The following is a 57671-nucleotide window of genomic DNA, read 5'->3' on the forward strand; positions in this document are numbered from 1 at the left end:
CCCAGAACCTGTTTCTGGTGAAAAAACTTATCGTATTATTATTGATGAGTTACCAAAACCGATTGATAGTCGTAAAGCTGATCAAGGGGTTAACGTACTACTACGTTCGTCATTACCTGTATTTGTTGTCAATAAAGATGCAATTACTAAACTGAATTGGTCAATACAACAAGAACAAAATAACGCTTATCTCACCATAAGTAATGTTGGTAATCGACATGCGCTTTTAAATAACTTAATACTTGTGGATACAACAACAAATAAAAGCTATCCCATTAAAGTAAACACCGTGAATGGTTATATTCTTGCCGGGAAAGCGAGAAATTTTAATATTAGTCCTGATTTTAAATTTCAAGCAGATCATAAATATAATATTTCATTAAATATTAACGGTAAGCAAACATCTCTTTAAAGAGGCACATATGAAATATATCGTAAGTGCCTTATGTGTTATGTACTTACCGATTCATGCTGCTGCTGAATCATTACAAGATAGTACCAATGCTGTCTTACCAAGTATTCCGGAAGTTCCGAATTCTGCTCATCAGGCCTTTGGTTCTGATCAGGGATATATACAGCTATTTTTAAATATTTCTGTTAACTCAAATATTTCTAAAGATTTAATATCGATACGGCAAGATCAAGATAGAAAGCTATATATTCGCTCTCGTGACTTAAAAACTTTAAGACTAAAAATAGATGAACATATCCCAGATAACCAGTGGGTGTGTATTAATGATCTAAACGGAATCCAGTTTAAATATCTCGAAAATGAGCAGTCTCTAAACTTAAAAGTTCCGTCGAACATGTTAACGGGTTACTCAGTTGACTTAAGTGGTCAGCAGATCACTAGCCCGCGTTTGCTAAAGATGAAGCCCTTAAACGCGGCTATTCTGAACTACAGCCTGTATCAGACTATGACCAATGATGAGAACGTTTTCTCAGGTACGGCTGAGGGGATCTTTAATAGCTTAATCGGTAACTTCTCATCAGGGGTTTTATATAACGGTAGTAATGAAACTAGCTATAGCCATGAAAAATGGGTGCGCTTAGAAACTAAGTGGCAATATGTCGACCCTGAAAAGATCAGGATATATACCCTAGGGGACTTTATTCCCAATAGCCCAGATTGGGGAAGCAGTGTCCGTCTTGCCGGTTTTCAGTGGTCGAGTGCTTATAGCCAACGCGGGGATATTGTCACCTCGGCACTCCCGCAATTTTCTGGCTCGGCAGCATTGCCTTCAACCCTAGATTTATATGTCAATCAACAAAAGATTTATTCAGGGTTAGTCCCATCTGGTCCATTTGATATTAAACAGCTTCCATTTATTTCAGGAAATGAAGTCACACTTGTGACTACCGATGCAACTGGAAAGCAGAGCATTACCAAAAAGCCGTACTATTTTTCATCGAAGATTCTGGCAAAAGGCATTAATGAGTTTTCAGTAGATGTGGGGGTTCCACGTTATAACTATGGACTCTATTCAAATGATTATGACGATGCCACTTTTGCCTCAAGTGCGATTCGATACGGCTACAGTAACTCACTGACCTTAAGCGGTGGAGCAGAAGCTTCAACAGATGGCCTGTCGAATCTCGGCACAGGATTTGCCAAGAATGTTTTGGGGATTGGCATGATCAATGCCGACATTGCAGCGAGCCAGTATAAAGATGAAAACGGCTATTCTGCCTTGTTGGGTTTAGAAGGGCGCATTAGTAAAAATATTTCATTTAACACCAGTTACCGTAAAGTACTTGATAACTATTTTGACCTAGCCCGTGTATCTCAAGTGAGATATTTAAAAGATAACCAGATCAATGCCGAGTCACAGAACTACCTGAACTACAGCGCACTGGCAGATGAGATTTTTAGGGCAGGGATTAATTATAACTTTTATGCAGGCTATGGGGTTTATCTGGGCTATAACCAGATTAAATATAGCGATAACTCCTATAAATTACTGTCTACCAATTTAAGTGGAAGTCTGGACAAGAACTGGGGTTTTTATGCATCAGCATATAAAGATTATGAAAACCACAAGGACTATGGAGTTTACTTTGCGCTGAGATATACACCGTCCAGTAAAGTGAATGCGATCACGAGTGTATCTAGTGACAGCGGTAGCCTACGGTATCGCCAAGAAATATTCGGTTTGTCAGAACCACAAATTGGTTCATTTGGCTGGGGTGGTTATGTTGAGCGAGATGAGGATGCAAATGAAAACAATGCATCTGTCTATGCCTCTTACCGTGCCCGAGCAGCTTACCTGACAGGGCGATATAACCGATTGGGGGATAATGATCAGGTTGCAGTTTCGGCGACAGGATCACTGGTTGCGGCGGCGGGACGTATCTTTGCGGCTAATGAAATTGGAAACGGCTATGCGGTTGTAACTAATGCCGGGCCACAAAGCCAAATTATAAATGGCGGGGTCAATTTGGGAGAAACTGACAAGTCTGGAAGATTTCTAATTCCTAGTCTTATGCCCTATCAAGTGAACCATATTTATTTAGATCCATCGTATCTTCCTCTGAATTGGAATGTTAAATCTACAGATCAAAAAACAGTCGTAGGTTACCGTCAAGGAACGTTGGTTGACTTTGGTGCTCATCAGGTTATTTCAGGATTAGTGAAACTGGTTGATCAAAACAACTCACCATTAATGCCAGGTTATACCGTTCGAATTAATGGTCAGCAAAATGGGATAGTTGGGTATGACGGTGAAGTGTTTATTCCAAACCTGTTAAAACAAAACAAACTTGAAGTCGATCTTCTAGATCATGGCTCCTGCCAAGTTGACTTCACTTATAACAGTAATCAGTACTCAACTAAAAAATTGGGACCTTATGTATGTCATTAAATATTATGAATAAGGCTCAAATAGAGAGCTATAAGTTTTTTCCATTGTCTTTAAAATACTTTGTAGGCATTTGCTTATTTTATCTCGTTTATGCTTTTTTTAGTCCGGCGCATGCAGCTTGTACGGTAAGTGGAACCACAAATAACACTTTTACCTACACAGCAGCAAATATAAATAGTGATGCAACCGTAAATCTTTCAGGAACAATTACTTGTACGAATTTAGGACTTCCCCAGATTTCTAATTTCATGTGTATGAAAACCGTATTTACGGGAACCACAAATGCAATTAACAGTGTTTCATTACCGTATACGGTTACTGCAACTGTAGGCGGAGCTGGGTCTTCTACTACAAATCAAACCTCCAATGTGTGGTATGGCCCAGTACCAACAGTCGCATCAAATAATATTGTGAGTTACTCGGTAAATATAAAAGTACCAGCTCGAACGGGGTCTCTCATTGCATACCCTCAAGGAACATATACGGCTTCGGTTCGGTTGTATTGGGATATGGATCTTTTGGGTTTGTCATGTGGTGATTTACTTGGTGGCTGGGATTCAGGCGATACATTGCTAACAGCAAACTTTGTAGTCCCAAGTCTGTGCCAATTAAACTCAACCTCAACTGTTGATTTTGGAAATATCAATGATATTAGTACAACGAGTCGTGATTACACAGCGCAAGGGGCAGTGAATACAACCTGTAATTTTGGAACGCCATATAGTATTTATTTAGGGGATGGAAACAACCGTATTGCTGGAGGCTTTAGGCGTATGATCAATAGTAATAATGAATTTATTCCCTATCAGCTATATAAAGATTCTAACTATAGTACGGTATGGGATGCCACGGGAGGCGTAACCAATGTTGGGGGAACAGGGGGAGTCTCAAAAACAGGTACAGGAAGCGCTCAAACGACTACAGTTTATGGAAAGATTCCGCAAGGTACTGCCATCGCAAGTAGACCTGGTGTCTATTCTGATAGTGTTGTCGTTACGGTGACTTATTAATCTTTCAAATTTATATGAGGAGTTCTTTTTATAGCAGAGCTCCCTATAATTCAAAGTATATTGCTTAAAAATTGTTAAGATATAAATAATAAAAATCAAATAATTCTTAGCTTTCGGAACTTGTTCGTCATCAAAAACAGTTTGACTTAAAAAAGTATTCTGTATATTTATTGATTAGTTCTAAAAAAGAACTAGATAAAAGGCAATTAAAAATAAAGGTGAATAAATGTCGAATATTATTTTGCATCAATGGGAAATTTCCCCATTCTGTCAAAAAATTTCAAGGGTTTTGAAATTTAAAGGAATTCCATTTGACACAGTTAACTATAACGGCATTCTTGGAGCGAAAGTTCCTCTACTAAGTAAGGTGGGCAAAGTACCTGTCATTGACCATAACGGTCAGAGGATTCAAGACAGCACTCGAATCGCACGCTATCTAGATGAAGCCTTTCCAGACACACCTCGGCTTTACCCTGAAGATCCAAATCAAAAAGCTCTTGCTGAACTTTGGGAAGATTGGGCAGATGAATCTCTTTATTTTTATGAAGTCTATTTACGCGTAAATGACTCAGAAGCTTTAGAAGAAGCGATTTGCATTAGTAGCATTGGTCGTCCAGCTTATGAAAAGCCCATGGTAAAAGGTTTTATTTTAGCCGAGTTAAAAACGCAGCTATTCTTTCAAGGCTTAGGACGTATGAAAGCTGAAAATGTTGAAGAAGAATTTATCCGACATCTCGACCGTATTGAGCAGGTTTTGTCACAAAGTGAATGGTTAGTTGGAAACAGCCAAACCATTGCAGATATAGCTGTAGTTGCTCAACTCGGCGAAGTGATCCGCACCAGTAAAAAATTTAGTAAAGAAATTTTGAATCGTCCGTTTATTGCATTATGGTATAAAAAACAAACAGGGTGAAATGTCTATGACATCAGCAACACTAGATAAAAAACAAGATTGTGCGGTTGTTATTGGCGTCGGGGCATCACAAGGTATTGGTGCAGCGGTGTGTCGTCTTTTCGCCAAAGAAGGCTTAAAAGTCTATGTTGCTGGACGTACTTTCCAGAAAATTGAAGCAGTGGCTGCCCAAATCCATTCCAATGGTGGAGATGCTGTAGCGTTTCGTTTAGATGCAGAAGATATACACCAAGTACAGGCCCTATTTGACACCATTACAAGTCAAAACGAGAGCATTACTGCTGTAATTCATAATGTAGGAGGGAATATTCCTTCCATCTTTTTACGCAGCCCATTGTCGTTTTTTACTCAAATGTGGCAATCAACTTTTTTATCGGCCTATTTAGTTTCTCAAAGCTGTCTAAAAATCTTTAAAGATCAAAATCACGGTACGCTTATTTTTACTGGAGCGAGTGCATCTCTACGCGGCAAACCTTTTTTCGCAGCTTTTACAATGGGGAAATCTGCCTTGCGAGCTTATGCCTTAAATCTAGCCCAAATCTATAAGTCACAAAGCATACATATTGCTCATGTGATTATTGATGGAATGGTCGATGGCGATAGAGTAAATAAAGCATTATTTGGTTTAGGGCGGTTAGCTCGTCTTACGCGTGGCACTGGCGGACTTAATATTGATGCAATTGCAGAAAATTATTGGATGCTTTACCAACAAACACCTCAGCTCTGGACACATGAGTTGGATTTACGCCCTTATCAAGAAAAATTTTGAGAGACTAAAATGCTAAAAAAAATATTTCAAAAATTTCAAAAAAAGCAGGGCTGTGTTGTAGTGGCTGGTCATGACCTTCAACTGATTGAGCGTGATTTTGTAATTCTAGATAAAAACGCACATTTTCCATTACATCTTTATCAGGTTATACATGATTCAACTACGCAAAAGATGAAAATTCATTCTATAAATGATGGCGTGACAGCAGTACATTTAAATTTAGTGAATGCAGATCACTTAAAATGCTTATTGCGTTATATTTCAAAACACGGGCATACCATTGAACTCTGTGTATTTCAGCCGAGTTTTTCATCTTCGCCCAATATCGAAGCTTTATCTTTAGAAGAGATTGAACACAGTTGGCAGACCACAGGTTTAAGTGCAGTGAGTATCGCTCAAGCTGTGATTAAGCCGATGCTTAAACAACAGCGGGGCACAGTTATTTTTCTTGGCGCACCCTCTAATCACTCGACCCATTACGATGTGTTAAGCCAAAGCATGTTTGCTAGCATTCGAGCTTTATCGCAGTCATTGGCGAGAGAGTTTCAGCCTAAAGGTATTCATGTTGCTTATTGCATGGTTGAAAAATGGGAGGGGCAAAATCAGCACTTTACCTCATCTCTCAAACAAGTATGCCAACACATCTATCAGCAACCTGATTCGGCATGGAGCCAAGAACTCAGCCTATCTTGAAGTTTTACTTTTACATGTTGTTAAAATACAGTACTGAGTTGAGATGATCATAGAACAATAATTTCGGTAGGTTTTTAAATGGTGAATATAAAGAGTTTTCAGCGAACGGTTCAAGTAGTGTGGACCTTGGCAGCTTTTATGTGTTTTCCTCCACTCGCGCAAGCTTCACAATACACTCAAACTGCTCGTTTAGTTAACGAACGCTTATCTTATATGAAAGATGTAGCGGGTTATAAAGCAGAGCAGCATTTACCTATTGAAGATTTAACTCAAGAAAAGAAAGTTCTCGATCAATCGCTTTCTGAAGCTGAATCTTTTGGCTTAAATAGCGAAACAGTAAAGCCATTTATTGTGACGCAAATGAATGTTGCCAAGGCCATTCAATACCGTTATCGCGCAGATTGGTTATCGAGTCCAGAAAGCAATTGGAAGCCACAAGATTTAGCAGAAGTACGATTAAAAATTAGTTCTCTAAACACTGAACTTCTAAAAAATATTGCCGTTGAACTTAAGAGAAATAACAACAAAGCGCCTCATGGCTGTAGCTATATGTGGCCTGTTCAGCATTCTCAACTTAAAGACGCTGACAAAAAAGCTTTATGTGAGACATTAAATAAAATCAAGTTAAGAGAATGAAAAACAATAATTATTTAACTGTTTTCTAGCCAATATCACATTGACACCCAAAACCTCTCCGATTATCCTTTGCCTGCTGGCCACATTGCCAGCCGACTTTGACAGGTCGGATAGCCAACGCACACGAAAAAGTCTCTCTTTTTTGTGGGCATCCCTGCGTGCCCCCTCTGCGGTGGAACGGGAGGGGGACACCTTCGGGTGTGCTGATCTTTTGGCTATCAGTCTGTCAACCTTCTCTCGTTTCACCACCATTATTTGACAGTAATGCGGTGAAATTTCTTTATAGCCAAAGGAGTTCGCTCATGCGTACTATTTCTTCTTTACTGATCTTTGCCAAAATCTCTCTATTCATTCCATTTAAACAATCTTTAAAACGGTTTAATCGACTCTAGGTTTTGCACCTAAAGAATCGTTACGACTAAAAAATCATAGCAACAATAAATCTGAGATAGGCGAGCACACCATTATTTGTGCGGCTTTTGCATGCCTGTTTTTAGCGCTCATTTTAAGAGTGACGGCAATTCTATCTCTTTCACTTACAACAAAAAATTATTTTATACGGTATAAAAATGCCAAATTTAGAAGCATCATTTAGAGCACTTCGCGTACTACACGCGGCAAGAGATTTGTTTAATCAATATGGGTTTTACATCGGGATTGACCGAATTATTACGGATGCCAAAATTCCCAAAGCCACTTTTTATAACTACTTTCACTCCAAAGAAAGGCTCATTCAGATGAGCTTAACTTTTCAAACAGATTCATTAAAACATGAGGTGTTTTCAATTATTCATTCGTACCGCGAACTTATGATGTTTGATAAGCTCAAGAAAGTTTACTTTTTACATGCAAACTTAGAGGGCTTTTATCGTTTGCCATTTAAAGCCATTTTTGAAATTGAAAAGCTTTATCCAGCAGCTTATACGATCGTCAGCGACTATCGAAAATGGTTCATAAATGAAATTTATAAGTTGCTTTTAACCGTAAAAGCGACTGCTACAGTTGAAGATGCCTACATGTTTTTGTTTGTGATTGATGGGGCAATGGTCCAGCTTTTAAGTGCAAATAAGATCGATGAAAGAGATAAATTATTAGAATATTTTATGTCGACGCTCGCTTAGATTGGTTAGTACTCTAAGGTTTAATTCTTATAAAAAAGCCCTCCGAGGAGGGCTTTTTATTCAATTTGGTTTAGCTTTAAAAATCAAAAGATGTTTGTAGATAGAACGTACGTGGTAGTCCTACATACTTACCGCCTGTAGAGTCCGTTGAGCGAGTAAAATATTGCTTATCAAAGACATTTTTGATTCCGCCTGCGATTTTTAAACCTTTAACTTGTGAACTTAAGTCATAAGAGGTACGTAGCGCAAAAGTGGTATAACCCGGAATATCTCCATATTTACCATCAGCAGTTTCTTCTGTTTGATAGACATTACTATCTGGAAGATCTGGTGAATGCTGCTTAGATTGAGCAAACATATCCGCATTTAAAGACCATTTATCTACTGTGTAACCTAACCCAACATTACCGACATGACGTGAGTAAAACGGTAGGTCTTTATCTTTGAATTGACCCGCTTCAGCCACTGCTTTGGTAAAAGTATAGTTTCCATATACTTTTAAGCCTTCCAGTGCATCAGACAATTGACCGAAATCATAACTAATACCCGTTTCGACACCTTTATGGCTAGTTGCCCCTAAATCTGTCCAGATTCCGTTATTGGCAGCATCACGAACCAATGAAAGCTCTTTATCAAAGTCTAGGTAGAACACCGTAAATTCGGCATTTAAACCATTGCCCAAATATTTGGTGCCAATTTCATAGTTATTCGACTTTTCAGGATGTAAGCCTTCGGTTGTAGCCGTTGCGGTTGTTCCTTCAAGACGTGCCAATTGACTGTATTGCTGTGGCCCGAAAGATACACCAGCGTTTGCAAATATATTCCAATTTTCATTTGCTGAGTACATCACAGACAAACTTGGTAAAAATTCGTCTGAATCAATGTTTGGATAAACAGTATTAGCTTGTCCTTTGTTATAACCTGTGAAGTTATTATGGGTTTCAATTGATTCAAAACGAACACCTGGTGTGATGGTCCAGCGGCCGAGTTCCATACGGTTGTCGATATATACAGCATGAGCTTTAGTACCGCCTTCGCTGCTACTACGCGGAGCAAAATCTGGCACTGATGAACCTGCCGCATAAGATGCAGTACGTCCTGCAAATTCAGAACTTTCTTCTTTTAAATAGCGATAGCCAACCGTTACTTCATTTTGAGTATTACCAAGTTCATAAATACGTGAGTAACGCGGTTCAATTGCATAGACTTTATAATCACGTGGAGCAGAATCGAGACGCTTTTGCCCATTCGCTAGTGTAGTCTCAAGATTACTAGTACGGAAAGAGTCGATGTAGTAACTCAAAACTTCGAAGTTATTTTTTTCATCTTTATGGTTATAACGTAAAGAGACATCTGTGCGTCGACCTGCAAAATAGTTTTTTTCACCAGAAGACTGATAAGGGTTTTCAGCATATTGCGCTTGAGTTAAACCCTCTGGCATTTCGCCTCGACCTTCATAATGATGCAAATTTAAAGCAACCGAGTCTTTATCATTAAATTGATAAGCAGACTTTAGCATTACGTCATCGATATCAATTTTATTGTTAGCTTCTCGATAACCGTTTCCTTTGGTCCCTGAATATAAAAGGGCAAGGCCTAAACCATTATCTAAAGTTCCACCCACAAATAGATTAGGGCTCAGTTTTACTTGGTCAGTACCAGAAGCATATTCTGAAGTTAGGCTAACAGTTCCGCTAAAATCTTGAGGAATTGAGCGAGTCGCAAAGTTAATAATTCCGCCTACGTTTTGAGGTCCAAAACGTACCGAACCTGCACCGCGCACAACGTCAACTGACTCAATATTACCAATTGAAACAGGAGCTAAAGATAACTGTGGCTGACCATAAGGTGCAAATGAAAGTGGAACGCTGTCTACTAGAACTGTTGAGCGAGGTGATAGGCGAGATGCTAGACCACGAACCCCAATATTGAGTGAAACATCACTACCACCTGTTCCGCTGCTATCTTGAGCCTGAACTCCAGGAACTTGCTTTAGAGCTTCGCGCAGTGAAGTTGCCGCCGTTTCATCTAAACGCTTACGGTCAATAATAGTTCGAGCGCCAGCATGTTTGTGAACAGTTTCTGCATTTGCTTCTTCTAACCAGTTACCTTGTGCCTTAATAGTAATAGTCGGTAATGCACTAGTGGTTGTATCTTCGGCATGTGCAGGAAGTGCGAGATAAGTACACGCAATTCCGATTGCATAGCTAAGTGTAGAAACTTTGAACTTAAAATTTGGGAGTAAAAGAGCAGATGAGCGGTCCATGTTGATGTATCGAAATCCTAAACGATAATTATAATCATTATAGCGAAAAAGTAACAAAATTTTATAAAATGGTTTATGTTTTTTTTTAAAATTTTAAACTTTTTCTAAAAGATTACTTTTGATAATAATTTCAAATAGCTGACTATGATTTAGATATAAATAATAAGATTCTAGCTAGACATTGGCTGTTAAAAGATGGAAGCCCTCTTATGTGCAGCCACGTATAATTTCTATTTAAAGACACAGTAAGTATAAAAGTGATAGGGGGCTCAAAAGTACACTATTACAAACTTACAGTAGATAATCAGGTAATAAGTTGAGTTTAAAGGCTATTTGTGTGAAATTGAAAATAATTTCATAAATATTTTTAATTAAAATCAAAGAATTATTAATTTTTATTGAACATTTGTTATAGGATTTTTATATTAAATTATTGTTTTAATAATCAATAATCATTATTATTCGCGCTAATATTTACATGAACACACAAAATATATATGGAATTTATTAAGTCTCGCAAGAAGATTGCTAAATCAGCAATAGCTTCTTCATTATCAATTGTAGCTACAACTGCAATGGCTGCTCAGGAAAATTCTGTAGCGCTTCCATTAATTCATGTCCAAGCAGATGCAGAAGTTGCACAGAGCCTTAAAGTTGATAAATCGGCTAACTCTAAATTTGTCGCACCTCTGTTAAATACACCAAAATCAGTTTCAGTAATTTCAAAACAACTTATTGAAGATACCAAAGTAAATACTTTAAGCGACGCACTTCGTACTGTACCAGGCATTACCTTAGGTGCTGGAGAAGGCGGTAACCCGAATGGGGATCGACCATTTATTCGTGGTTACAATTCAGAAAGTTCGATGTACGTTGATGGTATTCGTAACTCATCATCACAAAACCGTGAAATGTTTGCTATCGAGCAAGTTGAAGTGACTAAGGGGTCTGCTTCTTCTATGGGTGGTGCAGGTTCTATTGGCGGTAGCATCAATATGATTTCTAAAGTTGCTAAAAAAGGTGACTTTTTAGAAGGCTCTGTACAAGCAGGTACCGATAATTATCAACGTATCACATTAGATGGTAATAAAGACTTCGGTAATGGTACTGCTGGTCGCGTTGTTCTTATGGGGCATAAAAATGAAAAAGCGGGTCAAAGCGATGGCGCTGAATACAAGCGTGTAGGTATCGCACCTAGTATTACATTTGGATTGGATACACCAACACGTGCAACTTTAAGTTATTACTACTTAAGATCTGATGACACTCCAGATTCAGGTGTTCCATATAATTACGATACGGCTAAAAAGGCAACTGTTGGTAAGCCTGTTGATGTTAAACAAGGTATTTACTATGGTTTAAAAGGTCGTGATTTCCAAAAACAAGAAAATCATATTGGTACTTTTAAAGTAGAGCATGATTTAAATGAAAATCTTACTCTTGCTAACACCGTACTCTACAGCAAATCAAAAAATGATTACCTTTGGACTCAGCCAGATGATTCAAAAGGTAATGTAGCAAACGGTAAAGTTTGGCGCCGTATTAACTCTCGAATTACTGACACTGATATTTTCACCGATCAATTATCTTTAAGAGGTAAGTTTAATACTGGAGCTATCAAGCATAGCTTTAATGTCGGTGCAGAATACAGTGATCAAGAGTCAGATAAAGGTAGCTACACAACAACATATCCGGGGTACGCAGGTTCTACAACGGGCGGTTTTAATAGTGATTGTGCTATTAATGATGCATGGTGTACTTCATTAACTAATCCTAATTCTAAAGATGCGTGGTTAGGTGGTCGTATCGCCAATAAAGCAACTACGACAACGACTACAAAAAATACTTCTGTCTATTTATTAGATAATATTGAGTTTAATCCTCAATGGTTACTTGATTTAGGTGTTCGTTGGGATAAGTTTGATACCGAACAGGTGACAAATGCCACTGGCGCTAAAATCGAGAGTAATAAAGATTTTGTTACTTACAATGCAGGCGTAACTTTCAAACCTACTGAAAATGGTAGTATTTATGCAAGTTATGCAACTTCTGCTAACCCTGTAGGTGTTGATGGCGGTGATGGTTCTGAGTCAATCGGTCAAGCTTATATGGACCTTAAACCAGAAGAAAGCCAAACCATTGAATTGGGTACAAAGTGGAACGTTCTAAACGAAAAACTTAATTTAACTGCTGCCATTTTCCGTACAGAGAAACAAAATACACGTATTCAAGTTGACTCAAGCACTTATACGAATGGCGGCGATAGTAAAGTTGACGGTATTGAACTTTCAGCAAACGGAAATATCACTGATAAATGGGCTGTGAGCGCAGGTTACACCTACTTAGATAGTGAAAATACTGATCCAGGGCCAAGTTGTAGTCGTGCTGGTGTATGTAATCCAGAAAATGCAGCTAAAGGTAAGCAACTTCCAAACGTGCCTAAAAACTCTGCAACTTTATGGACTACATATAAAGTATTGCCTCAAGTTACTGTGGGTGCTGGCGCTTTCTATGCTGACAAAGTATATGGTGATGCAGCTAATACAAAATGGGTTCCTTCATATGTTCGATATGATGCAATGGCTCGTTATGACGTTAACAAGAATGTTAACTTGCAACTTAACTTAAATAACCTTTCTGATAAGCGTTACTTTACTAAAGCATATGCTTCACACTATGCAACTGAAGCAGAAGGCCGTAGCGCAGTATTATCAGTTAACTTTAAATACTAATAAGTTTAAAAATTTATTAGTTTGAATAAGTAATCTAAAATAGCCTCAATATGAGGCTATTTTATTAATTAAAGCTATTTTTAAAGGTATCGCCGTGATTCACCATATTCCTAATGTACTTAATAAAGACCAAGTCCAGTTTTTCCGTCAAGAAATGGACAAAGCAGAATGGGTTAATGGAAAGGTCACTGCTGGTACACTTTCAGCTACAGTAAAACATAATCAGCAATTGCCTGAAGAACATCCTCTAACTCATCAACTGAGCAATATCATTCTTGATGCTTTAGGAAAACATCCATTATTTCTATCTGCCGCAATTCCCCTAGATATAATCCCACCATTATTTAATCGCTATGAAAATCATGAGTCTTTTGGTTTTCATGTAGATAATTCAATACGCCTAATACGTGGCAGTAATCAGCGTTTAAGAACAGATTTATCGTGTACGGTTTTTTTAAGTGAGCCAGAAGAGTATGAAGGTGGGGAACTCGTAATTGAAGATACGTATGGATATCATGAGATTAAATTACCTGCTGGTGATATGATTTTGTATCCATCTACTAGTCTACACGAAGTCACCGCTATTACTTCAGGCTGTCGTATAGCGTCTTTTTTCTGGGTTCAGAGCATGATTCGTGATGATGCAGAGCGACATATGTTATTTAATCTAGACCAAACTATTCAAAACTTACGTATGCAACTAGGTGATGATCATAAAGAAGTTTTGAACTTAACCAATACTTATCACAACTTAATTCGTAAGTGGGCTGAGGTTTAAATAACAAGGCGAGTAATTAAGTAGCGTAGATTATTTATAGGTTACTTATAAATATTTACTTCAATATTTAACGCTTTTTCATCAATTTTTTTCAACAGGCATTCTAGTAGTTCTTCTACTTTTTCATCATATTCAAAAGGATGAGATTTTCCAGTTTTGGTATTAATAAGATTTAAACTAATTTTATTAGAGGCTGGTCTATAAATCCCTCTATTACTTTTACCCAAAACAACTCTTTTAATTAATTTTCTATGTTCGAGTTCCGCTAAAGTACGATATGTCGTGGCTAGACTAATTTTTAAATTTTTCTTTTGAGATAGTAGGTATATTTCTTCTGCAGTTATTCCCTTATCGTTCTCATGTAAAAAACGAAAAATAGCAACTCGCGAAGGTGTAGCTGATAAACCCGTTTCCATTAACGCTTGATGATAATCCATTTAGTTCCTCTGCTAATGGCTTCTTTACATTTAAATTGATTACTAAGGCTTTTTTAGTAGCAGGTAAAAAAATCTATTTGAAAACCAATGATATTAGGCTTAATTGTAAACCATTCGGTATAAAAAGTATTATGATAAAAAGTAAAAATACTAATAGAAATAACAAAAGTTAGCAGTCGATTCTTTTTTAGAAGCTCATATTTACCATACCATTAAATTTTTAGACTCTCATGACTGAGTTCTATTTTGCTCAATGATCTCTGTTAGCTTTTCACATGATTGATTTACTTTTGCTATAGGTGAGAGGCTGCAATACCTATGAATTGAGAGCTGTAAAGATGAAGGAAGTGGCATTCCTAAAAGTAACATTTAATAAGCCCTCCGAAGAGGGCTTCAAATTTATTTAAAGTTAGGTTGATTTAAGATTTTGTAGACCTTTTCTTTATATACATCATTAGAAATAACGCCTTTATCTCGCTGTTGTTTTAGCGATTTAAACTGTTGGCCACGAATTTCTCTTTGAATACTCACATTATCATGATGTCTAATGTAGTAAAGACTACGCTCATGATCGCTCATATTCACTGTTTCATCAGTAAACGAAGAAGGCTTTGCTTCATTTTCTTGATATTGTTTTGCAATTTCAAAAAAATCTACGTTTTGAGAATGAGGGGAATTAAATGAATTTTGTTGTTCAGTCAGCTGATGGTTCTGAGTGTTAGTATTTACTTCAAGCATACTTTTATGCTGGTTAAATCTAGGGCGGTTATATTCTTGTTTCGTTTGAAATGTGTTTGTTTCAGCAAAGATGGAAGAAGAAAAAAGCCCAATATTTAAAGATAAAAAAGTTAATAAAAATCTATTCATTTCTTTGGGAGTCCAATTGAAATTGAGTAAATTACTGTATTGTAACATTAAAATTTAATTTTTGAAGGTTTGACTTCAAGAGTGCTTGATCAACTGGTAAATAATAACATCTGTAGCGGAGCGTAAAAGCCAATTTAAAAAGGCTTTTTACACTCATTTTTTTAAGATCGTTTTGAATATTCTTCTTTCAATTTATCCAGAAAAATAAAGAGGTTTTGATTCATTTCTTGATAGTCGTGATTTCGTAATTCTTCACGAGTATTCACAAATTTATAATTGTGAGCGTCATTTAACTCGACTTCTGAATGTTGAATCAGCAATTCAACTACTTCTGAAGTTAATTCCATATGACATTGTAGGCCATAAACTAATGGAATATTCAATAATCTGTCTTGGACAGCCTGCACTAAAAGCAATAATTTTTGCGTTGGGAATTAAACCCGGCATGTCATTATGCCAATGGCCAACTTCGGTCATTTTTCCTAAGTGAGAAAACTTAGAATGTGTTATTCCGTATTCTGTAAGCATAATTGGAAATTTACCAATTTCTCGCTCAGGGCTATGTTCAAATTTGGCACCTAAAGCTTCACCGATCAATTGAGATCCTAGGCATACCCCAATAACCACTTTATTTGCTTCAATTGCTTTTTTAATCATTGCTTGTTCAGCTAATGAATTAAAGTGAGGGCACATATCTAATGTAGTATCGGGACATTGTGGACCACCCATTACAATAAGAAAGTCGATGTCTTCAACAGAAGTTGGCAAAACTTCATTTAAATACACTCTTGAATAGGTAATTTTGAAGTTATTCATTTTGCCCCAAATTTCATATGCGCCAGGCGCTTCAAAATCTTCATGAACAATAAAATGTAACCGCATAAAAATCCTTAAAATCTAAACATTAATAGGTAGATCATTGGTTAAAAATCAAGAAAATATTAAAAGTAGAATAGGGCCTTTAATACATCCAGTTTTGAAAACTTATATGGGCCAGCTTTATTTGTTTTTAAAATACATGCGATATATTTATTGTTAAGTTAAACTAAATTATTCTGGTGTGACAATAGCAGTTCAATTTGTTAAATTGTGTAGCTTTTATCAAAGTGGACAAAATTTATGAAGACATTTTTAGTTATATCTTTATTGGGTTTTGGGTTGATTGGTTGTGCTTCATCTCCATATAATTCTCAAGAAAATTATTTGAATAAACCTCCAATAGTTCCAGAGAATAAAGCTTTTAATCGTTTTAACACACCTGAACACGGGATTTTTACTGATCGAGATGTCTATAATATAAATATATCAGAAAATTCGAATCTAAATTTTCGTTATGAAGTTCCTTTTTAAAGAAAAATAAAATATTAACTAAAAAGGACGGAGCAAAGGTGGCTTAACACCTTTACTAACTCATAATAATCAATGATTAATACAACCTTTTGGGTGGTTTTTTAAATTTTAAACTGTTAAATTTTAGTTATTGAAAACAAGGTATTTTAAATGAAAAACTTCACTATTGTTGCTTCTTTATTTTTATTAGTTGGGTGTGCTACAGGTCACAAACAAGTCACTCCTACGCAAGTGGCTGATAATAAAATTATTTCAGAGGCTGAAAAATATAAAAAACAATACCAAAAGAAAATTTATAAAACCTGGGATATTCCCAAGTCTTCTACAGGTATGAGTGCAAGTGTTAAAGTCTTTTTAACGGACACTGGCGAAATTGAGCAAATTATCTTTTTAGATAAAGAAGAGCAAAAATTTAAAACAAGTATTGAAAAAGCTATCTGGCGTTCTAGTTCATTTGTTTTACCCTCTAATCCGGAGGTAAGAAAGCAAGCAAGAAAATTCAATATTAAGTTTCAGGTAAAATAAAAGAAGATCTTACTAAAAATGAGGTGCGAATTTAAGGGTTATACGTTTGTATTAAATTCGCCCCGTTGTTATAAATATCTGTGGTATTATTTACTTTAAAATTTTGAGGCTGCAGAAATATTAAATATATTAGTTAATATTTTTTGATAAACAAAATATAAAAATTAATAACATTTTTATCAAAAAGTTAAAGAAATAAAACTTTAAATACATGGCGAATTAATATACAAGAATATGTAAATCTAGAAGTTTATCAAGAAAAATTATGAGTGAAGTGAAGAAATCTTTTAAAGAAAGTAAGACAACATCAGTTGTAGCATGGGTTGTGATTTTGTTTGGAATTGTCTTAGGCTTGGCTTTTATTTTGTCATATGGGCAAGTTGAAACTCGAAATGATAATTTAGACATTATTCAAGTGTGGTCTAAAGAAATGGTCACTGTTGGTCTTTTTATTATATTTAATGGACTACTTTTCGGTTACTTGTTTTTAAAAATTAGTAGTATTTTGAATCACCTTGAAAACAATAAAAATTAAAAAATATCTTAGTAAATTAATATCTTGTATAAGTATATTTCATCTAAAATGGATGGTAAGTTAGTATTGGAAGTATTGCTCATCTATAAAAATAAATTGAAAGAAAAATTTTCAAAATCTTCTTTTATTTTGGTATTTTATGTTGCATGTTTCGCATTTTTAAATGTTTTTGATAAGTAATTTACTATTAGCTTTCAAAAACCTTGTATTTCTTACATTTAGTTGATGAGTTTTACCCTATCTTACATAAAAAAATAATAGTTTAAAGAAGTATATAAATATACGCATGAGAAGATAGGAGGTTAAGATGCCAAAATATCTAGCAATAGCAGATAAGGTTTATAAAAAAATTAAAAATGACAACTTGTTTTCTGATGATGTAATAGAAAATTTAAATTGTTTGGTTGGGCTTATTCGTAATGCGATAAAAGGTACTGAATTCAAATTAAAGTATAATTTTATTAATTTTGAAGACTGCTTAACCAAGCCCATCGAGCAATGCTCGGTAAAAGTTGATTTTAGTCTTATGCCTAAGTTTGATAATGAAGGTGAGTTTATTTTATGGCTTGCAGGATTTATTGAAAGAATCACTGAGGGAGGTAAAGCCAAACTTCCTCCTATTTCTCAATTGGTCCCTCAAGGCTTTAGTATGGGAAATGAAAATATTCCAGTAACTACTTTACCAGTAAAAGAAGAAAATGCAGAAATGATTGTTAATTATTTTAAATCAGATGATTATATTAAAAATAATAAACTACCTTCTTAAAATATATAAAAGTTATAAGCCAATTATCTCTATCAATTTAGAGCTTAGTAACCGCCTTCGAGGGCGGTTTTCTTTGTTATATGTATCTTAAAGTGTCTGTTACATAAATGATGATTGTTTCATGTTGAATGTATCTGTTAATTATTTGAGCATGGTATGAGACAAGTGAAGTAAAGGATAAATCTCATGATAGATGAAGAAAAACCCTTAAATTTTGATGATGATGAAGAGCCTCTTGATTTTGCAGATGAAGAATTTATTGATGATAAAAAAGAGGATGAGTTGTATAACAGCATTACCAAAGATGGCTCTAGTGTCGATCCGGCAGATGATGGTGAGCGACATATTCGACCTGAAGATGGCGATCCCATAGAAGTCGAAGAATAATCTATAGCCCAATTTTATATTGGGCATTTTAATTTTTAGCTTATTTGGTTGAACAACAACAAACCCTAGATGTTATTCAAAAATTATCATTAATGACTTAAAAAACACGAAAGTTAAGCAATGAGTCTAGAGATATGAGGCTATATATTTATTAAATTCTTATTCTCAGCCAGAAGTAAAACTATGAGTAATTATATTTATAAATTTGCCAACCAAATCAAATATAACGCTGTACCACCAATTAATGACGTTTTGCTCGCTTTTAGAACATTGAAAGCAATACCAGGTGGATTAACGTTATTGTCAAAAGTTGTTAGCCGTGTTGCTCCATATTTTCAAACAGTAAATCCAATTATTCAAAAACTAGATGCTGACGTGTGTGAAGCTTTCATCAAAAAGAATAAATCAGTCGAAAATCACATAGGAACAGTTCACGTTATTGCCATATGTAATGGATTAGAATTTGTTATGGGTGTACTAACAGAAGCATCTATTCCTCAACATTTAAGATGGCTACCTAAAGGCATGAACGTAAATTATGTCGCCAAAGCTGATTCTGATATTAGAGTCGTCGCAACAATTGATGAAGAATGGAAAGTTGGCGATATGCAAATAAAAGTAAATGCCTATAGAGCAGATGGACAGCCTGTAGTTCAAGGGTATATTACACTTTGGGTTACAGAGAAAAAGTAAGATAACAGAGGATTAGATGCAAAAAGTATTGGATTATCTTTGCAAGCTTTTTACTACTCAGTCTCGGTCACGCGCTGCTACGAATAGCTCGATTGCTACAGCAACAGACAATGGTGATGAGGAAATTGGTTTTGCGGTAGATGAGATGTCTCTGAGTCAGGAAGGGGTAAATCATATTTGTAATTTTGAAGGATTAAGACTTAGTGCTTATGATGATGGCGTAGGTGTCTGGAGCATTGGTTATGGCACAACCAGATACTCAAACGGTTTGAGCGTTCAAAAAGGTGACACATGTACTCTTGAGCAGGCCAAAGCATATATGCAGCATGATTTGAAAATATTTGAGCGTGCGGTCAATGGCGCTGTAAAAGTTCCTTTAAAGCAAAATCAATTCGACGCATTAGTCTCACTAAGTTATAACATCGGGGCAGGAGCCTTTAAAAAATCGACCTTATTAAAAAAATTAAATTCAGGTGATTACAAAGGGGCCGCAAACCAATTTGATGTATGGGTAAACGCAGGCGGTAAGCGTTTGGCTGGATTAGTTAGACGCCGCGCTATTGAAAAGAAATTGTTTTTAGGATCGTAGAGTCTTTTTAATTTTTATAGGCTTTTATCAGAAAAGCCATTACGATCTTTAATAAAATCTAGGCATAAAAAAAGCCTGATGCTACGAATCAGGCTTCAGTATTCATCGACAATAGGAGTTGATGAACAAGACCAATCTAACAGACCTGTTCAGTAAAGGCAAACCGAGGCTTGAATTGCTGAGTCAGATCAAAGTAATTTTTCCAAATTACACGCATTAAAAAAGCCCTTGCTCGAAAGCGAAGGGCTTAGTCATTCATTGATCTACCAATGAACTATATAAGGCTCATCTCATACTAAGTTCAGTATATCTGAAATTGGAGCAACTGAGAAGAAAACCTTATAAATACCTTTTTTATTCTATTTGAAATTAATTTATTTGGGCGTATAGCAAGTTACATCATTGGTAAATCAATACACAAAACTTGCACTTTGCATTTTTATGGATGTGGTATTTGTGTAGGCTCTGATTGGCTTAGGGAATGAAACAATAGCTATCTTTTAACGGTTCAATATAAAGTTTGAACATATTGAAGACATCAGGAGCTAGATATAAGCAAGGAAGTAAATATGAATTTGATTAGATTAGAAGAACTTTCATTGATGAGTAATGCGGTTTGAACACCCCAATTGAACAATTGGCCATGTATACAATCATCAATTACGGCCACTGCTTACGTTAATAAGAATACAAACAGTTTTTCTGGACAATCTGATAAAAAATTTTATAAAGAATGGAGTAAAGCACAAAAGAAAATACTTAAAAGTATTCCGAGTAATGCTGTTTTACTCAGCATTAAAGAGATTGTGTAGTTTAGACACGAGCCAAGTTTATAAAGATATAAATTACAAGGATAAGCTATTAGCTAAATAACTTTACGTAGGTACACTTGTTAGTCATAACTTATTCTAGAGATATTAATAATAAGCAAATTACATAAGGTAAGGCAGAAAATAGAAAATAACAAAAAAGGGCAATTCTGTAGAGGTAATTTTTATGGTTAATCTTCATCAGAAATCACTTTTTGATGTTCTGACTCAACATCAAGCTTATCTATATCGAGCATCTTCAAGATCGGTCAATGAACTTCTTAATTTATTTAATTCCGAAACAGTTAACATGCTTACTAAACTAAGTAACTTGTTAGATGAGCTAAATGAAAAGGAAAAAACCGCATTGGCGGGTGGGCTTTACTCAACAGCCCCATTAAAAGAGATACGTGCACTGATTTCTCAGTGGTTTAATACTACTAACGATATGCTCATTGAAACTTTTACCATCTCTGCTGTGGCATTGGCTGTCTATGAAGCCAAATATATGTCAAAAGTTTTTGGTGGCACACATAAAGAATTAAAAGGTGAACAGCTCTATAAAGCTGCTAAACGTGTTCCTTTAGCAGGTGGAGCATTGGTGGATGAGTTACTTTCTACAATTGCCGAGGTAGCCCGTCAAAGAGTTGAGTATGCAATTCGGGATGGCCTCAATACTGGAGCGACGAATCAACAAATTATTCAAAGGATTCGAGGGACTAAACGCCTTAAATATGAAGATGGACTATTAAATAGCACTAAGATTGATATTGAACGAACTGTGCGTACGATTCGAAGTCATATATCCAATCAGGCCTATTTAAACAGCTATAAACAGTTAAAGTTTGCATATGTCAGATTTGTAAGTGTTCTTGATGGTAGAACCTCAAAAGTATGTGCAGCCCTTGATAGCAGTGTTTGGAATATCAATGACCCTACAAAAAAAGTTCCGCCTTTGCATCCTCATTGCCGCAGTATTCTAGTTCCAACTCATGAAGATGGTCAGCTAGTCGGTAGCCGAGCCTTCATTATGGATGAGAGAAAATTTAGGGATATTCCTAAAAATGAACGTGAACAATTAATTGGCCAATTAGATGCAAATATGTCATTTAAAGAGTTTTTTAAACTAACAGATGATTTCTTTCAAAAAGAGTGGTTAGGGCCTAAAAGATATCAACTATATAAAGAAGGACAATTTGACTTTGATAAGTTTTTTGATCCAGAAGGACGGTTATATACACTTGAGGAGCTTAAAGAACTTGATGAGCGAGCTTTTAAAGTATTGGGATTGTGAGAGAGAGTAGAAGTATTAGAAATAGGATTTTTATCTTGAACAACTTTTTTAGTTTTAACTAAATACACACACTTAAACAATTAGTTGAAAAAAGTTTCAATAATCTAGCCAGATAGCATGTTAAGTTTTCTCAATCATAAAAATTTAGAAAGGATCAAAACATGAAATTTTCCTACCAAGATCTTGCTGGAAATAATATTGAAGTGGAATGTGAAAGTTATATTCATATTCCATCAGGAGCAGCTGTAAAATCTACAGAAGCTGGCAATTACCACATTACTGAAAATTTCAGCTTCTATAAAAAAACTGAAGCTGATTCTGTGCCCATCTATCGATTTGCTATTGATCGTAATTCTAATGTTTTTAATAGCGATGAACTGCCAGCATTAGCTCAAATTGGTAAAGACTGGAAAAATTTAGACTAGTCTTTAACTCAGCATAAAGTCCTCAGTCGAGGGTTTTTAATGTACTTTAAATGAGTTATTTCTTTTTAAATACAAGCGTTAAGCCTATTAAAATCGCAATCATTCCTATTAAGCCTGCAAGCGGCAACTTATTTTTTAAAATTAAAAAATCTAAAAGTGCAGTAACGACAGGCACTAAATAAAATAGGCTTGTTACATTTACAAGATTGCCCTGATTTAGAAGACGGTAAAGTAAAAGTTGAGCAACTACAGAAATTAAAATTCCAAGGAATAAAACCGAAATAATGAGTTGTGAATTCCACGTTATTTCAAAATGTTCAAATGGAACTATAAATAAACAAACTAGAAGGCTAACTATATATTGGAGCGGTAAGACATCTGTTGGGGCTTGTTGAATGTTTTTTTGCATGATGGCACCAAAAGTTATACAGATCAGTGCTGCTAAGGCAAAGAATATTCCGATTGGAGCGATAAAAGACATAGTTAAGCTTTTCCACACTAAAAGTATGAGTCCGGCTAAAGCAATCAATAGACCTAATAATCTCTCTTTTTGTAAATTCGTTTCTAAAAGACAAAGCGTCAAGATTGGCTGTATTCCCATGATTGTGGCCATTAAACCAGGGGTGACTCCGTGAGCCATGGCTTTAAAATAACAAATTGAATAACCTGCAATAATAAGGAGTCCAGTTAATAAAACTTGCTTTCGAGTTCCATGCTTAGGTAAAAGTCTTTTTCTAAAAATAGCAATTAACAATAGAACAGACAAAGCTGTGGCAAAACGCAGAATTAATAATGCTATAGGTGAGGCACTGTCGAGTCCCCATCGAGTAAAAATCGCAGCACTTCCCCAAAGTAAAACGAAAGTGGATGTCGCACTTTGTGATGCAAGCATCTGTTTATTTAGGCGCATAAAGCCTCCTCCTAGTGCGTAATACCTAAGAAATACGAAGTGATAAAATTGTTAGTAAGGACAGTGATTAACGAGTTATTCAGTTGTTAATCAATTCACCGTTAGCGACGTTAAAAATAAATTGTTTTAACTTCTTATAAGCTCAGTATGAAAGAGACAATAAATAAAGAAAAGCGCATAATTCTTTTATATACTATTTGAAAATCGAATAGATAAATTCTAATGACTTTAAAAAATTTACAGATTGATTGGCTAAAGTGTTTTGTCACCGTAGTAGATACAGGCTCTTTATCAAACGCAGCACCTGAGTTATATCGGTCACAGTCAGCTGTTAGCATGCAACTAAAAAAACTTGAAGAAGCCCTACATTGCCAACTTTTAATACGAACGCACCGACAAATTGAATTAACGTCTCAAGGACAGCTACTTTTAGGTTATGCGCGCCGTATTCTTGACTTACATGCAGAAGCCCAAATGGCTTTTCACGGAGATGAGCTGAAGGGGCGTATACGCCTTGGGGTGCCCGATGATTATGCTGCAAAATATTTAACGCCTGTACTTAAGCGTTTTGCTCCACGTTATGGAGGTGTTGAAATTGAATTAATTTGTGAGCAGTCTACTTCGTTAATACCACGGGTAGAAACTGGGGATATAGACTTGGCATTAATTTCGAGAGATAACGCTCGTCAAGGAACACTTTTATTTCATGAACCAATGGTGTGGGTAGGCTCTCCACAGTTTGAACTCTGGCGAGAAGATCCACTCCCAATTGCAGTTTATGAAAGTACAAGTCAAGCCAAAAAGAGTGCGATTAATTCTTTGGCCTTACAGGGACGCCGTTATCGGGTGGTATACAACAGTTCAAGTTTAGCTGGTCAAATTGCAGCGGTGGAAAGTGGTTTAGCAATTGCCGTGTTCACACAGTGTAGTGCACCTGAGCATTTAACTATTTTAAGTGCTGATCATGGCTTAGGACCTTTAGAACCTATGGAGGTCGCTGTTTACCGAAGCAGGGCATCTTTGGAGTCTAAAGCTGTAGATCACTTATATGACTTACTCCTCAAAACGCTCAGGCATTCAGTTAATATTTAATTTAAGTTTATTTTAGGTGCTCGGCTTTGAAATTGTTGAGTTAAATTTAAATGAGCACTTAAAGTCAAAACTAAATAGCTTTACATTTTTGCGCTAAATCTACAAAAAAGCCTAGAAACCTATGCTGATCGTAAAACTAATAAAAAGTATTTATTAACTCATCAATCTAAACAATTCATGAGGTGAAACATGACAAAAATTATAGCGACCTTGGGTTTAGCCGCCTTTATTTCTTTAAGTGTGAGTGCTTGCCAAGGTGAAAATGACACAAAACAGCAAGATAAAACCACAACTCCTCATTCAATGGATAAAGATTCATAATCTTGATGAATGCTTAAAGCCCATCGTAAGATGGGCTTTTTTATATCTTTTTATTTTTGTCTTAAAGTGTGATTTGTAACTCAAAAGATTTATTTTTAATGGCACTGTTCAAAATATGTTGACTAATACACTTGGTTTTAAATATATTTAAATTCGACACTAATTATTTTAAATAGAACTCTATATTTAAAGTAAATTGGTTCAAATATCCTCAGATCAGAAATTTAACCTTTAAGTTTGATTATAAAAATATTAACTAATCAAGGAGGTAGGTATGGACGCTAAATTTCATTCTGAAAATGAATACGGTTTTATTTTAAATATATTGAACAACTATGTCGTCATAAAGAAGACATTAAAAGATGATCATTATCCTTATGATTCATTCGGTTATCTTCTTGCTCTTTATCAACCACTAAAAGTCTATATTCCTCAGCTTCCCCATCCAAAAATTTATATTGAGGTTGGTGGAATTTCTTATGACAGAATCATTGTTATGCAAACCGAGGATGAGGCAGAAGCCATAAATATTTTATTGAGTTTAGGACAACTTGTTGCCTAACAATGAAATGATATTTAAATGCTGAGTTTAATTTACTTAAGAAAAAGCTTTCTTAAGTAAATTCACGAAAAAATAAAGGCTATAAAATAGTTGTTGGAAAAGAGAACTTAAAGAAATTTTTTAATGTTACTATTTATTCTCATTAAACAAAGATCCTAATAAGATACAAAAAGCCACAAAAGCTAAATCTATAACTTTAAAAGAATTTGTTTATATAACTAAGAATATTAAAAAGTAGGTAATCGTCATGAAAAAAATACTTTTAACTGCATTGGCTGGATTTGCTTTATTAGGAAGTAGTGCTGTGATGGCTAAACCAGATGCTGCTTTATTAAAAGAAGCAACAAAAAATGTAGTCACAGTGTCCAAAGTAAAAACTTTGGCTGATGAATCTGGAGTAACTTTAACTGGTACGATCGTAAAGCATATTGCTGGGGATCATTTTGAGTTAAAAGATGCTACGGGTTCAATCATAATTGATATTGATGATGACTTATGGAAACCTCTTGAACTAAAAGCAGGGGATAAAGTACGTGTCGTTGGTGAGGTAGATAAGCATAGAGTTAAGCCTACCGATATTGAAGTTTTCCAAATTGAGCGTGTTAAATAAAAGCTAATGTTTTAAGTAAATATTGTTCAAAACCAATGAAAAAGAAAACTCCTATTTTTAGGAGTTTTCTTTTGAAGATAGTAATTTTTTATTATTGCGTTGCATTAAAAGCCTCATGGTATTTGACATTCGCTTTTGGAATATTGCCCGAGAAAGTTAGAGCCTGAAAATATTCACTCGGTACATCAGGCAAGATTAGCTCAGGGTAATTTTTAAAACCAAATCGGCTGTAATAATTTGGATCACCTAATAAAACACATCCTTGAGCGCCAAGTTGTTTTAATTTTTCTAGTGATTTATTGATGAGAAGAGAGCCAACACCGCATCCTTGCTTATTTGGATGAACTGAGATAGGACCTAAACCATACCAACCTATTTCGCCTGAGCTAATCTCAACCGGAGAAATAGCAATATGTCCAATAATAGACTCATCTTCAATTGCAACTAGAGAAATAGTAAGTTGTCCGTGAGCTCTTAAACTATTAACAATAAAATGCTCGGTATGACTTGTGTGCTCAGCATTTTGAAAAGCTGCTTTTGTCAATTTTTCAATGGCTTCAATATCTTCGGCTTGCTCATCACGAATAATAATATTCATTAAAAATTCTTCCAGACTTATAGATTATCCATGTACTTTAACTTTTAAATAATTATTGAAAAGAAAGATAATTTAGATTTCTAAGATACTTTATTTGTTACTGGTTATAAAAAGCAACTACTACTCATCAAACTCATACATAAAGTAAAATTTTATAAAAATCATTTTTAATATAATCACTTTAAAAATAATTTTGAGGGTTAATAAGTTGAGAAAAATCATTAAAACATTATTACTATCCACGCTTATTTCAGCTACTTCGTTCACTATCTATGCCAAAAATACTGAGCAAAAAGTTAATTTTTTACAAAGTTCACCACATACCACTTTAACTGGAAAATTTCAGGGTTACGATGATGTAAGGTATAGAGTTTATGCGAAAAAAGGCCAAATATTAAAATTTGATATCAATAGTCTGGGGAATTTAGCCTACATTAATATTTTTGCACCTGGTAAGAAGCCAGGTAAAGATAACGCATTATTGATTGGCTCAACTATAGGTTTTAAAGGAGAGCTTACTTTACCAGTTGACGGTGATTATATTATTCAAGTTTATCAAATGCGTAATAGTGCTCGTAAAAATAAAACTGTCAAATATACTTTAGACCTCGAGTTATTAAACAAAGTGAAAAAATAATAACTGATGAAATTTACTAGCTCTCAAATGAGAACTAGTAAATTTGAAAATTGCTATATTACTAACGATTACATTAAAGAAAATGACTCATGAATGCCCGAGCTTTCAACAAACAGTTGATCGTGTGAAACGAGCAATATCGCACCTTCATAACTTTGAAGAGCATTAGCAAGTAACTCTCTAGATTCAATATCCAAATGATTTTCGGGTTCATCTAATAACAGAAGGTCTGGTGTTGGTTTTATCTGGCTAAGGGCCAATAAAGCTACTTTTAATTTTTCACCACCACTTAACTGAGACAATAGTTGGATACCTTTATCTCCACGAATTCGAAGTTGACCTAGCAAATTTCTCCATTCGAGTTCTGAAAGTTCATTATTCATGTGAGATAAATTTTCAATAACAGTGATTTCATCGCATAAAAAGCTAAAGTTCTGGTCGAGGTAGAAACACTCTACAGACAGGTGAATGCTGTCGCAGAGTTGATTGTTCTGTGCATGAATTGCCTTAAGTAAAGTTGATTTTCCAATACCATTTTGTCCTGTTATGTGAATTTTTTGAGCTGCTTGTACAGCTAGATCGATGGGTTTTTGAGTACCATGTTTCAGTTTCAATTTTTTAATCCGCAGAATTTCACCAGATTTCTTATGAAAAGACGGGAAGAAAAACTGTTGAGGTTTAACCGTTTCGAGAAGCAATTTCTTATCTTTTAAATCATTTTGACTGTTCGAAATCTGACGTTGGTGTTGAGACTGTATAGCAGCAATGCTTTGGCCTGCTTGTTCCTTTTTAAAGTCGAGCAAAATCTTGGCTTGAGAATTTGATTCTCTTAATTTATTGCCAGCACGCTCTCGTTTTTGAGCTTTCATTAATACATCATGTTGCTTTTGCTTCATGTGCTTAACTTCACGTTGGCTCTGTTGAATAGATTGCTCTAGAGCTGCAATATTGGTTTGATACTGCCCATAAAATTTTTCATAATTTCCGGTGGTGTGATGTAGACCATGTTCATTTAAATGATAAATATAGTCGACTTCATTTAATAAAGTCCGATCATGGCTAATGATAAGACTACCTGCTGGGTGTTTTTTTAAATGATCGATTAACCATTGTCTAGATTCCTGATCTAGATGATTACTAGGCTCATCAAGTAATAGATAGTGGTCTGATTTTAAAAATAAACAGCTTAGAGCCAATTTGGTTTTTTGACCTTCACTTAAATTTTTAACTGGGAAATCTAAATCTGTTGGTAAACCAGCTGATTCTAAGAGGTTGTTCCATAAAGTGGGCAGGTCCCATTTACCTTCCAATAAATCATAATCATCGAAGTCGGCATTACCCTGTTCAACTCTTTTAAAAGCGTCGTAAATATCTAAGATATCTAAGGCTTCAGCAATCGTCAGTGCTCTCAAACGATGCAATTGAGGTAAATACGCATATTTTACATGCCAAGATATTTGCCCTGATGTAATAACTGAATCTAATGCAAGCGTCTCATTTAACAATTGCATAAGCAAAGATTTGCCTTGGCCATTACGACCAATTAGGGCGGATACCTGATTCGATTCAAGACTAAAATTTAGATGCTTAAACATTACCTTTGAAGGGAACTCTAAGGTAAGTTGCGATATTACACATGCCTGCTGAGTCATAAAAAACCTCATAAATACAGGATGTACAAAATAGGAGAATGATAATTTTTAATAGAGACGGTAAATCACAAAAATAGTCTATTTTGCACATCAAAAAAGAAAAAATTGATGAGAAAAAAGACTTACTTCATTGGCGTGACTCACGAAATTGATGGAATAGTGAACTATTCTATAGAGTTTTTTAGTGGGTGTAAAATTTCTATAAGTTATTTTATTAAAAAACCCAATCATAGGATTGGGCTTTTATCTTTCAAGTATTTTACTCTTTTACGACTAAAACTTGAATCTTGGTGCTATTTAAAACATCTTGAGCAAAGCTACCCAAAATTAGTTTTTGGAAACCTTTACGACCATGCGAACCAATCACAATCAAATCAGAACCTAAGTCTTCTACGGCTTTCAAAATACCATCTGAAGAAATTTCACCTTGGATGATTTGAGTCTCTGCATCAATACCTTCTTCAGCACATAAAGCTTTAACTTTTGCGAGAGTTTTTTCTGCGTTGGCACGTGCTTCAACAAAATAATCTTTTACAACAGGTGAGATGTAATAAAAATCTACGCCACTAAAAGGATCTACCGCAACCAAACTAATGGCGGTCAATTTACTACCAAATGCTTTTGCAATATGAGCTGCTTGTCGAGCTGCTGCTAAAGAAATGTCAGAACCATCTACTGGTACAATAATATGTTGGTAATTCATAATGTTATTCCTCTTATTTACAGTTGTTATATGTATGAAGCTTTTATTAATTAAAGATTAACATATTTCATTCTGTGGAGACATCTATTCAATTAAAAGTAATTGAAATTAAATAAATTATATATAAATCAAATAATTGAATTGATTGCTTTGCTGATTTTGAACTGATAAGTATGCTGTAGACCAATAATTGTTAATATTTACATGAAAATTACAAAAAATTACGGTTCATATTTCTGTCATAAAGAAGCCGTATAACAAAATAGTAAATTAAAGGGGGGCTAAGAAAGATGGCAGATTTAACAGCAAAGAAAGTCAATAAACTCATTGAAGAGTTTAGTCAAACAGGTAAAGAACCTCAAAAGTTAATCATTGGCTACAAAACTTATGCAAGACTGATGACTGAAGATAAATTTGCAGAAAAAGTTGTTCCTTCACTAGAAGACTCAAAAGAACGCTTATATAAAAATTTAAAAATTAAACTTGTGACTGAAAAACATTATTTTGAAATTAAATAAAACTTATGTGAACTTCATCACTGTCTATTAAACTAAATTAACATTAAATAAGTTTAATAACATTATTAATGTATGATGATACAAATTAATAGTGTAATCAACATTTGAAAACAGCAATCGTTTATAAACTCGATAGAATAAATTGCTTTTATTTTAAGTAGTGGAATAAATTGAAATGCCAACAATCAGTGTAATTATTTTTTATACTTTAGCTATATTAGGCGGTATAACAATTGTTTATGGATTAATCAGTTTAAGTGCTTTTTTAATTACAATCGGATTGGCTCTATTATTTGCAGCACTTTTATTAAAAAAAGAATTTAAAATAGATATTTTATTTTGGCAATAAATATAATATTTATTTGTAATTTATTTTTTTATAAAAGTATTTCGTTATTACTGACATAAAAAAATGTCAGTTTTTAAAAGATTAAATTAAGTTTTTGTAGAGATATGTGGTTAATGATGTTTTTTGATCAAAATAATTACAATAAAATATAAAAGTAAGAAATTTAAAATTTATTTAAGTATTTAAAAATAAAAAAGTTTCAATTAGGATAAAAGTAAAATAGTAAGACCATTTTAGCTATTAAACAATAACAAAGTGAGGTAGGCATGACTTATAAGTATGAGTATGCAGGGTTCTGGTTAAGATTTGGCGCAATGATTATTGATAGTCTTATTCTTTGTTTAGCAATTATTCCAGCCGCATGGATTTTTTATCGGGGAGATTACGACTTAGTATTTGCTACAGGCTTAAGTAGTCAGCCACAAAACTATTGGTTTGACCTGATTGTGAACTACGCATTTCCTTTTTTATATTCAGTTTTATGTTGGTTGTATTTTGCAGGTACACCCGGCAAACGTTTGATGCGCTTAAAAGTTTTAGATGAAAAAACAGGCAACAAGCTCACAGTCATGCAAAGTATTATTCGATATATTGGCTATATTCCATCAATTTTAGTATTTGGTATTGGTCTTTTTTGGGTGGCATTTGACGCTAAAAAACAAGGCTGGCACGACAAAATGGCAAAATCAGTCGTAGTAAGAGAGTTATAAGAAACCATACTAAAAAGCGTTCATAGCATTGAAAATAGGTAGCTATGAACGCTTTTTTTATTAGCTTTTTTGGGCTTTAAATTTGAGCACAAAAAAAACAATAATTCCGACCACCAATCCCCAAAATGCTGAGCCGATCCCGAAGAATTGAATACCCGAAGCGCTACATAAAAAGGTAAATAATGCAGCTTCACGTTCTTCAATTTGAGCAAAAGCAATCGCAATGTTGTGGCTGATCGTACCAAGTAATGCAATACCAGCCAAAGCGACAATAAAAATATGGGGGAAAGACATCAATAAACTTGTGAGTGTTGCAGCAAACAAACCCATTAAGATGTAGAAAAAACCACAGCTTATACCTGCAATATAGCGTTTGCTTGGGTCAGGATGAACTTGGTCGTCTAAGCTTACGGCAGCACTAATCGCAGCAATATTGACGCTATAACAGCCAAATGGTGCAAGCACAACTTGGGTTAAACCTGTCCAGCCAATGAGTTGATTCACGTGTGGTTTGTAGCCATAACTTTTGATCATGGCAATACCCGGTAAATATTGAGAAGCCATACTAATCACAAACAGTGGCAGTGCTAAGCCCAAAAGTGCTGACCAGCTAAAGTCAGGACTAATCCAAACAGGTTTTGCTAAAGACCACTGAATTGTAGGCATATGAAATTCTAAAAAGACAGGACACAGGGCAATACCTGCAATTACGGTAAATACAATGCTATAACGCGGCCATAATCTTTTTGTAATGACATAAATGCTAAGTAAGGACAAAACAAATGCCCAATCATTTTGTAAACTTGCGAAAAGTGAAATACCAAATTTGAGCAGGACGCCTGCCAGCATGGCACTTGTTAAACTTTGAGGAATGTATGACAGCACTTTTTGAAAAATACCTGAAAGGCCTAAAATAGCTGTTAGTAAACCACCAACTAAAAAAGCACCAATCGCTTCATTTAAACTATATCCACTACCTGTTGCCATAATTAAAGCAAGACCAGCGGTTGACCATGCCGTCGCTACAGGATATTTAAATTTCCAAGAAAGAATGAGTCCTGATAAGCCAATACCCAAACCCAAAGCCCAAAACCATGAAGTGATTTGTTCAGGTGAAGCACCTAAAGCTTGAGCCGCCTGAATCACTAAAACGGCCGAAACACTAATACCAATGAGAAAGGTAATAAAACCAGCAAATACTGCTGGAATTGAAAAATCTTGAAGAATTTTTTGCATGATACGTATTCTAAATCCAAGAAAAATTAATAGGCTTCTGCCATTGCTTCCAGTTGGGGTGAATTTAACAATTTTTTTTAAGAAGGTGCTTTCTATTTTTAGGTTAAAAAATAAATAATATTTTTAAATTCTTAAATAATGCTATTATTCGTTCCATAAATAACAATGAATCAAGAATATTATTTTATGGATGAGAAAGCTGAAAATTTAACTACACTAGAACTGAAAATTATGCGTGCCTTACAGGAAAATGGGCGTTTAAGTAATGCTGAATTGGCTAAACTTGTAGGTATTAGTACATCATCTTGTTGGAATCATACTCAGCGTCTTTTTAAGATTGGAGCAATCTTGGATGTCCGTGCTCGGATCAATCCCAATACGGTTCAACGTGGTACTGTGGTGTTAGTCGGTGTAGTTTTGGATCGTTCAACCCCTGACAGCTTTCAAGCATTTGAACAAGCGTCGGGTGATTTGGAAAATGTTTTAGAGTGTTATCTGGTGGCGGGAGAAGTCGATTATTTTCTAAAAATTCGTGTTAAAGATTTGGCTGCGTTTAACCGATTTCATAGTGAAAAGATTATTGCTTTACCCGGAGTAAGACAAGTCAGAACTTTTTTTGTACTTAATGAAGTTAAAACAGATGGCATGCTGGACTTTTAGCAGTTCATAATGTTTTAACTTTCTAATCCAAAAGCTTATTAGAGTAAAAATAATTAAATCGTTGAGGTTGCTAGTTTTAAACCAAATCCGAAAAATAGAATTCCTACTAAAAAGATTCCGCTTGCTGCAATTTTATGGTTTTCTTTAAAAAATGCCGAGAGTTTAATTCCAGAGAAGATTAGTGCAGTTAAATAACTAAAGCTAATGATCTGTAAAATAATCGCTAAAATTAAAAAGCTCAGAGCAGGATAAGCATAATCTGGCTCAACAAATTGAACAAAGAAAGAGAGGAAAAATAAAATCGCTTTAGGATTGAGTAAACTAATACTGAGAGCTGTTTTATAAGGATGAATTTTATCTAAAGCGGGTAAATCAGCCATTTCTGGTTGAGTTTGATTGCGTTGTTTCCAGCGTTGAATACTGCCTTGTAACAGTTTAAAGCCTAAGTAAGAAAGATAAAGTGCACCTGTTAATTTAAGAATGACAAATACCCATGGGAATGCCTTAAGTAGAGAAGCAGCTCCGAGTACTGTACATAGCATTAAAATAAGGTCACCGGTGAAAATACCGAATGCACCCATATATCCGGTTTTAATCCCGTAGCGCGAAGCGATTGACATCACATAAAGAGAATTGGGTCCGGGCAATAACACAATTAGGAATGTACCAATAATATATGTTGTTAAATCTGTTATGCCGAACACGAGAAACCCAATAAAAAACCGATTTTTATCATGATAACAAAAATCGGCAATTTTGTATGAAAAGTGCAGTTTTTTAAGATTTTATTTCCGCATCAATTCCAAAAGACTGACGTAACAAAAGGCTTAATTGGTCACGTGCTTTAATAAAGCCATCAACACCACCTTGTAAAAGTTGGAATGCCATTAAGTCATGGTTAAGTTCATCTTTAAAACTTTGCTCATCTTGAGCTGGTCTAACAATGGCTTCTGCTTGTTTTGCTTGAGATGCATCAAGTGCCGCATCAACTGTACGGGTATCTTGCTCAAGCTGGGTAAGTAAGCTTGGCGAGATCGTCAGTAAATCACATCCAGCTAGACCAAGCACTTGATCAATACTACGGAAGCTCGCACCCATCACTTGAGTTGGAATGTTTTGCTGCTTGTAGTAAGTGTAGATTTTCTTAACTGAAACCACACCTGGGTCTTTTTCGATTGGGTAAGCGTCTACACCTTCAGCTTTTTTGTACCAGTCTAAGATACGACCTACAAATGGTGAGATTAAAGTCACTTTTGCATCTGCACACGCTTGGGCTTGATGTAAACCGAAAAGGAGAGTGAGGTTGCAAGCAATTCCTTCAGCTTCGAGCACTTTGGCAGCTTGGATACCTTCCCAAGTCGATGCAATTTTAATAAGAATACGTGACTGATCAATACCGTAACCTTTGTAAAGTTCACATAATTCATGCGCTTTTTTAATGGTCGCTTCAGTGTCATATGAAAGTGCAGCATCAACTTCTGTTGAAACTCGGCCTTCAATCAGTTTTAAAATTTCTACACCAAATTTTACGGTTAAAATATCAATGGTTCTTTCGATTAACTCATCGTTGCTATAGCCTTCTTCTTTGGCTTGATAATAAGCATCTTCAATGAGCTCTTTACTTTCTGGTTGTTCTGCTGCTGCCGTAATCAATGAAGGATTAGTCGTCGCGTCTAATGGACGGAATTTACGAATTGCATCAAGGTCACTACTGTCGGCAACAACGGTCGTTAATGTTTTTAATTGGTCAAGTGCTGTATGAGTCATTGATATTCAACATCTTCAGTAATAAATCTTATGTTTTCTTTATAGCACAAAGTCTATTCATGCTGTCGATATATCAATTGTTATATTTCAAAGAAAAACGTTTAGGTTCTGCATCTAATTTGAAATATTTTTAAGGCAGTGGTTGCATTCGTTGCTTACGGATATGTTCAATCAAAAATCTAGCAGCGGCACCAAGCTCACTTTCTCGACTCCACACCAAATCAACATAATATTCAAATCGGGGAGTGAAATCTAATAAATCCAATACTTTAAGTTTATTTTTTAATTCAGGATTTTCTTTAAACATTTCTTGAGGAAGAACACCCCAACCCAAATTTCGCAAGATCATTAAACAAGCGGAGTGGTGGTTATCTGTGCGCCAATAATGTTTCGAAAAAAGTAATTCTGGTTTTAAAGTCTCATCTCGGCTTGCAACTACAATTTGTCGTGTAGTGAGGATTTGTTCATAAGTAACCTGATTTTGACCTGCGAGGGGGTGGTTATTTGAAATAACTGGAATTAAGGCCTCACGTTTAAGCTCTACAAATTGTTCTCTGTTATCTAGGTGCTCGCGTTCAAACATCAGTGCAAGTTGGGCAGACCCGTCTAATAACATTTGGAGTGCATCTTCTTGAGGGGCAGAGACAATATTAATTTGTAAGTCTGGAAAACGACTCTCTAAAAGACAAATATAGTCTGTCCAATTGGTGTGTAAAAGTTCAGACACAATCACAATAGTTAAATTAGCTTCCAAACCTGTACTTAACGCGTGAGCATGCTGTTTCCATTGATTCATCTCAATCAAAAGCTGAGAGGTCTTTTCATATAAAACCCTTGCTTCGTCAGTAGGGACGGGTTCGCGGCCTTTACGGTCAAATAAAGTTAAGTCCAGATCAATTTCTAAATTGGCAATAGACATGCTTACAGCCGAAGGAACTTTGCCAAGTTTACGCGCTGCTGCAGAAAAAGAGCCGGTTTCAATCACGGCTTGAAACATGAGTAGTTGTTCTTGATTAATATTCATCTGTCAAAAAAACTGAAAGAACCTGATTGGATTAATCAATATTATAAAAATAAAATGCACATTATCCAAGTTATTATTGAGTATTTAAAAATGTTGATTTCCAAGAGAAGACTCATTCATGCAATCAGTTATGAAGGAATTTTATTGGTCATCATTGCGATTGCATTAAGTTTTATTTTTGATATGCCAATGGATGTAACCGGTACACTCGGTGTGTTTATGGCAGTGGTTTCAGTTTTCTGGAACATGATTTTTAACCACTATTTTGAAAAAGTAGAGCATAAATATAATTGGGAAAGAACGATCCCTGTGCGGATTTTACATGCGATTGGTTTTGAAGGTGGTTTGCTGATTGCAACTGTACCAATGATTGCATATATGCTTCAGATGAGTGTCATTGATGCACTTATTTTAGATATTGGTTTAACCTTATGTATTTTGGTTTATACCTTTATTTTCCAGTGGTGCTATGACCATATTGAAGATAAATTTTTCCCAGATGCCAAAGCTGCATCACTTCATTAAGCTAATCTATTGAAATGAAATAAGCACCCAAATGGGTGCTTATTTTGTTAGGTCGTTATAGAAATTATTTTTCTACAATCGCAACCACACCTTCACCACCTGCTGTACAGATAGAGATTAATGCGCGGCCTGAACCTTTTTGATTAATCAATTTAGCAGCAGTTGCTAAGATACGACCACCAGTTGCAGCAAATGGATGGCCTGCACCTAAAGATGAACCATTTACGTTCAGTTTAGAACGGTCAATTGAACCCAAAGGTGCATCTAAACCAAGACGCTCTTTACAGAATTTTTCATCTTCCCAAGCTTTCAAAGTAGATAACACTTGAGATGCGAATGCTTCATGGATTTCATAGAAATCGAAGTCTTGAAGTTTAAGGTTTGCACGCTTAAGCATGCGAGGCACCGCATAAGCAGGGGCCATTAACAAACCTTCTTTAGGACCGTTCTTACCAATAAAGTCAACAGCTGCTGTCTCAGAGAAAGAAAGGTAAGCTAAAACTTCATGACCGTTTTCTTTTGCCCATTCTTCAGAAGCAAGCAATACCACAGAAGCGCCATCAGTCAACGGAGTTGAGTTACCCGCTGTCATTGTTGCAGTTTCGCCTTTACCGAAAACTGGCTTCAATTTAGCAAGTTTTTCAACTGTGCTGTCTGCGCGTAAGTTGTTGTCACGGTTAAGACCTAAGAATGGAGTCATTAAGTCATCAAAGAAACCACGCTCATAAGCAGCAGCAAGTTTTTGATGGCTGCTAGCAGCTAACTCATCTTGTGCTTCGCGAGTGATACCCCATTCTAAAGCAGTGATGGCTTGGTGCTCACCCATTGAAAGGCCAGTACGTGGTTCACCATTGCTTGGTGCATCAAGAAGCTTTTTAAAATCAATTTTTGTTAAAGCTTTAAGACGGTCTTTACCAGTTTTAGCTACATTGAGTTCAAGTAAAACTTTACGTAAACCATCACCTACAGCAATTGGTGCATCAGAAGTGGTGTCTACACCACCTGCAATACCTACATCGATTTGACCAAGTGCAATTTTGTTTGCAACAACAAAAGCTGCTTGTAAACCTGTACCACAAGCAATTTGAATGTCATAAGCAGGAGTTTCAGGAGCAAGATCTGTGCTCAATACAACTTCACGAGTCATATTAAAGTCACGACTATGTTTTAAAACAGCACCAGCAACGACTTCACCAATACGCTTACCTTGTAAGTTAAAGCGTTCAACCAAACCATTCAATGCTGCTGTCAGCATGTCAGAATTTGACGCTTTGAAATAAGCAGTATTTGAACGTGCAAATGGAATACGGTTGCCACCAATAATTGCAACGCGGCGAACAGTGTTTTGGCTCATGGTTTTATCCTGTTGAACAGAAGTTTTGGTTTTTGTTGCTTTTGGTGCTGCAGCTACATTTGAAGATGTAGAAGTAGTTGCTGTAGCCGCGCTCTTAGTGCGAGGGCTACGTGCAGGTGCAGTCGTTGAACGAGTACGTGTCGTTTTTGATGTATTAGTTGCTGCTTTAGGAGTAGTGCTGTTACGCTTAGCCGTGTTTGAAGCCGACTTTGATGTATTTGACACTTTTTCCTGAGCAGAATTCTCGACTGCTGGATTTTCTTGAGTTGTTTTGCTCATAAGGCTTTTCCAAGCATAATAACGATATTCTTGTAAGCTACCTTAACACAATTCAAATAGACCTGTATTGACTAGAATGACATTGTAGATAGCATTCAGGTCAAGACATCCAAAGATGAAGTCAAGTATGATTTGGAGTAACTCTAATGAACGACTGCTTTCATATTGTTGCTATTCATCTCATAACATACTGAAGCCTGTCGTAGAAAATTCATTTCTTTGAGAGATAATAATCATGACTGATCAATACCAAGCATTTACACAATCTCCTATTGGTAAATTCGTTGTTAAAAATCTGGGTTTACCATCGCCAGTTGTATTAGAGCGTTTTGAAAGTGCTCAGCCAGTAGTGAATGGTGCAGTATTGGTTGGCGCAGCGCCGTCAAGTGTATTATCTGGTGAAATTGCACAAGTACTTAGCAATGTTCATGCAGATAGCTATGTAGGCAATAACGTTGCTTTACAACAAGAAGCTGCAAAAGTTGGTTTAAATTTACGTCCATTCAATGCAGGCGACAAAGAATCAAAATTCAAAGCAGTTGTATTTGATGCATCTGGTATTCAAAACTCAGAACAGTTAAATGAACTTTATAAATTCTTTAACCCGATTGCACGTCAAGTTGCGACTTCTGGTCGAGTGATTGTGATTGGTACAACTCCTGAAACTGCAAAAACTGTAAAACAAGCGATTGCTCAGCGTGCACTTGAAGGCTTTATCAAATCTGTAGGTAAAGAATTTAAAAAGGGTATTACTGCTCAAGTTGTCTATGTTGATGAAGGTGCTGCTGCAAACCTTGAATCAACATTACGTTTCTTGCTTTCTCCACGTTCGGCTTATGTATCTGGTCAAGTGATTCGTGTTTCTAAAGCAGACGTGGTTGATGTTGATTGGGCAAAACCACTTGCGGGTAAAACTGCCTTGGTAACTGGTGCAAGCCGTGGTATTGGTGAGGCAATCGCACATGTGTTGGCACGTGACGGTGCTCATGTTATTTGTCTAGATGTACCACAACAACAAGCTGACCTTGACCGTGTAGCTGCTGACATTGGCGGTTCTACATTGGCAATTGACATTACAGCTGCTGATGCGGGCGAAAAAATTAAAGCTGCTGCGGCAAAACAAGGCGGTTTAGATATTATTGTTCATAACGCAGGTATTACACGTGACAAAACTTTGGCAAACATGAAGCCGGAGCTTTGGGACTTGGTCATTAACATTAACTTGTCTGCTGCTGAACGTGTAAATGACTACTTGTTAGAAAACGATGGTCTAAATGCAAATGGCCGTATTGTTTGTGTATCATCAATTAGTGGTATTGCTGGTAACCTTGGTCAAACAAACTATGCTGCGTCGAAAGCTGGTGTCATTGGTCTAGTGAAATTTACTGCACCTATTCTAAAAAATGGTATTACCATTAACGCAGTAGCACCTGGCTTTATCGAGACTCAAATGACTGCTGCCATTCCGTTTGCAATTCGTGAAGCTGGTCGCCGTATGAACTCAATGCAACAAGGCGGTTTACCTGTTGATGTAGCAGAAACAATTGCATGGTTTGCATCAACTGCTTCTACAGGCGTAAATGGCAACGTTGTACGCGTGTGCGGTCAAAGCTTGTTGGGCGCTTAAGCACTTTTAGCTAAATAGGGGTGCTTGTGCATCCCTTTTTTATTCAAGAATCTATAAATTATAAAAGGTTAGGTATGAATACTCGTCATTTTAGCCAGCTACCAAAAGCGGCATTGGCTTATCCAAAAGTAGTGCAAGGTTTAATTTTTAAAAAACCGAAAGGTCCAAAAATATTACCGCAAGTTGAATATGTGGTAGATACCCTAGAAATTGATCAGAATCATCTCAAAGCTTATAACGAAGTATGTGGCTTCAAAAATAATGGCTTTGTACCCGCAATTTATTTGGCTGTGCTTTCTCAAAGTTTGCAAATGCACATGATGACGGCAGAAGCCTTTCCATTTCCGATTTTAGGTTTAGTGCATATTCGTAACCAGATTAAACAGACCAGACCGATTGGCGTAACTGAAAAACTCACTCTGTCATGTAAATTTGGGGAACTAAAACCACATGATAAAGGCGTTCAGTTTGACTTTATTACCACGGCAAAAGTTGGCAATGAAGTGGTGATGGAGGGCTTAACGACTTATTTATCTCGCCAAAAAGTTGAGAAAAGAGTGGGTGAGAAAGCTAAAGAAGAACAAGCACCAGCTTATGTTCCAAAGGCAGAGTGGAATATTTTAGAAAACACTGGTCGCCGTTATGCGAAAGTGTCTGGTGATTTTAACTTAATTCACATTCATGCCATTACTGCAAAAGCATTTGGTTTTAAGCAAGCCATTGCGCATGGCATGTGGAGCAAAGCAAAAGCTTTAGCGAACCTTGAGTTGCCAAATGCTTATGAAGCAGATGTGTGGTTTAAGCTACCAATGTTCTTGCCATCAAAAGTTGAGTTTTTAACTGCAAATGCAGATAAAAAGACTGATTTCTTGATTCGTAATGCCAAATCACAAAAACCGCATGTTGCAGGAACTGTAAAAGCATTATAAAAATAGCAGCAGCCTGAACAGAGGTTTGGGCTGCTTTTGAGCAAAATAACAAAAAATGCAAGGAAATTCATGTGATTAAAGAAATTTTACTGGCCGACACCCATAACTATCACGGTATTTTAGATGAACGTTTTATTGATTTAGCTCACCAGTTCAGCCGTCTTCAAGATGCTAGAACAGGACAAGGTGGAGCTGCTTTAGCGGTTTATTTTAGAGGCCAAAAAGTTGTAGATATCTACACCGGTCTAAAATCACAAACTGAAGCTTGGCAACCTGACACATTGGCAGTTTGCTACTCTACGGGTAAAGGTGTACTTGCAACTTTAGCGCATATTTTGGTAAGTGAAGGGTTTTTAGAATACGACAAACCGATTGCGACCTATTGGCCTGAGTTTGCTCAAAATGGAAAAGAGCAAATGACTTTGCGTCATGTGCTAAGCCATCAAAGCGGCATGTTTGATGTTCGAAATATCATCGAAAGTGCGCGAGAAATGCTCGACTGGTCACACATGTTAGATGTGGTCGCGGCGACTAAGCCAAGATTCCTCGCAGGAGAGGGTAATGCTTATCAAGCTTTAACATTTGGTTGGCTTGTGGGTGGTGTGCTTGAAAAAGCAACTGGTCAATCTTTAGATCAGCTCATGCAAAAATATCTCGTTGAACCGTTAAAGTTAGATGGGGCATATTTTGGGACGCCTGCAAATGAGTTGGATCGTGTAGCACGTTTAATTATTCAACCAAAACCTGAAAAACCAGCGGCTCCCCAAGTTGAAAAACCTAAAAAGCCTCAAGCACGTAAGAGTTCACTCTCTGAAAAAATGATTACGTGGACTGGACAAGACCCTCAAGACTTTCAAGATGCCATGATTCCAAAAGGAATGAAAAATTTTAGTTTCTTTAGTGATGAGGGACTGCAAGCAGTCATTCCGGCAGCGAATGGGACATTTACTGCAAATAGCCTTGCTAAAATTTATGCGATGCTAGCAAATCAAGGTGAATGGGATGGACAGCAATTGATTCGCCCAGAAGTATTTAAAGAACTTAGTACTATTCAAAGTTATGCACGTGATCGTGTCATGCCAATACCGATGAATTGGCGCTTAGGATATCACCGCATTATTACTATGGGTAAACGTGCAAAAAATGGCTTTGGACATATTGGTTACAATGGTTCAGGAGCGTGGTGTGATCCTGAGCGTGACCTCAGCTTTGCCTATACCCATAACTTCCAGATTGGTTCAATTACAGGCGATTATCGTTTGTGGGGGCTGACTCAAGAAGCTTTACGTTGCACCGACCAAATTTTAAAAGGCCGTAAAGGCTGGTTCTAATTTTAGTATTTTAAAGCTGGTATTTTTAAGCAATGCCAGCTCAATACCTATAATAATTCTAGGCGAATAATCGCTTCGGTATGGCGCTTGAAATCTTCCTCAGCTAAACCTTGTAAACCAAGTTTATAAATACCTTCTAAGCCGCAAACAAAGGCAATGAGTCGCCATGCAATGTCTGTGGAATTTGATCTGTTTTTAAATTCACCTTCTTTTTGGCCACACTCAATCGCTTGCACAATTGTTTCATGCCAACTTTGCATGGCAAGGTTATAAGCCTTTTGTATTTCTGCATCTTGCTCAATCAATAGTTCAGCTTCATTCCATAAACGTAAGTAGGGCTGAAGTTTGTCGATATTTTCTGCACCCAATAGGATGAAGAGTCTTTGAAATTGGCTAGTTGTTTGGAGAGTTTGTTCAATTTCATCGAGCTGTTCCATCAGCTTTAAAAAAGCTTCAGCTTTTAAATGAGATGCCGAAGAAAAGTGGTGGTGAACTTGTCCGGTAGAGGTTTGTGCTTCTGTTGCGATTCTACGTACCGTCATGGCTGTAAAACCTTCAGCCAAAGCAACTTGCATGGCAGCTTGCAGAATCATTTCTCTGCGTTGATCGCGATTAAGATAGGCCATGTTTCTTTCACCTGACTGAATTCGACACAAATTACATTAAAACTAAAAGTTGGACAAGTGTCCAATTGTGTATATAATAACCATAATTTGAACACATGTCCAAGTTTTGGATATTGAAGAGCGTTATGCAAAAAAAATGGTTAATCCTGACAATTATCGTCCTTATTTATTTACCGGTTACGATTGATGCAACGGTGATGCATGTTGCAACACCATCTTTAAGTGCAGCATTGAATTTAACTGCCAATCAGCTTTTATGGGTTATTGATATTTATTCACTGATTATGGCGGGTTTGATTTTGCCAATGGGTGCACTCGGTGATCGTATCGGCTTTAAAAAATTATTATTTATAGGAACCGCAGTTTTTGGTGTGGGTTCGTTAGCTGCGGCTTTTTCTCCAACTGCCTATGCCTTAATTGCTTCTCGTGCTGTCTTAGGGCTAGGGGCAGCTATGCTTATTCCTGCCACTTTATCCGGCATCCGTAATGCCTTTACCGAAGAAAAGCAGAGAAATTTTGCACTTGGTCTTTGGTCTACAGTGGGTGGTGGTGGAGCAGCTTTTGGTCCATTAGTCGGTGGTTTTGTACTAGAACACTTCCATTGGGGAGCTGTATTTCTTATCAATATCCCGATTATTTTAGTGGTTCTAGTTATGATTGCGATCATCATCCCTAAACAACAAGAGAAGACTGATCAGCCAATTAATTTAGGCCAAGCTTTAATCTTGGTTGTAGCCATTTTAAGCCTGATCTATTCAATCAAATCGGCGATGTACAGCTTTTCGGTACTTACAATCGTGATGTTTGTAATTGGTATAAGTACTTTAATTCACTTCATCCGAAGCCAAAAAAGAGCTACGACGCCAATGATTGATCTGGAATTGTTTAAACATCCAGTGATTTCTACCAGCATTGTCATGGCTGTTGTTTCCATGATTGCTTTGGTTGGTTTTGAATTACTCTTGTCTCAAGAGTTGCAGTTTGTACATGGTTTTTCTCCATTACAGGCAGCCATGTTTATTATTCCATTCATGATTGCGATTAGTTTAGGTGGTCCATTAGCCGGAATTTGCTTGAATAAGTGGGGACTTAGACTAGTATCTACTGTTGGTATTTTAATAAGTGGATTTAGTCTATGGGGGCTTGCCCAGCTTAACTTTTCGACCGACCACTTTTTAGCATGGATGTGTATGGTTTTTTTAGGCTTTAGCATTGAGATAGCCTTACTTGCTTCAACTGCTGCGATTATGTCATCTGTACCTCCGCAAAAGGCGAGTGCAGCAGGTGCCATTGAAGGGATGGCTTACGAGCTTGGGGCTGGTTTGGGCGTTGCTATATTTGGGTTAATGTTATCTTGGTTTTATAGTCGTTCAATTATTTTGCCAGAACAGCTTCCAACGGACTTAATTGAAAAAGCGAGTATCTCGATTGGAGAAACCATGCAATTAGCATCTAACCTTGAAAATCCTTTGGGAGGACAATTAATTGCAGTTGCGCAGCAAGCTTTTAGCTATGCGCATAGTTGGGTGCTTACCATTTCAGCTATTTGTTTCTTCCTTTTAACTGTATTTGTCTGGTTGAGTTTTCCAAAGAAAGTAAATTAAAATTAAAGGATAAAAAGAGACACTACCTTTCTTTTTATCCTTAAATATCTTTTTAATATTTTCTACATATTAAAAATTGGTTATTTAATTCTCATAAATAAACTATTCTTTAAAAAGGTTCATATTTTTATTTCAAAATGATTCAGTAGTCATGTAATTGAAATTTAATGAAAAATTAATTGTTGTGAAATTGACTGTGTAAAAATGGTTTGCTAACCTGCTATTCGAAAAATCTAAAAACAAATAAAAGAGGCTGCTGTGAATTTTAAATTAAAAACATCACTCATTATTGGAGCAATTGTTGCGTCTTCACTTGTATATGCCGCAACTGTACTTTCACCAAATCAGAATAATAATAGTGGATCAATTCCATCCGGTTATTCAGATTTAGAATTTAATCTAGCAAATGGGAATTGGGTCAAAAACCTCACTTTACCCACAAGCGCTAATAATTTGGACAAAATTACAATTCGTTCTAGTGCTGCCTATAGTAGTTATCTAGATACTTCTAATACCAATATTCCGTTAGAGGTTTTAAAGATAAATAGTGGTGATGTTTACCAATTCATCTTTAATAGTAGTCAAAATAAATGGATCGCTCAGTTAGCGACAGTGAGTCCTACTAATGGTGCGACCTATGAAGTCGTTCCATTAACAACTGCATCGATGCAAAAAGTACTTATTCAAAATGACAAATGGGCACAAACTATAGCATTACCGAGTGATGTACGTGATGGAACAACCGTACAAGTTGTTTCTACAGCAAGTGCAAGTTCGGACATTGATAAAACAAACTTACTATTCCCGAGCAGTTTTATATTAAAAAATGGATCTGAATATTGGTTTAAATATTATTCTGCTTTAGGAAAATGGGTTCCAGAATATATAAAACCACAGAAGCTAAATGTTCAGCAAATTGGAACGTCATTAGCGACAGTTAATAGTCCACTTACAGAAATTTCATTTGGAGATGGAAACTGGGTTTCCAATTTCACTTTGCCTACCACTGCAAGTGATCGGGATAGAATTATTATCAAGTCTACAGCGACTTGGTCTGCAAAAATTAATAATACTTATATTAATAGCCAAGCGACTTTAACGCTTAAAACAGGCGATCAATATGAGTTTATGTATGTAAGCGACAAAGGATATTGGCAGTTGATCTCTTCACCTACAAAGGTGATTGATTCAGCCGCAACAATCCCTGCAACTTTACCGAATATGACTCAGCCTACTTTAAAGGTAAAACTTTCTACCTCAAATTGGCAGCCAACCTTACAACTACCTGTTAAAGCTCAAGTCGGGGATAAGGTGGTTATTGTGTCTAATGCATCGGCAGACACTTATATTAATGCTGTTAATGGCTTGTCTACCGCAATTAAAAATGGTGAAAATCGCCGTTTTATATACACTGCTCAAGGCTGGACAGTAGATAGTTATACAATTGATATGTTGTTGGTTTCTAGCCCAGAGGTAAACTCAATTTTAGGAGAAAGCGCTGCAAAACTTAGAATGATTGAAGGCGTCAATTTAACGAATTTAACTGCTGAAAATTCGAATGCACGTTTTTACTTAAGAGATGTGGGCTATTTAACCTATAAAATTCCTGCTGCTACTCTAAAAGAAGCAATCTCTACTGGGCGAGATGACACCACGGTACAAAATGAGCGAAAACGTGTATTGGCAGATGGTGTCTATTATCAAGGTAATGAACCGGGTGATGGCGGTTGTGGTTGGGCTTGGATTAATGCTTCTGCATATAACATGATTGGCGCAAATGATATTGCTGGTTGTTCTTTCGCTGCTATGCGTCATGAAGTTGGGCATAATCTTGGCCTATACCATAATGGTTCAACAAATATTGGTTCAGGCTTTGCTCATCCTTTAGGAAGTACAGCAATGGGTGGTAATAATATTAATTTTTATTCGAGTCCCTATCTGTATAACCCTAAATATGGTGTACGTTTAGGTGTAGAAGGAAAAATTGATGCGGTCAGTGTCATTAATCTGAATGCGCAGAAAATTTCTCTATATAACTAATCTCTATTTCTAGCTGTAAATAATGAAGAAAAATAAATTGTTAATAGGAACTGCTATCGCTTGCGTGGCGTTAGCAGTTTTAATCTGGTTTGCTTTTTCACAGCAAAGCTCTTCTGCTTTAACGTCGTCTTCAGAAAATGGGCAAGAGACTGGGCAAAAAATGGCAGAGAATCAGAGTGAATTTGCTCGTCAAAATATACTGAATTTGAGTCCGTCCGAAAAAGAAAGATTGTCTCAGCAACAGATTGTTTTTAATGAAATAGAAAAGGATCAATTACCTTCTAATGTTAATTTTCCACTAATTAAAAATGCAGAAGGTATGGTCATTAAATATGATCCAAATGTGATTGAACTTAAAAAAGTAGGTGACACTGTTAAGTTCCAAATGTTGGAATATGGCATTAATCGCACGGGTAAAATTGTAGAGATCGAACCTGTTGACCAAGATATTGTTCGGTGGATCGGTAAATTTGATCAGGGTGATCCGAATCAAAATTTCTTTACCATTACTCAAAGTCAAAAAGACCACTATACGATTATGCAAATTTTTACCGAGAAGGGAAATTATTCGGCTGAAATTAAGGATGGGGTGGGACTCGTGCAAACGATGGATGAGGGTGTTACAGATCAGGAGTTACACCATGATCATCCTTAGACAAATAAACGGTTCTGGTAGAGAAAAGAAGCCAGTTCGCAGTTTATCTGTACGGATATGAGCTTTATGCGTTCACACTCTTTTAAAAACAAAGTATGCTTATGCCTGTAACAAGGAGCATACATGTATCAAGTACTTGCTAGAAAATACCGTCCACGTAATTTCAATGAGTTAGTGGGGCAAAACCACGTTTCTCGTGCATTAAGCAGTGCATTGGAACGCGGTCGTCTTCACCATGCTTATTTATTTACAGGAACGCGTGGTGTAGGTAAAACTACAATCGCACGTATTTTAGCCAAGTGTTTGAACTGCGAAACGGGTGTGACTTCTACACCATGTGAAGTTTGTGCAACGTGTAAAGCGGTAAATGAAGGCCGTTTTATTGACCTAATTGAAATCGATGCTGCTTCAAGAACAAAAGTAGAAGATACGCGTGAACTTTTAGACAACGTTCCTTATGCGCCAACGCAAGGTCGTTTTAAAGTTTATCTGATTGACGAAGTACATATGCTATCGACGCATTCTTTTAATGCGTTATTAAAAACACTAGAAGAACCACCAGAACACGTTAAGTTTTTGTTTGCAACGACAGACCCACAAAAGCTACCGATTACGGTTATTTCACGTTGTTTGCAATTTACTCTACGACCTTTAGCTGTCGATGAAATTACCAAGCATCTTGGCGCTATTCTTGAAAAAGAACAGATTACTGCTGATCAAGATGCAATTTGGCAAATTGCTGAATCTGCTCAAGGTTCACTGCGTGATGCATTATCTTTAACTGACCAAGCCATTGCTTATGGTCAAGGTTCAGTACATCATCAAGATGTTAAAGAAATGCTGGGTTTGATTGATCGTACGATCATTTATGATTTGATTTTGGCGATTCATCAAAATCAACGTGAGAAAATTAGTCAGCTTTTATTGCAATTTAGACATCAAGCGCTAGATGTTTCACTTGTGCTTGATCAGTTGATTTCGACATTGCATGAATTGGCAATTTTGCAATATCTACCTGATTTGAGTTTGAAATATAGCGATGAAATCAATCGTAAAATCATGCAATTGTCTAAGCTGATTTCTGCTCAAGATTTACAGCTTTATTACCAAATCGCATGTAAAGGTCGTTCAGACTTGCAACTTGCCGTGACGCAAGAGCAAGGCTTTGAAATGTGTGTTTTACGCTTATTGGCATTCCGTCCTTTAGCGCCAAATGAAATTGTGGTATCAGAGCCTGTTCAACAAAATGGACAAGCACTAGTGGGTTTGAGTCAACAAGTTCAGCAAACAGCTCAGGAGATTACTCCAGTAAATACGGTTCAGCCTGTTGAAGTTATTAACCAGCCCGCTATGGTTGAACCTGAACCTGAACCTGAACCTGAACCTGAACCTGAACCTGAACCTGAACCTCAGCCTAATCAGGACTTAATGGTATTTGACCCAAATCATCATGAGTTGATTGGACTTGAGTCAGCAGTTGTTCAAGAGACTGTTAGTGTTCTTGAAGAAGATTTCATTCCGGTACCAGAACAAAAGTTAGTACAAGTTCAGGCTGAAACCCAAGTCAAACAAATCGAACCTGAACCAGCTTCTACTGCTGAGCCTATAGGTTTATTTGAAGCATCGAATGCTGAATTTTCACTTGTTCAAGATACGTCAGCTTATGACTTGGTTTCTGAACCTGTTATTGAACAACAGTCATTGATGCAAGCTGAAATTGTTGAAACAGTTGCTGTTGTAAAAGAGCCTAGTGCAACTGATAACGGTCAGTTGATGCCTCAAGATATCTTGAAGCTTTCTCCTCAAGTTTTGGAAGGTGAGTGGACACTCGAAAAGTGGGAATATTGGTTTAGAAATAGTCAGCTTTCTCCAGCCGTTCAAGAACTTGCTCAACATGGTGTGATGACTGGTGAAATTGGTGGCAATACTATTTTCCATATTCCTCAAGAATATGAAAATATGCTGACCCAATTACAACAAGGCCTTATTGATGCATTAAATGAGCAATGGCCGAATACTCAGTTTACAGTTGAATATGGTGCTTTGAATACATCTACTCCCTATACCATTCAAAGTGCACGTAAAGAAAAAGCCTTTCATAGAGCAGCTGAGCTATTACAGCAACAGCCAGTGATTAAGAGTCTCATAGAAACTTTTGATGGCGAACTACAAAATATTCAATTAAAGCCTTAAATTCATCTGATTTTGATCTGGTGCAGAATATGAAAATAATAGAGTTTTCATATTCTTCATTGGATTGAAATATTTGGGTCATGTCACTGTCATTGTACTTTTCTATGTTAGCCATTTTAGATTTTAAATGGACTATATATCGTCATGAAAAGGCAATGCACTGGAATAAATTGTTTTAAATATTCATATTTTTTATTAATCGGCGCGATTCTGCTGAGTGGTTGTAACGACTCGGCAAATGATAATTCAAATACACCAGATACAGGTAAAAAGCCTGTAATGCGCTGTGCTCCGTAAACTTAAATAATAAAAAGAACCTGATCATGATTACACGTCGTAAATTTTTAAATTACTCTTTAAATATGGGTTTTGGTGCTGCGGCATTGGCAACTTTCCCATCTAGTATTCAAAAAGCTTTAGCAATTCCTGCAAATAATAAAACTGGAACCATTCAGGATGTCGAGCACGTTATTATTTTAATGCAGGAAAACCGATCTTTTGACCATTACTTCGGAACATTAAAAGGCGTCCGAGGGTTTGCCGATCGTTTTACGATTCCTTTGCCAAGTGGCCGCCGTGTTTGGGAACAACATAGAAGTAATGGGCAAGTTTTAACGCCTTTTCACTTAGATGGTACAGCCAATAATGCACAGCGTGCAGATGGTACGCCCCATACTTGGAACGACAGTCAGCTGGCTTGGGACAATGGGCGCATGGCGAACTGGCCAACTCATAAAACTGATATCTCAATGGGCTATTTTAAAGAAAAAGAAATTCCATATCAGTTTGCGCTTGCGAATGCTTTTACGATTTGTGATGCCTACCATTGCTCTATGCACACTGGAACAGATGCAAACCGTTCTTATCATTTAACGGGTACAAATGGTGCAACACCGACCAAGCGTTCATTTGTAAACAATGAGTGGGACTGGATTGATGGTAATCCAGCGACGGCAGACCGTGGTTATACATGGAAAACTTATGCCGAACGCTTAGAAGAAGCAGGGGTAAGTTGGATTTGTTATCAAAATATGCCAGATGAATGGGGCGACAATATGCTTGGTGCATTTCGTTCGTTTAGAAAGGCCAACATTGCATCTGGCTATCCTGTTTCAAGTGGCGGCGAACCGAATAAACCATATGCTGATACGGGTCAAAAACTACCTTATAAAGCCTATGATGCTGCGATCGATAATGCCAAAAATCCACTTTATAAGGGCATTGCAAATACGCTACCGGGCAATAAACCAGAAGAATATCTGGATGCTTTTAAACGCGACATTCGGGAAGGTAAATTACCTCAAGTCTCTTGGATTAACGCGCCATCGATTTATTGCGAACATCCAGACCCTTCAAGTCCAGTTCAAGGAGCTTGGTTTATCCAAGAAATTATTGATGCATTAACTGCTGTACCAGAGGTTTGGAGTAAAACCGCGCTACTTATCAACTTTGATGAAAATGATGGTTACTTTGACCATATGCCATCGCCATCAGCGCCATCTCGACTCAAAAATGGCCAGTACGCAGGTAAATCGACACTAAGCAATGCTGATATGCAGGACGAATACTTTGACCATGCCGCGCCTGAAGGAAGCCATTCACAACCTACACCTGATGGACGAGTTTATGGTCCGGGTCCTCGTGTTCCTTTATATATTATTTCTCCATGGAGCCGTGGTGGCTGGGTGAACTCACAAGTGTTTGACCATACTTCTGTGCTCATGTTTTTAGAAAAACGTTTCGGGGTTAAAGAGCCGAATATCAGTCCATACCGCCGTGCAGTGTGTGGTGATTTAACCAGTGCATTTAACTTTAAAACACCAAATGCAGATGTTTTACCGCAGCTGAGTGGTAAACAAACACGTTTACAGGCTGATGAGTTAAGAGAAAATCAAGAAGCTTTACCAGCTGTGCCTGTACCCACGGATACGAAGTTACCGATTCAGCAAAGTGGTATACGTCTTTCACGTGCGTTACCTTACGAGCTACACACCAGCGCACGCTGTAATACTGATGGCAAAGTGCAATTGATTTTCTCTAATACGGGTAAGCAAACAGCGGTTTTCCATGTTTATGACAAGCTCAATTTAGACCGTATTCCAAAGCGTTATATTGTCGAGCCGAATAAGACTCTAGATGATGTATGGGACGCTTTAAAAGATAATTTAGGTCGTTATGACCTATGGGTACTTGGTCCAAATGGCTATCATCGTCATTTCAAAGGCGATACTCAATGTATTGTTGATAGTGGCGTTAAACCTGAAATTCGAGTGTGCTATGACATTGCCAATGGTGATGTTTATGTCGAACTTATGAATGAAGGTACTAAGGATGCGATATTGATGGTAAAACCGTGTGCATATCGACAAGATGCGCCGTTACAACTTACCGTAAAAGCGGGACAGGTTGTTAAGCAGCATTGGGCTTTGGCCGATGTAGGGCATTGGTATGATTTTGAAATTACCAGTCAGAGTGATCCATATTATTACCGACGTTTTGCTGGTCGAGTCGAAACGGGTGAAGATTCCTTTAGTGACCCTGCAATGATGTAAGCTAAAATGAGGCAAAAAGAGCTGTGTATTTTCTTTTTGCCTCATTTTTTATAATAAGAAATTCTCTAAAACCTCACGAACTGTCTCGGAAATTGGCACAGTCTTACGCGTTTCGCGATCAACAAAAACATGCACAAAATGTCCTTGAGCTGAGGCTTGGTTCTGACCTTGTTTAAAGATTGCTAATTCATAACGCAATGAAGTCGTACCGATTTTACCAATCGCAACACCTACTTGAATAATTTCTGGAAATGACAATTCCTGAAGAAAACTACAAGCTGAATCGACCACTAAGCCAATTGCTTTTGCTTCATGAATATCAAAACCTGTTTTTTGAATCAGTAAAGCATTGGCTGCTGTATCGAAGTAGCTATAGTAAGTCACATTATTCACATGACCATAAATATCGTTATCTGCCCAACGCGTTTGAATATCTAAAAAGAACTTAAATTGATCACGGGTTTTTAAAACTGGTTTCGTCATTAATGAATCGCCTGATAAATTGCCAAAGCAGCGGCTTCTGTCATGTCACGTGGGTTATTTTGTAGTAAACGGGTTTGCAACATGGCATCTTCAGCAAGTCGAGGTAAGCTGGACTCGTCAATACCCAAATCACTAAGTCTTAAAGTCAAACCACTACGGTCTAAATGGTTCTGCATATGGTCAATGAACAGATCGCATAAACCATCGGTGCTGCCATTGCTGTATGGGTCGAGCCATTGCATAAGCTCTGCATAATATTTTTTTGCATTTGGTGCATTAAACTTTAATACTTCAACCAACACTAAGGCGTTAGTATGCCCATGCGACAAATGAAAATGTCCACCAAGTGGATAAGCTAAAGCATGCACAGCGGCAACAGGTGAGTTTGCAAACGCTTGTCCCGCGAGCATTGAACCAAAAAGCATGTTTTGACGCGCTTCTAAATCGTTACCATCTTTAAGAACTTTTGGTAAGTTATGATTTAACAGCTTCAAAGCATGCTTGGCTAAAATATCCGTATAAATATTTTTTTTATGTTTAGAGGTATATGCCTCAATAGCATGTACCATCGCATCAATACCTGTTGCAGCGGTAATATGTGCTGGAAGATTTTGAGTAAAAGTAGCATCAAGAATCGCAGTGTCGGCGTACAGTACTGGAGAGACAATCCCCATTTTTGTCGTCTCACCTGTGGTGACAATTGAGATTGGCGTTACTTCTGAGCCTGTACCAGCTGTAGTAGGAATCAAAATAAGCGGAAGGCGAGCTGTAGTGACCTGATTCACGCCGTACATCTCTTGCAAACTTTGAGTCTGGTTAGGGTGGGCGAGTAAAGCAATAACTTTTGCAACATCTAGAGAACTACCACCCCCGAAACCTATAATGACATCAACATTTTGCTGTTTAGCGTAATTGGCTGCATCTAGTACTACTTGTTCAGGGGGATCAGCTTGCACATCGGCATATATGACATATTCAATGTTGAGGTTATCTAAAATTTGCAGGATGGGATGGTGTAATTGATTTTTAATCATGCCTGCATCGGTGACTAGCAATAACTTACGGTAAGCTTTTGACGACAAAACATTCTGTAATTCTTGTATAGAGCCTAAGCCAGAGATGATATTTGGAACAGTTTGAAATTGAAAATGGCTCATATACATTATTTCCTTATTTTTGAACATTATTGTTGAATGGTTCTATAAGATTCAATCTTCAAATAAGTTAGCATAAGAAACTTTAAAATAAAGTAGTTCTGACGTGACTATACTTTTCTTAAGCCTTGTGCCACCCATAGATAAATACTTTTTTGCAATGTAGGGGCCGAAATGTAAGTGAGGATTACCAAGATATTTAAAGGCTCGTCGAAAAGTGGGCTTTTTGTTATTTATAGGGTTCTGTAGATTTTCTGGCAAGCTTCTAATTTATATAATGCCTTAACAATTTATAATTTTATCGGTTCTAAAAAGTGAAAATTTCTAAAACTTTTCTTAGTATTATGGGATGTACGTGTTTGATGCTTAGCTTGGCAGCAATCGCGAAAACCAGCTCTAGCGTATATTCGCCTACAAAAGGTGTAATTTGTGACAAATATATTTGTGCTGACAAAAAAGGTGTTTCTAAAAAGCTTACAGCTAAATACTTAGGCACTTATAAAGCGAATAAAGCCTTCTCTCAAGGTGATTTTGATACTTCAGCGTTTACGCTCTCAAATGGTGTGTTCTGTGATACTAAAACAAAACTATGCCATGTTGATCGATACTTTGAGAATGGGCATCGCAGTAAAATTGATAGAAAAATGACAGATAAGCTTTTTAAAAATAAATAATTTTTCTATTGCAGAAATGAGGTAAATATCTCTGATAGATGAGTCTATCAAAGTAAAGTTAAATCGCAAAAGACCCCGCTAACTATCGACTAATGGCGGGGTTTTTTATTATTAAGTATTTCTGTAATATCAATTTAATAGTATAGGGTGAAAAAATACTAAATGATCAGGGGTAATAATTAATAAGGGAGGGTTTAGTTTTCGGTAGGATCTTTTCTGATTGGGAAGGAAAAAAGGATCTTTTTATTATTAAGAAAAAATATAATTTTTAGGTGGAATTTAAATAGTGATGTACACAATTAGATATGTTCATCGGAACAACACTTACTATATTGCTTCGAACAATGAAGGAAATTTTATTATTCTTGAGTCACTTGATTCAGAGTTTCGTATGGGCCACCAAATTTCATATGATGGTGAAAAAGTATTTAACCTGACACTAAATGATGAAACAGATGCAGTCATTAAACTGGAGAGTAACGAAAAAGGAGCCTATGAGTACTTACATTCAGTTAAGTAAATTGGCTTTTTTATTCTTAAGTATTTCTGTAAGATCCTTCCGTTGCTTTAAACAACAATAAACCTGAATGATCAGCGCAAAAGTCATAAGGGGAAAGCCTACTTGAAAAAGTAGGCTTTTTTTATTTCTTTATAAAAACATACTGAGGACTTTATGATCAGAGTAGCTAATTTATAAAAATTTATTTTTTGCAATGAATGAGCTTAAGTTCCAAATTCTTAAAATCTATAACTTGATTAGAAGGATCAACAAGTTTTAATTTAAGTTCATCATCAGTACTCTTATTAAAAACTTTCACCACATCTTTACCAGATTCAATGAAATTACCGCCAGATTCAAGCATGGCCAGTAAAACAATATTTAGACTTTTGCCTTTTTTAGTAAGTAAGTATTCTTTACGTTCTCGCTCATTAACTTCTTTATAAATTGACAGTTCAAATATTTCTAATTGGATGAGATGCTTTAGACGATTAGATAAAATTTGCTTTGATATGCCTGTATTTGCTAAAAAATCATTAAATTTTGTTACCCCATAGAAGGCTTCTCTTAACAAGAGAATCGTCCATTTGTCATTCAATATTTCTGTAATTTTGAAGATCCCACATACATCTACTGGAAATTTATGATCTGGAATAATTTGATTTGACATCAGTGGGAGCTCCAATTAATATGAGTCTATAATTTAGACCTAGCCTTGATTCAGGTAGCATTATGCCATTTATAAATATACAAACTATAGAAGGTTTACTAGATAAAGATAGTAAGGCTGAGCTTTTCAAGCGAATAACAGATTTATTTGTGGAAATAGAAGGAAAGGGAAATCCTGCTTTTCGAGAACATGTCTGGATCAGAATTGATGAACATCCTCCTGAGCATTGGCAATTAGGCAGCTTCAGGCCTACGAAGGAAATGATTGAATTAATCACTGCATCAAAGTGATATTTGTAAAGCCCTATAAATTAGGGCTTTATTTTTATTTAATTACTACAAAAAATACAAGATTAGCTAATTTATCGCCTGATTTATCAACTTTTAATCTATTGATAAACATTATTTTCCTTTTCAACCCATGTGAGTTTTGACAAAATGCAACAAGTCACACTGGTCAATTTGGTTCTTATAAACTTATAGTCTGTTAAGATTGTGCATGATCCCGTTTATTTTTATGTAATTCAAATGTTTGGAAGTAATTTCTAATGGAAACACAATATAAGGTGTTATGTGTCTGTTTAGGAAATATTTGCCGTTCTCCCACGGCTGAAGTGGTTTTTAGACATTATTGTGACGCGCATCAACTCAATGTTATTGTCGATTCAGCTGGAACGAGTAATTATCATCCAAATAAATCGCCTGATCAGCGTAGTCAGTTGCATGCCAAAAAAAGGGGTTATGACCTATCATCTTTACGTGCAAGACAACTTTCAACTCAAGACTTTTTAGAGTTTGATTTGATTTTGGCAATGGATCATCAAAATTTTGAAGATATTCATGACGTGTTGCAAAGTGCCGTTTCCCAATTTGGCGCACATCAAATTCGTGCAAAAGTAGCTTTAATGAGTGAGCATGATCCTGAATACCCACAACAAGCGTTGCCTGATCCTTATTATGGCGGTGCTGATGGTTTTGAACGTGTACTCAATCAATGTGAGTCTAGTAGTTTAGCGTGGGTTAATATTTTAAAAAAACAATTGAATGTTTAAGAATAGGTTTTTCAATACAATGCAAATTCAGAATCAAGTACAGCTTAAGCCATTCAATACTTTAAGTTTAGATGCAACTGTTTCTCACTATACTAAAGTTGGCAGTATTCAAGATATTGAATCAGCTTTAGAGTTTGCTGAGCAGCATCAGTTAAATGTACTTGTATTATCGGGCGGTAGTAATATGTTGTTGCCGCAGCAGATCAATGCTTTAGTGATTCATCTTGATATTCAGGGAATTGAAGTTTTATCAAACGATCATGATTTTGTGCGCGTTAAAGTAGGTGCAGGCCAAGTCTGGCATGATTTTGTTTTATACAGCACTGAACAGAACTGGTTTGGTTTGCAAAATTTAGCCCTTATTCCGGGCTTAGTCGGTGCTTCACCCGTACAAAACATTGGTGCGTATGGGGTAGAGGTAGGTGAGTTTATTGAGTCAGTACAAGTGTATGACCGTAAATTGAAGCAAACTCAGACAATTTTAGCGGCTGACTGCCATTTCGCCTACCGCCATAGTATTTTTAAAGATGATCCAAACCGTTACATTATCACGCATGTTACTTTTAAATTGCTTAAACAGCCGCATTTAAAACTTAACTACGGCGACTTGAAACAAGCAGTTGGAGACAATCAGACTGCCGAAAATTTACAAAATCAGGTCATCCATATTCGACAAAGTAAACTTCCTGATCCAAAAGAGTATCCAAATGTCGGAAGTTTCTTTAAAAATCCAATTGTTAAACCTCAAGAGTTTGAACGCTTAGTCACACAATTCTCAACAATTCCACATTATCCTCAAGCTAACGGAAACGTTAAAATTGCAGCAGGATGGTTAATTGATCAGGCGGGTTGGAAAGGGAAGCAACTCGATATGGTAGGGATGTTCCATAAACAGGCATTAGTTCTGGTGAATTATGCCAATGCATCTCTAGCTGATGTAAGGAAAACTTATCAGGCTGTACAACGTGATGTTGATCAGCTTTTCCATATTATGTTAGAACCAGAGCCTGTGCTTTATAACAGTTTAGGTTTAATTGAAAATCATACGGAATAGTTTTATGCCAAAAGTACACTTAATGGTACGTTTAGTACAAGTAGTCACCGTGCTATTTGTACTATTAGGCTGTTTCGTGGTTTTTTTATATTCGCCATTTTATTCAAAACTTATTGTAGCTGGCCTTAACTATTTTGTACCTGTTGATGTTAATAAAGTCGCTGCTGAGAGCCAGAGACAGGCTGCATTAAGTGAGCATGATAATTTAGAGCCGGGTTCAAATTTATGGATCGCTCGTCAGGCTTATTTAAAACTGACAGAGCAAGCGTTACGTGAAAAAAGAACATCTGATCTGACCTATATTCAAGAGAATTATAAAGCCTTGCAGCAAATTATTCTTTTAGAAGAAAAGGAGCAGGATTCGGAAGAGCAAGCAGCATCTGTAACGGTTCCTTTAGTCGCTAAAAACTCAGAAATTGATGCCGCAGATGAGGCGAGTAGTCCTGTTGACGAAGCACTTTTTATTAATAGTTCTGAAAATAAAGCGCTTACTGAGCAATATACAGAGTTTTTAGCAAGAAAACCTGTGGTGCCAGAGCATCAGAAAGCTGTTAGTGAACCTGAAC

Annotated in this window: 60 protein-coding genes and 3 pseudogenes (1 of these 63 running past the window's edge); 46 read left to right on the forward strand and 17 right to left on the reverse strand. The window is 36.4% G+C overall.

The genetic code is table 11. The features are described 5' to 3' along the window. The 8 genes and pseudogenes from B806_RS0117690 to B806_RS0117725 form a co-directional block, all read left to right on the forward strand. A pseudogene (locus B806_RS0117690) lies at positions 1-412 on the forward strand (molecular chaperone); the annotation flags it as partial. A gap of 40 nt (positions 413-452) precedes the next feature. Beyond that, a complete protein-coding gene (locus B806_RS0117695) occupies positions 453-2861 on the forward strand; it encodes a fimbria/pilus outer membrane usher protein (RefSeq protein WP_081400466.1) in 2409 nt (802 codons plus the stop codon). Beyond that, positions 2852-3871, forward strand: coding sequence for a spore coat U domain-containing protein (locus tag B806_RS0117700; RefSeq protein ID WP_017386760.1), 1020 nt, complete (start codon positions 2852-2854; stop codon positions 3869-3871). The genes B806_RS0117695 and B806_RS0117700 overlap by 10 nt, the downstream gene beginning before the upstream one ends. Positions 3872-4097: 226 nt before the next feature. Beyond that, entirely contained in the window at positions 4098-4784 is a 687-nt protein-coding gene (locus tag B806_RS0117705; protein WP_017386761.1) for a glutathione S-transferase family protein, read from the forward strand. Positions 4785-4791: 7 nt separating this feature from the next. After that, positions 4792-5553, forward strand: coding sequence for an SDR family NAD(P)-dependent oxidoreductase (locus B806_RS0117710; protein WP_017403304.1), 762 nt, complete (start codon positions 4792-4794; stop codon positions 5551-5553). Between the two features lie 9 nt (positions 5554-5562). Further along, positions 5563-6246 (forward strand): SDR family NAD(P)-dependent oxidoreductase, encoded by a 684-nt coding sequence (locus tag B806_RS0117715; RefSeq protein ID WP_017386763.1) that lies wholly within the window; start codon positions 5563-5565, stop codon positions 6244-6246. Positions 6247-6324: 78 nt separating this feature from the next. Then, a complete protein-coding gene (locus B806_RS0117720) occupies positions 6325-6882 on the forward strand; it encodes a chorismate mutase (protein ID WP_017403305.1) in 558 nt (185 codons plus the stop codon). A gap of 569 nt (positions 6883-7451) precedes the next feature. After that, positions 7452-8003: a TetR/AcrR family transcriptional regulator gene (locus B806_RS0117725; RefSeq protein WP_017386723.1), complete on the forward strand. Its 552-nt coding sequence runs from the start codon at positions 7452-7454 to the stop codon at positions 8001-8003. Between the two features lie 76 nt (positions 8004-8079). On the opposite strand, the gene B806_RS0117730 is transcribed toward B806_RS0117725, so the two are convergent. Then, positions 8080-10269, reverse strand: coding sequence for a TonB-dependent siderophore receptor (locus B806_RS0117730; RefSeq protein WP_017386724.1), 2190 nt, complete (start codon positions 10267-10269; stop codon positions 8080-8082). Between the two features lie 497 nt (positions 10270-10766). Between B806_RS0117730 and B806_RS0117735 the strand changes: the two genes are divergently transcribed. Together B806_RS0117735 and B806_RS0117740 are read left to right on the forward strand one after the other, a co-directional pair. Beyond that, entirely contained in the window at positions 10767-13001 is a 2235-nt protein-coding gene (locus B806_RS0117735) for a TonB-dependent siderophore receptor (protein WP_017403306.1), read from the forward strand. Positions 13002-13095: 94 nt separating this feature from the next. Continuing rightward, the gene (locus tag B806_RS0117740; protein WP_005073730.1) at positions 13096-13779 is read left to right on the forward strand and encodes a Fe2+-dependent dioxygenase; all 684 of its coding nucleotides are present in this window, start codon (positions 13096-13098) and stop codon (positions 13777-13779) included. A gap of 41 nt (positions 13780-13820) precedes the next feature. Here B806_RS0117740 and B806_RS0117745 read toward each other — a convergent pair whose 3' ends face one another. The 3 genes and pseudogenes from B806_RS0117745 to B806_RS0117755 form a co-directional block, all read right to left on the reverse strand. Next, positions 13821-14216: a transcriptional repressor gene (locus B806_RS0117745; protein ID WP_005073733.1), complete on the reverse strand. Its 396-nt coding sequence runs from the start codon at positions 14214-14216 to the stop codon at positions 13821-13823. Positions 14217-14615: 399 nt separating this feature from the next. Further along, complete coding sequence (locus tag B806_RS0117750) at positions 14616-15131, reverse strand: hypothetical protein (protein ID WP_031944603.1); 516 nt, start codon at positions 15129-15131, stop codon at positions 14616-14618. Positions 15132-15244: 113 nt separating this feature from the next. Beyond that, a pseudogene (locus tag B806_RS0117755) lies at positions 15245-15965 on the reverse strand (type 1 glutamine amidotransferase). Between the two features lie 237 nt (positions 15966-16202). On the opposite strand from B806_RS0117755, the gene B806_RS0117760 reads away from it, so the two are divergent. From B806_RS0117760 to B806_RS0117805, 10 genes are all read left to right on the forward strand, one after another. Continuing rightward, on the forward strand, positions 16203-16433 hold the full coding sequence (locus B806_RS0117760; RefSeq protein ID WP_017386728.1) for a hypothetical protein: 231 nt from the start codon (positions 16203-16205) through the stop codon (positions 16431-16433). Between the two features lie 150 nt (positions 16434-16583). Further along, on the forward strand, positions 16584-16958 hold the full coding sequence (locus B806_RS0117765; protein ID WP_017403307.1) for a TonB C-terminal domain-containing protein: 375 nt from the start codon (positions 16584-16586) through the stop codon (positions 16956-16958). Between the two features lie 265 nt (positions 16959-17223). Continuing rightward, the gene (locus B806_RS0117770) at positions 17224-17493 is read left to right on the forward strand and encodes a hypothetical protein (RefSeq protein ID WP_017386729.1); all 270 of its coding nucleotides are present in this window, start codon (positions 17224-17226) and stop codon (positions 17491-17493) included. A gap of 307 nt (positions 17494-17800) precedes the next feature. Further along, positions 17801-18259 carry a hypothetical protein gene (locus B806_RS0117780; protein WP_017386731.1) on the forward strand — a complete coding sequence of 153 codons (459 nt, stop codon included), beginning with the start codon at positions 17801-17803 and terminating at the stop codon, positions 18257-18259. 186 nt (positions 18260-18445) lie between these two features. After that, positions 18446-18646: a hypothetical protein gene (locus tag B806_RS0117785; RefSeq protein ID WP_002114613.1), complete on the forward strand. Its 201-nt coding sequence runs from the start codon at positions 18446-18448 to the stop codon at positions 18644-18646. 183 nt (positions 18647-18829) lie between these two features. Further along, on the forward strand, positions 18830-19339 hold the full coding sequence (locus B806_RS0117790; RefSeq protein WP_017386732.1) for a hotdog fold domain-containing protein: 510 nt from the start codon (positions 18830-18832) through the stop codon (positions 19337-19339). A gap of 16 nt (positions 19340-19355) precedes the next feature. Beyond that, the gene (locus tag B806_RS0117795) at positions 19356-19928 is read left to right on the forward strand and encodes a lysozyme (RefSeq protein ID WP_017386733.1); all 573 of its coding nucleotides are present in this window, start codon (positions 19356-19358) and stop codon (positions 19926-19928) included. Between the two features lie 629 nt (positions 19929-20557). Next, positions 20558-20740, forward strand: coding sequence for a hypothetical protein (locus B806_RS20130; RefSeq protein WP_227504995.1), 183 nt, complete (start codon positions 20558-20560; stop codon positions 20738-20740). Positions 20741-20924: 184 nt separating this feature from the next. After that, positions 20925-22031, forward strand: coding sequence for a minor capsid protein (locus B806_RS0117800; RefSeq protein ID WP_017386734.1), 1107 nt, complete (start codon positions 20925-20927; stop codon positions 22029-22031). Positions 22032-22192: 161 nt separating this feature from the next. Continuing rightward, positions 22193-22456 (forward strand): hypothetical protein, encoded by a 264-nt coding sequence (locus tag B806_RS0117805; RefSeq protein WP_017386735.1) that lies wholly within the window; start codon positions 22193-22195, stop codon positions 22454-22456. A 55-nt stretch (positions 22457-22511) separates the two neighbouring features. On the opposite strand, the gene B806_RS0117810 is transcribed toward B806_RS0117805, so the two are convergent. Beyond that, a complete protein-coding gene (locus B806_RS0117810) occupies positions 22512-23366 on the reverse strand; it encodes a DMT family transporter (RefSeq protein ID WP_017403308.1) in 855 nt (284 codons plus the stop codon). Between the two features lie 222 nt (positions 23367-23588). Between B806_RS0117810 and B806_RS0117815 the strand changes: the two genes are divergently transcribed. The 4 genes from B806_RS0117815 (at position 23589) to B806_RS0117830 (ending at position 25951) form a co-directional block, all read left to right on the forward strand. Then, on the forward strand, positions 23589-24458 hold the full coding sequence (locus B806_RS0117815) for a LysR family transcriptional regulator (RefSeq protein ID WP_005073761.1): 870 nt from the start codon (positions 23589-23591) through the stop codon (positions 24456-24458). A 189-nt stretch (positions 24459-24647) separates the two neighbouring features. After that, positions 24648-24779, forward strand: coding sequence for a hypothetical protein (locus tag B806_RS0117820; protein ID WP_002114618.1), 132 nt, complete (start codon positions 24648-24650; stop codon positions 24777-24779). A 274-nt stretch (positions 24780-25053) separates the two neighbouring features. Then, the gene (locus B806_RS0117825) at positions 25054-25341 is read left to right on the forward strand and encodes a hypothetical protein (protein ID WP_017386738.1); all 288 of its coding nucleotides are present in this window, start codon (positions 25054-25056) and stop codon (positions 25339-25341) included. Between the two features lie 247 nt (positions 25342-25588). Next, positions 25589-25951 carry a NirD/YgiW/YdeI family stress tolerance protein gene (locus tag B806_RS0117830; RefSeq protein WP_017386739.1) on the forward strand — a complete coding sequence of 121 codons (363 nt, stop codon included), beginning with the start codon at positions 25589-25591 and terminating at the stop codon, positions 25949-25951. A gap of 91 nt (positions 25952-26042) precedes the next feature. Here B806_RS0117830 and B806_RS0117835 read toward each other — a convergent pair whose 3' ends face one another. Continuing rightward, on the reverse strand, positions 26043-26549 hold the full coding sequence (locus tag B806_RS0117835; protein ID WP_017386740.1) for an N-acetyltransferase: 507 nt from the start codon (positions 26547-26549) through the stop codon (positions 26043-26045). A 54-nt stretch (positions 26550-26603) separates the two neighbouring features. On the opposite strand from B806_RS0117835, the pseudogene B806_RS19815 reads away from it, so the two are divergent. Both B806_RS19815 and B806_RS0117840 read left to right on the forward strand, forming a co-directional pair. Next, a pseudogene (locus B806_RS19815) lies at positions 26604-26720 on the forward strand (hypothetical protein). Positions 26721-26757: 37 nt separating this feature from the next. After that, on the forward strand, positions 26758-27186 hold the full coding sequence (locus B806_RS0117840; RefSeq protein WP_017386741.1) for a hypothetical protein: 429 nt from the start codon (positions 26758-26760) through the stop codon (positions 27184-27186). A gap of 68 nt (positions 27187-27254) precedes the next feature. Here the strand turns inward: B806_RS0117840 and B806_RS0117845 are convergent, their stop codons facing one another. Then, positions 27255-28838 carry an ATP-binding cassette domain-containing protein gene (locus tag B806_RS0117845; RefSeq protein WP_017403309.1) on the reverse strand — a complete coding sequence of 528 codons (1584 nt, stop codon included), beginning with the start codon at positions 28836-28838 and terminating at the stop codon, positions 27255-27257. A gap of 259 nt (positions 28839-29097) precedes the next feature. Beyond that, a complete protein-coding gene (locus tag B806_RS0117850) occupies positions 29098-29541 on the reverse strand; it encodes a universal stress protein (protein WP_005073779.1) in 444 nt (147 codons plus the stop codon). Between the two features lie 290 nt (positions 29542-29831). Here B806_RS0117850 and B806_RS0117855 point away from each other — a divergent pair, with 290 nt between their 5' ends. The 3 genes from B806_RS0117855 to B806_RS0117865 all read left to right on the forward strand — a co-directional run bounded on the left by B806_RS0117855 (position 29832) and on the right by B806_RS0117865 (position 31118). Then, positions 29832-30059 (forward strand): hypothetical protein, encoded by a 228-nt coding sequence (locus tag B806_RS0117855; protein WP_002115208.1) that lies wholly within the window; start codon positions 29832-29834, stop codon positions 30057-30059. A gap of 175 nt (positions 30060-30234) precedes the next feature. Continuing rightward, positions 30235-30408, forward strand: coding sequence for a hypothetical protein (locus B806_RS0117860; RefSeq protein WP_017387327.1), 174 nt, complete (start codon positions 30235-30237; stop codon positions 30406-30408). A gap of 266 nt (positions 30409-30674) precedes the next feature. Then, a complete protein-coding gene (locus B806_RS0117865) occupies positions 30675-31118 on the forward strand; it encodes an RDD family protein (RefSeq protein WP_005068725.1) in 444 nt (147 codons plus the stop codon). 60 nt (positions 31119-31178) lie between these two features. Here the strand turns inward: B806_RS0117865 and B806_RS0117870 are convergent, their stop codons facing one another. Further along, a complete protein-coding gene (locus B806_RS0117870; RefSeq protein WP_017387328.1) occupies positions 31179-32354 on the reverse strand; it encodes a benzoate/H(+) symporter BenE family transporter in 1176 nt (391 codons plus the stop codon). A gap of 186 nt (positions 32355-32540) precedes the next feature. On the opposite strand from B806_RS0117870, the gene B806_RS0117875 reads away from it, so the two are divergent. Then, positions 32541-33014, forward strand: a complete 474-nt coding sequence (locus B806_RS0117875) for an Lrp/AsnC family transcriptional regulator (protein ID WP_017387329.1) — start codon at positions 32541-32543, stop codon at positions 33012-33014. Positions 33015-33067: 53 nt separating this feature from the next. Here B806_RS0117875 and leuE read toward each other — a convergent pair whose 3' ends face one another. The 3 genes from leuE to B806_RS0117890 all read right to left on the reverse strand — a co-directional run bounded on the left by leuE (position 33068) and on the right by B806_RS0117890 (position 35805). Next, positions 33068-33718, reverse strand: a complete 651-nt coding sequence (gene leuE, locus B806_RS0117880) for a leucine efflux protein LeuE (RefSeq protein WP_025466057.1) — start codon at positions 33716-33718, stop codon at positions 33068-33070. Positions 33719-33791: 73 nt separating this feature from the next. Then, positions 33792-34781, reverse strand: coding sequence for a transaldolase (tal, locus tag B806_RS0117885; protein WP_017387331.1), 990 nt, complete (start codon positions 34779-34781; stop codon positions 33792-33794). A gap of 130 nt (positions 34782-34911) precedes the next feature. Continuing rightward, a complete protein-coding gene (locus B806_RS0117890) occupies positions 34912-35805 on the reverse strand; it encodes a LysR family transcriptional regulator (RefSeq protein WP_017387332.1) in 894 nt (297 codons plus the stop codon). Positions 35806-35895: 90 nt separating this feature from the next. On the opposite strand from B806_RS0117890, the gene aceI reads away from it, so the two are divergent. After that, entirely contained in the window at positions 35896-36330 is a 435-nt protein-coding gene (gene aceI / locus B806_RS0117895; RefSeq protein WP_005073799.1) for a chlorhexidine efflux PACE transporter AceI, read from the forward strand. A 64-nt stretch (positions 36331-36394) separates the two neighbouring features. Here aceI and B806_RS0117900 read toward each other — a convergent pair whose 3' ends face one another. Continuing rightward, complete coding sequence (locus tag B806_RS0117900; protein WP_017387333.1) at positions 36395-37963, reverse strand: acetyl-CoA C-acetyltransferase; 1569 nt, start codon at positions 37961-37963, stop codon at positions 36395-36397. 235 nt (positions 37964-38198) lie between these two features. On the opposite strand from B806_RS0117900, the gene B806_RS0117905 reads away from it, so the two are divergent. From B806_RS0117905 to B806_RS0117915, 3 genes are all read left to right on the forward strand, one after another. Next, the gene (locus B806_RS0117905; RefSeq protein ID WP_017387334.1) at positions 38199-39590 is read left to right on the forward strand and encodes a 3-oxoacyl-ACP reductase; all 1392 of its coding nucleotides are present in this window, start codon (positions 38199-38201) and stop codon (positions 39588-39590) included. A gap of 74 nt (positions 39591-39664) precedes the next feature. Continuing rightward, positions 39665-40519, forward strand: coding sequence for a MaoC/PaaZ C-terminal domain-containing protein (locus B806_RS0117910; protein WP_017387335.1), 855 nt, complete (start codon positions 39665-39667; stop codon positions 40517-40519). Positions 40520-40590: 71 nt separating this feature from the next. Beyond that, a complete protein-coding gene (locus tag B806_RS0117915; RefSeq protein WP_000588776.1) occupies positions 40591-41850 on the forward strand; it encodes a serine hydrolase domain-containing protein in 1260 nt (419 codons plus the stop codon). 47 nt (positions 41851-41897) lie between these two features. On the opposite strand, the gene B806_RS0117920 is transcribed toward B806_RS0117915, so the two are convergent. Continuing rightward, the gene (locus tag B806_RS0117920) at positions 41898-42476 is read right to left on the reverse strand and encodes a TetR family transcriptional regulator (protein WP_002115186.1); all 579 of its coding nucleotides are present in this window, start codon (positions 42474-42476) and stop codon (positions 41898-41900) included. Between the two features lie 125 nt (positions 42477-42601). Here B806_RS0117920 and amvA point away from each other — a divergent pair, with 125 nt between their 5' ends. From amvA to B806_RS0117945, 6 genes are all read left to right on the forward strand, one after another. Further along, positions 42602-44080 (forward strand): multidrug efflux MFS transporter AmvA, encoded by a 1479-nt coding sequence (amvA, locus tag B806_RS0117925; RefSeq protein WP_017387337.1) that lies wholly within the window; start codon positions 42602-42604, stop codon positions 44078-44080. Positions 44081-44338: 258 nt separating this feature from the next. Continuing rightward, complete coding sequence (cpaA, locus tag B806_RS0117930; protein ID WP_017387338.1) at positions 44339-46120, forward strand: metalloendopeptidase CpaA; 1782 nt, start codon at positions 44339-44341, stop codon at positions 46118-46120. 22 nt (positions 46121-46142) lie between these two features. Beyond that, the gene (gene cpaB, locus B806_RS0117935; RefSeq protein ID WP_025466058.1) at positions 46143-46775 is read left to right on the forward strand and encodes a metalloprotease secretion chaperone CpaB; all 633 of its coding nucleotides are present in this window, start codon (positions 46143-46145) and stop codon (positions 46773-46775) included. A 123-nt stretch (positions 46776-46898) separates the two neighbouring features. Then, positions 46899-48968 (forward strand): DNA polymerase III subunit gamma/tau, encoded by a 2070-nt coding sequence (locus B806_RS0117940; RefSeq protein WP_017387340.1) that lies wholly within the window; start codon positions 46899-46901, stop codon positions 48966-48968. 144 nt (positions 48969-49112) lie between these two features. Continuing rightward, a complete protein-coding gene (locus B806_RS19820) occupies positions 49113-49265 on the forward strand; it encodes a hypothetical protein (protein WP_155393323.1) in 153 nt (50 codons plus the stop codon). 26 nt (positions 49266-49291) lie between these two features. Beyond that, positions 49292-51520, forward strand: coding sequence for a phosphocholine-specific phospholipase C (locus tag B806_RS0117945; RefSeq protein ID WP_017387341.1), 2229 nt, complete (start codon positions 49292-49294; stop codon positions 51518-51520). 48 nt (positions 51521-51568) lie between these two features. On the opposite strand, the gene B806_RS0117950 is transcribed toward B806_RS0117945, so the two are convergent. Then, positions 51569-52003, reverse strand: coding sequence for a thioesterase family protein (locus B806_RS0117950; RefSeq protein WP_017387342.1), 435 nt, complete (start codon positions 52001-52003; stop codon positions 51569-51571). Next, positions 52003-53160 carry an iron-containing alcohol dehydrogenase gene (locus B806_RS0117955; RefSeq protein WP_017387343.1) on the reverse strand — a complete coding sequence of 386 codons (1158 nt, stop codon included), beginning with the start codon at positions 53158-53160 and terminating at the stop codon, positions 52003-52005. The genes B806_RS0117950 and B806_RS0117955 overlap by 1 nt, the downstream gene beginning before the upstream one ends. Positions 53161-53501: 341 nt before the next feature. On the opposite strand from B806_RS0117955, the gene B806_RS0117960 reads away from it, so the two are divergent. Together B806_RS0117960 and B806_RS19970 are read left to right on the forward strand one after the other, a co-directional pair. After that, positions 53502-53831 (forward strand): YcgJ family protein, encoded by a 330-nt coding sequence (locus tag B806_RS0117960; RefSeq protein WP_193786212.1) that lies wholly within the window; start codon positions 53502-53504, stop codon positions 53829-53831. 289 nt (positions 53832-54120) lie between these two features. Further along, positions 54121-54351 (forward strand): hypothetical protein, encoded by a 231-nt coding sequence (locus tag B806_RS19970; protein ID WP_005068773.1) that lies wholly within the window; start codon positions 54121-54123, stop codon positions 54349-54351. Between the two features lie 181 nt (positions 54352-54532). Here B806_RS19970 and B806_RS0117970 read toward each other — a convergent pair whose 3' ends face one another. Then, positions 54533-55000, reverse strand: coding sequence for a helix-turn-helix domain-containing protein (locus B806_RS0117970; protein WP_017403310.1), 468 nt, complete (start codon positions 54998-55000; stop codon positions 54533-54535). A gap of 62 nt (positions 55001-55062) precedes the next feature. On the opposite strand from B806_RS0117970, the gene B806_RS0117975 reads away from it, so the two are divergent. The 4 genes from B806_RS0117975 to B806_RS0117990 form a co-directional block, all read left to right on the forward strand. Beyond that, the gene (locus tag B806_RS0117975) at positions 55063-55290 is read left to right on the forward strand and encodes a 4-oxalocrotonate tautomerase family protein (protein WP_005073831.1); all 228 of its coding nucleotides are present in this window, start codon (positions 55063-55065) and stop codon (positions 55288-55290) included. Positions 55291-55547: 257 nt separating this feature from the next. Then, positions 55548-56051: a low molecular weight protein-tyrosine-phosphatase gene (locus tag B806_RS0117980; protein ID WP_017387346.1), complete on the forward strand. Its 504-nt coding sequence runs from the start codon at positions 55548-55550 to the stop codon at positions 56049-56051. A gap of 19 nt (positions 56052-56070) precedes the next feature. After that, the gene (gene murB, locus B806_RS0117985; protein WP_017387347.1) at positions 56071-57105 is read left to right on the forward strand and encodes a UDP-N-acetylmuramate dehydrogenase; all 1035 of its coding nucleotides are present in this window, start codon (positions 56071-56073) and stop codon (positions 57103-57105) included. 4 nt (positions 57106-57109) lie between these two features. Continuing rightward, positions 57110-57671, forward strand: the start of a protein-coding gene (locus tag B806_RS0117990; RefSeq protein WP_017387348.1) for a YdcF family protein. Its footprint extends 563 nt past the window's final position; only the first 562 of its 1125 coding nucleotides appear in the window; its start codon is at positions 57110-57112; its stop codon lies off the right edge, out of view.

Origin of the sequence: Acinetobacter sp. TG2027, assembly GCF_000302435.1 — a bacterium.
GTDB classification, from domain to species: domain Bacteria; phylum Pseudomonadota; class Gammaproteobacteria; order Pseudomonadales; family Moraxellaceae; genus Acinetobacter; species Acinetobacter pittii.

Excerpts from the sequence above, each read along its gene's own strand:
- B806_RS0117695 (WP_081400466.1), top strand. The coding sequence starts at position 453 with ATGTACTTACCGATTCATGCTGCTGCTGAATCATTACAAGATAGTACC.
- B806_RS0117700 (WP_017386760.1), top strand. The coding sequence starts at position 2,852 with ATGTCATTAAATATTATGAATAAGGCTCAAATAGAGAGCTATAAGTTT.
- B806_RS0117705 (WP_017386761.1), top strand. The coding sequence starts at position 4,098 with ATGTCGAATATTATTTTGCATCAATGGGAAATTTCCCCATTCTGTCAA.
- B806_RS0117710 (WP_017403304.1), top strand. The coding sequence starts at position 4,792 with ATGACATCAGCAACACTAGATAAAAAACAAGATTGTGCGGTTGTTATT.
- B806_RS0117715 (WP_017386763.1), top strand. The coding sequence starts at position 5,563 with ATGCTAAAAAAAATATTTCAAAAATTTCAAAAAAAGCAGGGCTGTGTT.
- B806_RS0117720 (WP_017403305.1), top strand. The coding sequence starts at position 6,325 with ATGGTGAATATAAAGAGTTTTCAGCGAACGGTTCAAGTAGTGTGGACC.
- B806_RS0117725 (WP_017386723.1), top strand. The coding sequence starts at position 7,452 with ATGCCAAATTTAGAAGCATCATTTAGAGCACTTCGCGTACTACACGCG.
- B806_RS0117730 (WP_017386724.1), bottom strand. The coding sequence starts at position 10,269 with ATGGACCGCTCATCTGCTCTTTTACTCCCAAATTTTAAGTTCAAAGTT.
- B806_RS0117735 (WP_017403306.1), top strand. The coding sequence starts at position 10,767 with ATGGAATTTATTAAGTCTCGCAAGAAGATTGCTAAATCAGCAATAGCT.
- B806_RS0117745 (WP_005073733.1), bottom strand. The coding sequence starts at position 14,216 with ATGGATTATCATCAAGCGTTAATGGAAACGGGTTTATCAGCTACACCT.
- B806_RS0117750 (WP_031944603.1), bottom strand. The coding sequence starts at position 15,131 with ATGTTACAATACAGTAATTTACTCAATTTCAATTGGACTCCCAAAGAA.
- B806_RS0117760 (WP_017386728.1), top strand. The coding sequence starts at position 16,203 with ATGAAGACATTTTTAGTTATATCTTTATTGGGTTTTGGGTTGATTGGT.
- B806_RS0117765 (WP_017403307.1), top strand. The coding sequence starts at position 16,584 with ATGAAAAACTTCACTATTGTTGCTTCTTTATTTTTATTAGTTGGGTGT.
- B806_RS0117770 (WP_017386729.1), top strand. The coding sequence starts at position 17,224 with ATGAGTGAAGTGAAGAAATCTTTTAAAGAAAGTAAGACAACATCAGTT.
- B806_RS0117780 (WP_017386731.1), top strand. The coding sequence starts at position 17,801 with ATGCCAAAATATCTAGCAATAGCAGATAAGGTTTATAAAAAAATTAAA.
- B806_RS0117785 (WP_002114613.1), top strand. The coding sequence starts at position 18,446 with ATGATAGATGAAGAAAAACCCTTAAATTTTGATGATGATGAAGAGCCT.
- B806_RS0117790 (WP_017386732.1), top strand. The coding sequence starts at position 18,830 with ATGAGTAATTATATTTATAAATTTGCCAACCAAATCAAATATAACGCT.
- B806_RS0117795 (WP_017386733.1), top strand. The coding sequence starts at position 19,356 with ATGCAAAAAGTATTGGATTATCTTTGCAAGCTTTTTACTACTCAGTCT.
- B806_RS0117800 (WP_017386734.1), top strand. The coding sequence starts at position 20,925 with ATGGTTAATCTTCATCAGAAATCACTTTTTGATGTTCTGACTCAACAT.
- B806_RS0117805 (WP_017386735.1), top strand. The coding sequence starts at position 22,193 with ATGAAATTTTCCTACCAAGATCTTGCTGGAAATAATATTGAAGTGGAA.
- B806_RS0117810 (WP_017403308.1), bottom strand. The coding sequence starts at position 23,366 with ATGCGCCTAAATAAACAGATGCTTGCATCACAAAGTGCGACATCCACT.
- B806_RS0117815 (WP_005073761.1), top strand. The coding sequence starts at position 23,589 with ATGACTTTAAAAAATTTACAGATTGATTGGCTAAAGTGTTTTGTCACC.
- B806_RS0117820 (WP_002114618.1), top strand. The coding sequence starts at position 24,648 with ATGACAAAAATTATAGCGACCTTGGGTTTAGCCGCCTTTATTTCTTTA.
- B806_RS0117825 (WP_017386738.1), top strand. The coding sequence starts at position 25,054 with ATGGACGCTAAATTTCATTCTGAAAATGAATACGGTTTTATTTTAAAT.
- B806_RS0117830 (WP_017386739.1), top strand. The coding sequence starts at position 25,589 with ATGAAAAAAATACTTTTAACTGCATTGGCTGGATTTGCTTTATTAGGA.
- B806_RS0117835 (WP_017386740.1), bottom strand. The coding sequence starts at position 26,549 with ATGAATATTATTATTCGTGATGAGCAAGCCGAAGATATTGAAGCCATT.
- B806_RS0117845 (WP_017403309.1), bottom strand. The coding sequence starts at position 28,838 with ATGACTCAGCAGGCATGTGTAATATCGCAACTTACCTTAGAGTTCCCT.
- B806_RS0117850 (WP_005073779.1), bottom strand. The coding sequence starts at position 29,541 with ATGAATTACCAACATATTATTGTACCAGTAGATGGTTCTGACATTTCT.
- B806_RS0117855 (WP_002115208.1), top strand. The coding sequence starts at position 29,832 with ATGGCAGATTTAACAGCAAAGAAAGTCAATAAACTCATTGAAGAGTTT.
- B806_RS0117860 (WP_017387327.1), top strand. The coding sequence starts at position 30,235 with ATGCCAACAATCAGTGTAATTATTTTTTATACTTTAGCTATATTAGGC.
- B806_RS0117865 (WP_005068725.1), top strand. The coding sequence starts at position 30,675 with ATGACTTATAAGTATGAGTATGCAGGGTTCTGGTTAAGATTTGGCGCA.
- B806_RS0117870 (WP_017387328.1), bottom strand. The coding sequence starts at position 32,354 with ATGCAAAAAATTCTTCAAGATTTTTCAATTCCAGCAGTATTTGCTGGT.
- B806_RS0117875 (WP_017387329.1), top strand. The coding sequence starts at position 32,541 with ATGGATGAGAAAGCTGAAAATTTAACTACACTAGAACTGAAAATTATG.
- tal (WP_017387331.1), bottom strand. The coding sequence starts at position 34,781 with ATGACTCATACAGCACTTGACCAATTAAAAACATTAACGACCGTTGTT.
- B806_RS0117890 (WP_017387332.1), bottom strand. The coding sequence starts at position 35,805 with ATGAATATTAATCAAGAACAACTACTCATGTTTCAAGCCGTGATTGAA.
- aceI (WP_005073799.1), top strand. The coding sequence starts at position 35,896 with ATGTTGATTTCCAAGAGAAGACTCATTCATGCAATCAGTTATGAAGGA.
- B806_RS0117900 (WP_017387333.1), bottom strand. The coding sequence starts at position 37,963 with ATGAGCAAAACAACTCAAGAAAATCCAGCAGTCGAGAATTCTGCTCAG.
- B806_RS0117905 (WP_017387334.1), top strand. The coding sequence starts at position 38,199 with ATGACTGATCAATACCAAGCATTTACACAATCTCCTATTGGTAAATTC.
- B806_RS0117910 (WP_017387335.1), top strand. The coding sequence starts at position 39,665 with ATGAATACTCGTCATTTTAGCCAGCTACCAAAAGCGGCATTGGCTTAT.
- B806_RS0117920 (WP_002115186.1), bottom strand. The coding sequence starts at position 42,476 with ATGGCCTATCTTAATCGCGATCAACGCAGAGAAATGATTCTGCAAGCT.
- amvA (WP_017387337.1), top strand. The coding sequence starts at position 42,602 with ATGCAAAAAAAATGGTTAATCCTGACAATTATCGTCCTTATTTATTTA.
- cpaB (WP_025466058.1), top strand. The coding sequence starts at position 46,143 with ATGAAGAAAAATAAATTGTTAATAGGAACTGCTATCGCTTGCGTGGCG.
- B806_RS0117940 (WP_017387340.1), top strand. The coding sequence starts at position 46,899 with ATGTATCAAGTACTTGCTAGAAAATACCGTCCACGTAATTTCAATGAG.
- B806_RS19820 (WP_155393323.1), top strand. The coding sequence starts at position 49,113 with ATGAAAAGGCAATGCACTGGAATAAATTGTTTTAAATATTCATATTTT.
- B806_RS0117945 (WP_017387341.1), top strand. The coding sequence starts at position 49,292 with ATGATTACACGTCGTAAATTTTTAAATTACTCTTTAAATATGGGTTTT.
- B806_RS0117950 (WP_017387342.1), bottom strand. The coding sequence starts at position 52,003 with ATGACGAAACCAGTTTTAAAAACCCGTGATCAATTTAAGTTCTTTTTA.
- B806_RS0117955 (WP_017387343.1), bottom strand. The coding sequence starts at position 53,160 with ATGAGCCATTTTCAATTTCAAACTGTTCCAAATATCATCTCTGGCTTA.
- B806_RS0117960 (WP_193786212.1), top strand. The coding sequence starts at position 53,502 with ATGGGATGTACGTGTTTGATGCTTAGCTTGGCAGCAATCGCGAAAACC.
- B806_RS19970 (WP_005068773.1), top strand. The coding sequence starts at position 54,121 with ATGTACACAATTAGATATGTTCATCGGAACAACACTTACTATATTGCT.
- B806_RS0117970 (WP_017403310.1), bottom strand. The coding sequence starts at position 55,000 with ATGTCAAATCAAATTATTCCAGATCATAAATTTCCAGTAGATGTATGT.
- B806_RS0117975 (WP_005073831.1), top strand. The coding sequence starts at position 55,063 with ATGCCATTTATAAATATACAAACTATAGAAGGTTTACTAGATAAAGAT.
- B806_RS0117980 (WP_017387346.1), top strand. The coding sequence starts at position 55,548 with ATGGAAACACAATATAAGGTGTTATGTGTCTGTTTAGGAAATATTTGC.
- murB (WP_017387347.1), top strand. The coding sequence starts at position 56,071 with ATGCAAATTCAGAATCAAGTACAGCTTAAGCCATTCAATACTTTAAGT.